The organism is Parabacteroides sp. AM08-6, from assembly GCF_003473295.1.
Lineage (GTDB): Bacteria > Bacteroidota > Bacteroidia > Bacteroidales > Tannerellaceae > Parabacteroides.
In genome coordinates, this window is record NZ_QRMP01000007.1 from 58,970 (window position 1) to 115,164 (window position 56,195).

At 39.2% G+C, this 56,195-nt stretch carries 69 protein-coding genes and 1 pseudogene (2 of these 70 running past the window's edge); 64 read left to right on the top strand and 6 right to left on the bottom strand.

Annotation, left to right across the window (positions count from 1 at the left end):
- Positions 1 to 25, top strand: the 3' end of a protein-coding gene (locus DW103_RS07020; protein WP_122274950.1) for an ATP-dependent helicase. Its footprint begins 2,306 nt before the window's first position; 25 of the gene's 2,331 nt are visible here — the last part of the coding sequence; the start codon falls outside the window, past its left edge; its stop codon occupies positions 23 to 25.
- A gap of 141 nt (positions 26 to 166) precedes the next feature.
- On the opposite strand, the gene DW103_RS07025 is transcribed toward DW103_RS07020, so the two are convergent.
- A complete protein-coding gene (locus tag DW103_RS07025; protein ID WP_122274951.1) occupies positions 167 to 1,492 on the bottom strand; it encodes a M56 family metallopeptidase in 1,326 nt (441 codons plus the stop codon).
- Between the two features lie 25 nt (positions 1,493 to 1,517).
- Entirely contained in the window at positions 1,518 to 1,877 is a 360-nt protein-coding gene (locus DW103_RS07030; RefSeq protein ID WP_122274952.1) for a BlaI/MecI/CopY family transcriptional regulator, read from the bottom strand.
- A gap of 156 nt (positions 1,878 to 2,033) precedes the next feature.
- Between DW103_RS07030 and nspC the strand changes: the two genes are divergently transcribed.
- The 19 genes and pseudogenes from nspC (at position 2,034) to DW103_RS07120 (ending at position 22,038) form a co-directional block, all read left to right on the top strand.
- A complete protein-coding gene (gene nspC, locus DW103_RS07035) occupies positions 2,034 to 3,173 on the top strand; it encodes a carboxynorspermidine decarboxylase (RefSeq protein ID WP_122274953.1) in 1,140 nt (379 codons plus the stop codon).
- A 68-nt stretch (positions 3,174 to 3,241) separates the two neighbouring features.
- Entirely contained in the window at positions 3,242 to 4,195 is a 954-nt protein-coding gene (gene ftsY, locus DW103_RS07040; RefSeq protein ID WP_122274954.1) for a signal recognition particle-docking protein FtsY, read from the top strand.
- An 8-nt stretch (positions 4,196 to 4,203) separates the two neighbouring features.
- Positions 4,204 to 5,079 (top strand): ComEC/Rec2 family competence protein, encoded by an 876-nt coding sequence (locus DW103_RS07045; protein ID WP_122274955.1) that lies wholly within the window; start codon positions 4,204 to 4,206, stop codon positions 5,077 to 5,079.
- Between the two features lie 30 nt (positions 5,080 to 5,109).
- Positions 5,110 to 6,405: a 30S ribosomal protein S12 methylthiotransferase RimO gene (rimO, locus tag DW103_RS07050; protein WP_122274956.1), complete on the top strand. Its 1,296-nt coding sequence runs from the start codon at positions 5,110 to 5,112 to the stop codon at positions 6,403 to 6,405.
- An 81-nt stretch (positions 6,406 to 6,486) separates the two neighbouring features.
- Positions 6,487 to 6,777 carry an HU family DNA-binding protein gene (locus DW103_RS07055; protein WP_122275044.1) on the top strand — a complete coding sequence of 97 codons (291 nt, stop codon included), beginning with the start codon at positions 6,487 to 6,489 and terminating at the stop codon, positions 6,775 to 6,777.
- Positions 6,770 to 7,867, top strand: coding sequence for an HU family DNA-binding protein (locus DW103_RS07060; RefSeq protein ID WP_122274957.1), 1,098 nt, complete (start codon positions 6,770 to 6,772; stop codon positions 7,865 to 7,867). The genes DW103_RS07055 and DW103_RS07060 overlap by 8 nt, the downstream gene beginning before the upstream one ends.
- 156 nt (positions 7,868 to 8,023) lie before the next feature.
- Entirely contained in the window at positions 8,024 to 9,019 is a 996-nt protein-coding gene (locus tag DW103_RS07065) for a MoxR family ATPase (protein ID WP_122274958.1), read from the top strand.
- A 268-nt stretch (positions 9,020 to 9,287) separates the two neighbouring features.
- The gene (locus tag DW103_RS07070) at positions 9,288 to 10,157 is read left to right on the top strand and encodes a DUF58 domain-containing protein (protein ID WP_122274959.1); all 870 of its coding nucleotides are present in this window, start codon (positions 9,288 to 9,290) and stop codon (positions 10,155 to 10,157) included.
- A gap of 9 nt (positions 10,158 to 10,166) precedes the next feature.
- Positions 10,167 to 11,171 carry a hypothetical protein gene (locus DW103_RS07075; protein WP_122275045.1) on the top strand — a complete coding sequence of 335 codons (1,005 nt, stop codon included), beginning with the start codon at positions 10,167 to 10,169 and terminating at the stop codon, positions 11,169 to 11,171.
- A gap of 1 nt (position 11,172) precedes the next feature.
- Positions 11,173 to 12,159 carry a VWA domain-containing protein gene (locus DW103_RS07080; RefSeq protein WP_122274960.1) on the top strand — a complete coding sequence of 329 codons (987 nt, stop codon included), beginning with the start codon at positions 11,173 to 11,175 and terminating at the stop codon, positions 12,157 to 12,159.
- Positions 12,160 to 12,172: 13 nt separating this feature from the next.
- Positions 12,173 to 13,189 (top strand): annotated as a pseudogene (locus DW103_RS18415) (VWA domain-containing protein); the annotation flags it as partial.
- 57 nt (positions 13,190 to 13,246) lie between these two features.
- Entirely contained in the window at positions 13,247 to 13,900 is a 654-nt protein-coding gene (locus DW103_RS18420) for a tetratricopeptide repeat protein (RefSeq protein ID WP_370453467.1), read from the top strand.
- A 32-nt stretch (positions 13,901 to 13,932) separates the two neighbouring features.
- Positions 13,933 to 15,753: a BatD family protein gene (locus DW103_RS07090; protein ID WP_122275046.1), complete on the top strand. Its 1,821-nt coding sequence runs from the start codon at positions 13,933 to 13,935 to the stop codon at positions 15,751 to 15,753.
- Entirely contained in the window at positions 15,753 to 16,514 is a 762-nt protein-coding gene (locus DW103_RS07095) for a tetratricopeptide repeat protein (RefSeq protein ID WP_122274962.1), read from the top strand. The genes DW103_RS07090 and DW103_RS07095 overlap by 1 nt, the downstream gene beginning before the upstream one ends.
- Before the next feature lie 24 nt (positions 16,515 to 16,538).
- Positions 16,539 to 17,225 carry a phosphatase PAP2 family protein gene (locus tag DW103_RS07100; RefSeq protein ID WP_122274963.1) on the top strand — a complete coding sequence of 229 codons (687 nt, stop codon included), beginning with the start codon at positions 16,539 to 16,541 and terminating at the stop codon, positions 17,223 to 17,225.
- Positions 17,226 to 17,352: 127 nt separating this feature from the next.
- Complete coding sequence (locus tag DW103_RS07105) at positions 17,353 to 17,628, top strand: DNA-binding protein (RefSeq protein WP_122274964.1); 276 nt, start codon at positions 17,353 to 17,355, stop codon at positions 17,626 to 17,628.
- 113 nt (positions 17,629 to 17,741) lie between these two features.
- Complete coding sequence (locus tag DW103_RS07110; RefSeq protein WP_122274965.1) at positions 17,742 to 18,857, top strand: universal stress protein; 1,116 nt, start codon at positions 17,742 to 17,744, stop codon at positions 18,855 to 18,857.
- Positions 18,858 to 19,280: 423 nt separating this feature from the next.
- Positions 19,281 to 19,634, top strand: coding sequence for an Hpt domain-containing protein (locus tag DW103_RS07115; RefSeq protein WP_122274966.1), 354 nt, complete (start codon positions 19,281 to 19,283; stop codon positions 19,632 to 19,634).
- Between the two features lie 19 nt (positions 19,635 to 19,653).
- Positions 19,654 to 22,038, top strand: coding sequence for a PAS domain-containing hybrid sensor histidine kinase/response regulator (locus tag DW103_RS07120; protein WP_122274967.1), 2,385 nt, complete (start codon positions 19,654 to 19,656; stop codon positions 22,036 to 22,038).
- A 28-nt stretch (positions 22,039 to 22,066) separates the two neighbouring features.
- Here DW103_RS07120 and DW103_RS07125 read toward each other — a convergent pair whose 3' ends face one another.
- Positions 22,067 to 22,663: a MarC family protein gene (locus DW103_RS07125; RefSeq protein ID WP_122274968.1), complete on the bottom strand. Its 597-nt coding sequence runs from the start codon at positions 22,661 to 22,663 to the stop codon at positions 22,067 to 22,069.
- A gap of 484 nt (positions 22,664 to 23,147) precedes the next feature.
- On the opposite strand from DW103_RS07125, the gene DW103_RS07135 reads away from it, so the two are divergent.
- Entirely contained in the window at positions 23,148 to 24,416 is a 1,269-nt protein-coding gene (locus DW103_RS07135; RefSeq protein ID WP_122274970.1) for a phage integrase SAM-like domain-containing protein, read from the top strand.
- A 61-nt stretch (positions 24,417 to 24,477) separates the two neighbouring features.
- Here the strand turns inward: DW103_RS07135 and DW103_RS07140 are convergent, their stop codons facing one another.
- The 3 genes from DW103_RS07140 to DW103_RS07150 are packed head-to-tail and all read right to left on the bottom strand — an operon-like array spanning position 24,478 to position 27,367.
- Entirely contained in the window at positions 24,478 to 25,203 is a 726-nt protein-coding gene (locus tag DW103_RS07140; RefSeq protein ID WP_122274971.1) for a hypothetical protein, read from the bottom strand.
- 1 nt (position 25,204) lies between these two features.
- Positions 25,205 to 26,677, bottom strand: a complete 1,473-nt coding sequence (locus DW103_RS07145) for a type I restriction endonuclease subunit R (protein ID WP_122274972.1) — start codon at positions 26,675 to 26,677, stop codon at positions 25,205 to 25,207.
- Between the two features lie 15 nt (positions 26,678 to 26,692).
- On the bottom strand, positions 26,693 to 27,367 hold the full coding sequence (locus tag DW103_RS07150) for a S24 family peptidase (RefSeq protein WP_122274973.1): 675 nt from the start codon (positions 27,365 to 27,367) through the stop codon (positions 26,693 to 26,695).
- 164 nt (positions 27,368 to 27,531) lie between these two features.
- Here DW103_RS07150 and DW103_RS07155 point away from each other — a divergent pair, with 164 nt between their 5' ends.
- The 43 genes from DW103_RS07155 to DW103_RS07360 form a co-directional block, all read left to right on the top strand.
- On the top strand, positions 27,532 to 27,741 hold the full coding sequence (locus tag DW103_RS07155) for a hypothetical protein (protein ID WP_122274974.1): 210 nt from the start codon (positions 27,532 to 27,534) through the stop codon (positions 27,739 to 27,741).
- Between the two features lie 19 nt (positions 27,742 to 27,760).
- Entirely contained in the window at positions 27,761 to 28,078 is a 318-nt protein-coding gene (locus tag DW103_RS07160) for an SH3 beta-barrel fold-containing protein (RefSeq protein ID WP_122274975.1), read from the top strand.
- Between the two features lie 318 nt (positions 28,079 to 28,396).
- Positions 28,397 to 28,576 carry a hypothetical protein gene (locus DW103_RS18040; protein WP_147381188.1) on the top strand — a complete coding sequence of 60 codons (180 nt, stop codon included), beginning with the start codon at positions 28,397 to 28,399 and terminating at the stop codon, positions 28,574 to 28,576.
- Between the two features lie 306 nt (positions 28,577 to 28,882).
- On the top strand, positions 28,883 to 29,110 hold the full coding sequence (locus DW103_RS07165) for a hypothetical protein (RefSeq protein ID WP_122274976.1): 228 nt from the start codon (positions 28,883 to 28,885) through the stop codon (positions 29,108 to 29,110).
- Positions 29,111 to 29,128: 18 nt separating this feature from the next.
- The gene (locus tag DW103_RS07170; RefSeq protein WP_122274977.1) at positions 29,129 to 29,518 is read left to right on the top strand and encodes a DNA-binding response regulator; all 390 of its coding nucleotides are present in this window, start codon (positions 29,129 to 29,131) and stop codon (positions 29,516 to 29,518) included.
- A 1-nt stretch (position 29,519) separates the two neighbouring features.
- Complete coding sequence (locus DW103_RS07175) at positions 29,520 to 29,906, top strand: hypothetical protein (protein WP_122274978.1); 387 nt, start codon at positions 29,520 to 29,522, stop codon at positions 29,904 to 29,906.
- A gap of 24 nt (positions 29,907 to 29,930) precedes the next feature.
- Entirely contained in the window at positions 29,931 to 30,866 is a 936-nt protein-coding gene (locus DW103_RS07180) for an ATP-binding protein (protein WP_122274979.1), read from the top strand.
- Positions 30,853 to 31,506: an NUMOD4 domain-containing protein gene (locus DW103_RS07185; RefSeq protein ID WP_122274980.1), complete on the top strand. Its 654-nt coding sequence runs from the start codon at positions 30,853 to 30,855 to the stop codon at positions 31,504 to 31,506. The genes DW103_RS07180 and DW103_RS07185 overlap by 14 nt, the downstream gene beginning before the upstream one ends.
- A complete protein-coding gene (locus DW103_RS07190) occupies positions 31,503 to 32,270 on the top strand; it encodes an HNH endonuclease (protein WP_122274981.1) in 768 nt (255 codons plus the stop codon). The genes DW103_RS07185 and DW103_RS07190 overlap by 4 nt, the downstream gene beginning before the upstream one ends.
- Entirely contained in the window at positions 32,267 to 32,704 is a 438-nt protein-coding gene (locus tag DW103_RS07195) for a hypothetical protein (RefSeq protein ID WP_122274982.1), read from the top strand. Before DW103_RS07190 ends, DW103_RS07195 begins: the two co-directional genes overlap by 4 nt.
- Positions 32,701 to 32,985, top strand: coding sequence for a hypothetical protein (locus tag DW103_RS07200; protein ID WP_122274983.1), 285 nt, complete (start codon positions 32,701 to 32,703; stop codon positions 32,983 to 32,985). The genes DW103_RS07195 and DW103_RS07200 overlap by 4 nt, the downstream gene beginning before the upstream one ends.
- A 1-nt stretch (position 32,986) precedes the next feature.
- Positions 32,987 to 33,832, top strand: a complete 846-nt coding sequence (locus DW103_RS07205; protein WP_122274984.1) for an RNA polymerase subunit sigma — start codon at positions 32,987 to 32,989, stop codon at positions 33,830 to 33,832.
- A 488-nt stretch (positions 33,833 to 34,320) separates the two neighbouring features.
- A complete protein-coding gene (locus DW103_RS18100; protein WP_158576676.1) occupies positions 34,321 to 34,458 on the top strand; it encodes a hypothetical protein in 138 nt (45 codons plus the stop codon).
- A 54-nt stretch (positions 34,459 to 34,512) separates the two neighbouring features.
- Positions 34,513 to 34,986 carry a recombination protein NinG gene (locus tag DW103_RS07215; protein WP_122274986.1) on the top strand — a complete coding sequence of 158 codons (474 nt, stop codon included), beginning with the start codon at positions 34,513 to 34,515 and terminating at the stop codon, positions 34,984 to 34,986.
- Positions 34,983 to 35,822, top strand: coding sequence for a hypothetical protein (locus DW103_RS07220; protein WP_122274987.1), 840 nt, complete (start codon positions 34,983 to 34,985; stop codon positions 35,820 to 35,822). The genes DW103_RS07215 and DW103_RS07220 overlap by 4 nt, the downstream gene beginning before the upstream one ends.
- Position 35,823: 1 nt before the next feature.
- Positions 35,824 to 36,996: a DEAD/DEAH box helicase gene (locus DW103_RS07225; protein ID WP_122274988.1), complete on the top strand. Its 1,173-nt coding sequence runs from the start codon at positions 35,824 to 35,826 to the stop codon at positions 36,994 to 36,996.
- 201 nt (positions 36,997 to 37,197) lie between these two features.
- The gene (locus DW103_RS07235) at positions 37,198 to 38,088 is read left to right on the top strand and encodes a Lin1244/Lin1753 domain-containing protein (protein ID WP_122274990.1); all 891 of its coding nucleotides are present in this window, start codon (positions 37,198 to 37,200) and stop codon (positions 38,086 to 38,088) included.
- A 124-nt stretch (positions 38,089 to 38,212) separates the two neighbouring features.
- Positions 38,213 to 38,509, top strand: a complete 297-nt coding sequence (locus DW103_RS07240; protein ID WP_122274991.1) for a DUF6633 family protein — start codon at positions 38,213 to 38,215, stop codon at positions 38,507 to 38,509.
- On the top strand, positions 38,506 to 38,859 hold the full coding sequence (locus DW103_RS07245; protein WP_233545634.1) for a hypothetical protein: 354 nt from the start codon (positions 38,506 to 38,508) through the stop codon (positions 38,857 to 38,859). The genes DW103_RS07240 and DW103_RS07245 overlap by 4 nt, the downstream gene beginning before the upstream one ends.
- Positions 38,860 to 39,435, top strand: a complete 576-nt coding sequence (locus DW103_RS07250) for a hypothetical protein (RefSeq protein WP_122274992.1) — start codon at positions 38,860 to 38,862, stop codon at positions 39,433 to 39,435.
- Between the two features lie 376 nt (positions 39,436 to 39,811).
- Entirely contained in the window at positions 39,812 to 40,033 is a 222-nt protein-coding gene (locus tag DW103_RS07255) for a hypothetical protein (RefSeq protein ID WP_122274993.1), read from the top strand.
- Positions 40,034 to 40,039: 6 nt separating this feature from the next.
- Entirely contained in the window at positions 40,040 to 40,867 is an 828-nt protein-coding gene (locus DW103_RS07260; protein WP_122274994.1) for a phosphoadenosine phosphosulfate reductase family protein, read from the top strand.
- A 15-nt stretch (positions 40,868 to 40,882) separates the two neighbouring features.
- Positions 40,883 to 41,686, top strand: coding sequence for a DNA adenine methylase (locus DW103_RS07265; protein WP_122274995.1), 804 nt, complete (start codon positions 40,883 to 40,885; stop codon positions 41,684 to 41,686).
- A 15-nt stretch (positions 41,687 to 41,701) separates the two neighbouring features.
- Positions 41,702 to 41,893: a hypothetical protein gene (locus DW103_RS07270; protein WP_122274996.1), complete on the top strand. Its 192-nt coding sequence runs from the start codon at positions 41,702 to 41,704 to the stop codon at positions 41,891 to 41,893.
- A gap of 18 nt (positions 41,894 to 41,911) precedes the next feature.
- Positions 41,912 to 42,247 carry a hypothetical protein gene (locus DW103_RS07275; RefSeq protein ID WP_122274997.1) on the top strand — a complete coding sequence of 112 codons (336 nt, stop codon included), beginning with the start codon at positions 41,912 to 41,914 and terminating at the stop codon, positions 42,245 to 42,247.
- Between the two features lie 43 nt (positions 42,248 to 42,290).
- Positions 42,291 to 42,482 carry a hypothetical protein gene (locus DW103_RS07280; protein ID WP_122274998.1) on the top strand — a complete coding sequence of 64 codons (192 nt, stop codon included), beginning with the start codon at positions 42,291 to 42,293 and terminating at the stop codon, positions 42,480 to 42,482.
- Between the two features lie 70 nt (positions 42,483 to 42,552).
- A complete protein-coding gene (locus DW103_RS07285; protein ID WP_122274999.1) occupies positions 42,553 to 43,368 on the top strand; it encodes a hypothetical protein in 816 nt (271 codons plus the stop codon).
- Positions 43,355 to 43,639, top strand: coding sequence for a hypothetical protein (locus DW103_RS07290; protein ID WP_122275000.1), 285 nt, complete (start codon positions 43,355 to 43,357; stop codon positions 43,637 to 43,639). Before DW103_RS07285 ends, DW103_RS07290 begins: the two co-directional genes overlap by 14 nt.
- Positions 43,640 to 43,670: 31 nt before the next feature.
- Positions 43,671 to 44,291 (top strand): hypothetical protein, encoded by a 621-nt coding sequence (locus DW103_RS07295; protein ID WP_122275001.1) that lies wholly within the window; start codon positions 43,671 to 43,673, stop codon positions 44,289 to 44,291.
- Positions 44,292 to 44,301: 10 nt separating this feature from the next.
- Positions 44,302 to 44,493, top strand: coding sequence for a hypothetical protein (locus DW103_RS07300; protein WP_122275002.1), 192 nt, complete (start codon positions 44,302 to 44,304; stop codon positions 44,491 to 44,493).
- Positions 44,494 to 44,504: 11 nt separating this feature from the next.
- Positions 44,505 to 44,747, top strand: a complete 243-nt coding sequence (locus DW103_RS07305) for a hypothetical protein (RefSeq protein WP_122275003.1) — start codon at positions 44,505 to 44,507, stop codon at positions 44,745 to 44,747.
- A gap of 156 nt (positions 44,748 to 44,903) precedes the next feature.
- Entirely contained in the window at positions 44,904 to 45,866 is a 963-nt protein-coding gene (locus DW103_RS07310; protein WP_122275004.1) for a site-specific integrase, read from the top strand.
- Between the two features lie 12 nt (positions 45,867 to 45,878).
- A complete protein-coding gene (locus DW103_RS18255) occupies positions 45,879 to 46,055 on the top strand; it encodes a hypothetical protein (RefSeq protein WP_199652989.1) in 177 nt (58 codons plus the stop codon).
- Between the two features lie 2 nt (positions 46,056 to 46,057).
- Positions 46,058 to 46,243: a hypothetical protein gene (locus DW103_RS07315; RefSeq protein WP_122275005.1), complete on the top strand. Its 186-nt coding sequence runs from the start codon at positions 46,058 to 46,060 to the stop codon at positions 46,241 to 46,243.
- A gap of 254 nt (positions 46,244 to 46,497) precedes the next feature.
- Positions 46,498 to 46,929 (top strand): hypothetical protein, encoded by a 432-nt coding sequence (locus DW103_RS07320; protein ID WP_122275006.1) that lies wholly within the window; start codon positions 46,498 to 46,500, stop codon positions 46,927 to 46,929.
- Positions 46,904 to 50,869: a DNA primase gene (gene dnaG / locus DW103_RS07325; RefSeq protein WP_122275007.1), complete on the top strand. Its 3,966-nt coding sequence runs from the start codon at positions 46,904 to 46,906 to the stop codon at positions 50,867 to 50,869. The genes DW103_RS07320 and dnaG overlap by 26 nt, the downstream gene beginning before the upstream one ends.
- A 570-nt stretch (positions 50,870 to 51,439) precedes the next feature.
- Positions 51,440 to 51,910 (top strand): hypothetical protein, encoded by a 471-nt coding sequence (locus tag DW103_RS07330; RefSeq protein ID WP_122275008.1) that lies wholly within the window; start codon positions 51,440 to 51,442, stop codon positions 51,908 to 51,910.
- A 117-nt stretch (positions 51,911 to 52,027) separates the two neighbouring features.
- On the top strand, positions 52,028 to 52,477 hold the full coding sequence (locus tag DW103_RS07335; RefSeq protein WP_122275009.1) for a hypothetical protein: 450 nt from the start codon (positions 52,028 to 52,030) through the stop codon (positions 52,475 to 52,477).
- Positions 52,478 to 52,531: 54 nt separating this feature from the next.
- The gene (locus DW103_RS07340) at positions 52,532 to 53,416 is read left to right on the top strand and encodes a S49 family peptidase (protein ID WP_122275010.1); all 885 of its coding nucleotides are present in this window, start codon (positions 52,532 to 52,534) and stop codon (positions 53,414 to 53,416) included.
- A 6-nt stretch (positions 53,417 to 53,422) separates the two neighbouring features.
- A complete protein-coding gene (locus tag DW103_RS07345; protein ID WP_122275011.1) occupies positions 53,423 to 53,830 on the top strand; it encodes a peptidase S49 in 408 nt (135 codons plus the stop codon).
- 5 nt (positions 53,831 to 53,835) lie between these two features.
- Complete coding sequence (locus DW103_RS07350; RefSeq protein ID WP_122275012.1) at positions 53,836 to 55,092, top strand: hypothetical protein; 1,257 nt, start codon at positions 53,836 to 53,838, stop codon at positions 55,090 to 55,092.
- Positions 55,093 to 55,154: 62 nt separating this feature from the next.
- A complete protein-coding gene (locus DW103_RS07355; RefSeq protein WP_122275013.1) occupies positions 55,155 to 55,820 on the top strand; it encodes a hypothetical protein in 666 nt (221 codons plus the stop codon).
- Positions 55,820 to 56,195, top strand: the beginning of a protein-coding gene (locus DW103_RS07360) for a hypothetical protein (protein WP_122275014.1). Its footprint extends 563 nt past the window's final position; 376 of the gene's 939 nt are visible here — the first part of the coding sequence; its start codon is at positions 55,820 to 55,822; the stop codon falls past the right edge of the window. Before DW103_RS07355 ends, DW103_RS07360 begins: the two co-directional genes overlap by 1 nt.

Genomic DNA, 56,195 nt, shown 5'->3' on the forward strand with positions numbered 1-56,195 from the left:
TGCCCGTTTAACTATATTGGGATAGTGGCAATTCAGATTGTAAAAACCTAGAAAATATTTTCCCTTTTTAAGAAGGGGCAGGGTATGTTATCTTTATTCGCTTCGCAGGCATGATGAAGATTTCATACCCTTTTTTCTTACCATCTTAAAAAGGGAAAAAGCCAGTTTACTTCTTTGGTAATTTAAAAGAAATAGGTATCGTATAATAGCAAGTGACCGTTTTATCTTTCAGCTTACCCGGAATCCACTTTGGCATTAATTTAGCAACTCTTATAGCCTCTGCGTCTAATAACGGAGAAGCTGAACGGCGAACAACAAAGTCACTCAAACTGCCGTCTTTGTTAACAAGAAAAGATACGGAAACTCTTCCTGATATCCTTTTTTTTAGTGCTTCTTCCGGATACTTGATATTTTTATTGATAAAATCGATAAGTTCTTCCTTACTTCCAGGATATTTAGGCATAACATCACAAATTGTATATTTTGTTTCATTATCCGGAGGAAGAGGAGCGGTTGTTTCTTCCGGTAATGTCACCGGTTTGTGAATTTCAGCAGTGGAGACAGGTTCTGTCTCTGTCATTTGTTCAGTGACGAGGTGTGCCATTGTATCAATGTTATTGATTAACAACAAGCCTCCAACTAATGGTAGCAAAGCCAGATATTTTATCCTGACTACGCTGTTTGTTCTTTTTTTGTTTAACATACTAATTCTCTTTTTTAATGGTAAGACACTAAAGTTATTATATAATTTTGCTATAGCCTTATTGGAATGTCCCAATCCGATGAGTAAATATTGATACCTTTTTTTGTTATATCCGGCATATAATACTTCCTGATCAGCTTGGTATTCCTGATTAATACTGATTTCCTTCTTTATCAACCATGCACACGGATTTATCCAACATATAATGCTGATAATTTCACTGACAACCAAGTCCAGAGTATGTTTTAACCTGACGTGTGTCTGTTCATGAAGCAATATTTCATTCAAATCTGTCCGGCTGTATTGCTTGGGATAGATAAATATCCATCCGAAGAAAGAATATGCTGCTTCCGCTTTCGGTAAAAGGCAGACTCTTATTCCGTTGATATGAGTCTTTTTACATGTGTAATAGGTGCATACAACGTTCGATAATTCAAATATACATCTTAAAAACAAGACTATTACGCCTGCTATATATCCCCATTGCAAGCATGAAAAAAGAGCATCTTGCCACCCTGATTGTGTTATCGTATCTTCAGTTGTTACAATAGTTTCCTTGGGTATGAAATTTGAATAATAAGAGACCATCTCTGTCACACCCGAATGATTGGACAACCAACTACTAAGATCCGGCAATTGATAAAAAAAAGCAGCGAAGTAAATGAATAGTAGCGTAAACCGCCTGAGACGAAAGAATGTATCATGCTGAAACAGGAGACGATAGCAGATGTACAATAATGCTATTGCCAGATTAATCTTTATGAAATATAGGAATATCGAATTTTCCATATATAACCGGCATTTTTTTAGATTACTATTCTTCGTTTTCTATTTGTTTCATCAATTCTTGCAAATCGCTTTTGGAGAGTTTCCGGTCGCGTACAAAAAATGAAACCATTTCTTTGTATGAACCCGTAAAATAATTCCGGACTACATTTGACATAAATGTTCGTTTATATACAGATTCTTTAATCCGTGGGCTAAACTGGATAACCGTACCGAACTTTTTAGGGGTTACATATTTTTTCTTTTCCAGGTTGCGTACAACTGATGCCACACTTGTATAAGGGGGACGGGGTTCTGGCATTTCGTTCAAAATGTCACGTATGAAACAGGGACCCAGTTTCCAGATATACAACATGATATCCTCTTCTTGTGCTGTTAATCTTTCCATTGTTGTGTAATTTTTTTAATGAACAATCTACTATTTTTTCACAAAGCTACTAATATTAAGTAGGTAATCAAGTGGGAATGGAATAAATATTGTTAAAACATGAAAGATGATATTATTTTCTATCTTTGCACTTTGATTTAAAATCGGGTAGGAAACATGATAGATTTCAATACAATACCATCTCCTTGTTATGTGATGGAAGAAGATTTGCTTCGCAGGAACCTGTCGCTTATCAAAAGTGTCAAGGAGCGGGCGGGCGTGAATATCATATTGGCATTTAAAGCTTTTGCCATGTGGAAAGCTTTTCCGATTGTGCGGGAATATATTCCGTATTCGACTGCCAGTTCTAAGTATGAAGCACAATTAGCATACGAAGAAATGGGAAGTCGTGCACATACCTATTCTCCTGCATATACAGAGGCGGATTTCCCTGCGATATTGAAATACAGTAGTCATGTGACCTTTAATTCGTTGACGCAGTTTGAGCGTTTTTATCCGATGGTACAGGCTGATGGTAATAAGGTTTCATGCGGTTTACGTATCAATCCTGAATATTCGGATGTAGAAACGGATTTGTATAATCCCTGTGCTCCGGGGTCTCGAATGGGGGTGGTAAGCGATTTGCTGGGGGAAAAACTGCCGGAAGGAATTGAGGGACTTCATTTTCATACCCTGTGCGAGTCATCTTCATATGACTTGGAGAAAACATTGACAGAAGTGGAGAAACGTTTCGGTCGTTTTTTGTCGTCTGTAAAATGGTTGAATATGGGAGGCGGACATTTGATGACTCGAAAAGGCTATGATACGGAACATTTGATTTCTTTGCTGCAGGCATTTAAGTCCAAATACCCTAATCTGGAAATTATCATGGAGCCAGGTAGCGCTTTTGCCTGGCAGACTGGCTTTCTGTTGACTACGGTTGTCGATATCGTGGAAAACCATGGGATAAAAACAGCTATCATGGACGCTTCATTTACTTGCCACATGCCGGATTGTCTGGAAATGCCCTATAAACCCGTTATTCGTTTCGCTACGGACCCCGTGGAAGGAAAGCCTACTTATCGTATTGGTGGCAACAGTTGTCTGAGTGGTGACTTTATGGGAGACTGGTCATTTGAGAAGCCGTTAAAAATAGGTGATAAACTTATTTTTGAAGATATGATACATTATACTATTGTGAAAACGACAATGTTTAATGGTATACCGCATCCCTCGTTAGCTTTATGGAGAAAAGAAGGCAAACTGGAGATATATCGAACTTTTGATTATGAAGATTATAAAAACAGAATGAGCTGACAGAATTTCTCAATTATTTAGTAATTTAGCGCACTCATTCAATAGAAAATCATTTAAGCAAGTAAAATATGGGTATTTTTAGTTTTTTCAGTAAAGAAAAAAAGGAAACTTTAGACAAAGGATTGTCAAAGACAAAAGAAAACGTATTCTCGAAGATTACCAGAGCTGTTGCGGGGAAGAGCAAGGTAGACGACGAGGTATTGGATAATCTTGAGGAAGTTTTGATTACGTCTGATGTCGGAGTAGATACAACGCTAAAAATAATTTCCCGTATCGAAAAGCGTGTCGCTAAGGATAAGTATGTGACTACTCAGGAATTAACAGCTTTGCTCCGTGAAGAAATAGCAGCCTTGCTTACTGAAAATAATACAGACGATGCTGAAATGTTTTCTTTACCGGAAGATAAGAAACCATACGTGATTATGGTTGTCGGTGTAAACGGTGTGGGGAAAACGACTACAATCGGCAAATTAGCTTATCAGTTTAAAAAAGCAGGGAAAAATGTTTATCTTGGAGCAGCGGATACTTTCCGTGCCGCAGCAGTCGAACAACTTGTAATTTGGAGTGAACGGGTAGGAGTACCAATTGTAAAGCAGAAAATGGGTTCGGATCCTGCCTCCGTTGCTTTTGATACACTAAGTTCGGCTAAGGTAAACGGGGCGGATGTCGTGATTATCGATACGGCAGGTCGTTTACACAATAAGATAAACTTAATGAATGAGCTTACTAAGATAAAGAATGTTATGAAGAAAGTTGTGCCTGATGCTCCTCATGAAATTCTTTTGGTTTTGGATGGCTCTACCGGACAGAATGCGTTTGAACAGGCTAAACAATTTACGGCGGCTACCGAAGTGAATGCTCTTGCCGTGACAAAGCTGGATGGTACGGCTAAAGGTGGGGTAGTGATTGGTATTTCCGACCATTTCCGTATTCCGGTAAAGTATATTGGTTTGGGAGAAGGTATAGAAGATCTTCAGGTTTTTAATAAAAAAGAATTTGTAAATTCTCTTTTCGGAGAGTAAAATCGTTAATGATGAAAAAGTTAATCTTCTTTTTGTTATTTACTTTGCTGTCTGCTCCTATGTATATTTATGGGAAGTCCGGATTTGCGATGTGGCAAATACCTTCTCAGGTAAATACGATTGGAAATTCATATGTTTTCCTGACAGATAAAGGAAGAGTGATTGTGATGGATGGAGGAATGAAAGATGAGACTCTTTTTCTGCGAGGGTTTATTGCTGCATTGGGGAATGAGGTTGAAGCATGGATTGTTACTCATCCTCATAACGATCATGTAGGTGCATTGACTGAAATATTGAAAGAACCGAAAGGAATGAAAATACACAAAGTCTATCATTCTCGTTTTTCTGATGATTTGCTTCGGTGTGAGCAGCCTTATGATAAATATGCATTTGAATTTTACGAGGTCTTGGATAAATCAGGGATTGAAGTTCTCAATCAAACAATACCAGGATTGACTGAAAGGATAGACGGATTGAATTTTAAGATACTGGGAGTAACAAATGAAGAATTTCGTATGAATCCATATAATAATTCCAGTATGATTATTAGAGTATGGGATAAAGAGAAATCAATCGTTTTTTTAGGAGATGCCGGAGTTGAATGTGGAAATAAAGTTTTAACAGGTCCTTTCCGGAAAGATTTGGACTGCGATTATTTGCAAGTAGCCCATCATGGACAGCAAGGGTGTAATGAACAGTTTTATAAGACAATAAAATTTAAAGCTTGCTTGTGGCCAACTCCTCTCTGGGTATGGAACAACGATCAGGGACAAGGAATCAATACGGGAAATTTGAAAACTTTTGAGACCCGGCATTGGATGGATGAGATAGGGATTAAAGAGCACCACGTTACTTGCGTAGATGGATTATTTAAATTAGAATAGAACTTTCAGAGCTTTTTTTATCACAAAGAAATGCGGAAAAATAAAGTAGATATTATTACACTGGGTTGTTCCAAAAATCTGGTAGACTCAGAGCAATTAATGCGCCAATTCGTTGCAAACGGTTATTCCGTCGAACATGACCCACATAAAATCAACGGGGAAATTGTTGTTGTCAATACTTGTGGTTTTATAGGGGATGCCCAGGAAGAATCCATTAATATGATTTTGGATTTGGGCGAAGCTAAGAAAAAAGGGAAGATAGGTAAGCTCTTTGTTATGGGCTGTCTTTCCGAACGTTTCCTGAAAGATTTGGAAAGAGAATTACCGGAAGTTGACCGTTTCTATGGAAAATTCAATTGGAAAGAGTTATTGGCGGATTTGGGCAAATCGTATTACCGTGAATTGGCTTCCGACCGTATTCTGACGACTCCGAAACATTATGCTTATTTGAAAATAGCAGAAGGTTGCAATCGTACCTGTTCCTATTGTGCGATTCCTATCAGTACCGGACATTATCAATCTTTGCCAATGGAAGATATTGAAAGCCAGGTTCGTTTATTGGTGGAACGAGGCGTGAAAGAATTTCAGGTGATTGCGCAGGATTTGACTTATTATGGCCTTGACCTGTATAATCGATGCGCATTGCCGGAACTGATAGAACGCTTGTCGGATATTCCGGGTGTGGAATGGATACGTCTGCATTATGGTTATCCTTCACATTTCCCTTACGATTTGCTGCGTGTGATGCGCGAACGAGAAAATGTTTGTAAATATATGGACATCGCTTTGCAGCATATCAGTAATCCGATGCTGAAGAAGATGCGGCGCAATATAACAAGCGAAGAAACGTATGCTCTGATACAACGCATGCGTGAAGAAGTACCCGGATTACATTTGCGTACAACTCTCATGGTGGGTCATCCCGGCGAAACAGAACAGGATTTTGAAGAACTGGTCGAGTTTGTCAAAAAAGTTCGTTTTGAACGCATGGGAGCTTTCGCCTACAGCCATGAAGAAGGTACTTACGCCTACAAGAATTATACGGATGATGTCACTCCGGAAGTTAAGCAAGAGCGTTTGGACTATCTGATGCGTATACAGGAAAGAATTTCGGCTGATGTAAATACGGCTAAGATAGGAAAAGACTTCAAGGTGATTATCGACCGTGAAGAAGATGATTTTTATATCGGTCGCACGGAATTCGACTCTCCGGAGGTTGACCCGGAAATGCTAGTTTACAAAAACCAATTTTTGATACCCGGCCAGTTTTATCAAGTGAAAGTCGAAGAAGCACAAGCTTTTGATTTATACGGAGAAGTGTTTTAATGATATAAAAACTGCAAACAAGTTTGTTCGTTTACGAAAAAATAACTAATATAGCTGCATAATCTATTAATGAATGTGGATATGAAAAACAGGGAATTGATAACGGAACTATCCTCACGAATGGAATGGACTTCTCAGGAAGTAACAGACACGCTTTCTGTGCTCAACTCCATAATCAGCTCCCGCCTAATGGATAACGATACAATATACTTACAAGGATTTGGACAGTTTGAACTGAAAAAGAAAGCAGAACGGATAACTGTAAATCCATCGAATGGCAAACGTTATCTGGTTCCGCCTAAACTTGTTCCCGTTTTTAAACCCGGAACAACCTTGAAAACTAAACTTAAAGAAATGAGCAAAAATGAATAACCGGCTGACAATACAGGATTTGGCTGGTTTGTTAGCCGAATATACTGGAAAAGACAAGACAAATACCGAGCGTTTTCTAAAAGAGTTCATCGCTGTTGTAACAAACGGTGTGTACGCCGATAAAATCGTAAAGGTAAAAGGACTGGGAACTTTTAAGATTATTACGGTCGAGAAACGTGAAAGCATCCATGTGAATACCGGCGAACGTTTTTTGATTCCCGAACATTATAAGTTCTCTTTTCTCCCGGACCGAGAGCTGAAAGAACTGGTCAACAAACCTTTCTCTTTTTTTGAGACAACCGAGCTGAATGAGACAACCGATTTCTCGGAACTGGATGTCTCTGAAGAAACGGAAGTGAAAGAGACGGAGGACGAATCTGTGGAAGAAGTAATGCCGGAAGAACAAATAGAAGAACAACTACCACAGCCTCAGCCGGAGAAAAATGCGGAGGAAGAAGCTCTTGCAATGCCGGAACAGGAAATTGCTCCTGAAACTATAATTCCGGAACCGGAACAACCAGTGAACGAACAGGAACCTTTACCGCCGAATCCTCCCACGACTATCCCAAAATCGTCAGTCAAGAGAAATTGGTTTATTGCGCTTTTTCTTCTTTTTTTGGTAGCCATGAATGTTTTCATTTATCTGAACCGTCATACTTTTCTGCAAAAAAAGGATATCGAACCAGTTACTGTAGAGGAAAAGCAGACCGTTCCGGTTCATATGCCGGACACAGCCACGGTATCGGTAGGAAATCAAGATTCGATAACCGGTAAATCAGAAAATGAAATACCGGTAGCTGCACAATCAGCTCCGGATACGATTACAGTTAAGCAGACCGTGATTGGCCAGGAGAAAATAGAACCCGGTACCCACCTGACTCTTATCGCCCAGAAGTATTACGGGAAAAAAATATTCTGGGTTTACATCTATGAATACAATAAAGCAATCATAAAAAATCCGAATGATATTCCAATCGGGACGACTCTCGAAATACCCGCACCGGAAATATACGGCATTAATCCCCGCGACCGCGTCTCCTTGGAAAAAGCAGCAGCTCTCCAAACAGAGATAATAAACCGTGAGTTGTGACGGGAACTCTCCCTTTTAAGTAAAATAAAACAAAATAGATTTGTCCGGGTTAGTATTATTTAACTGCGAAAGTGTAGAATACGAATTTAACATTTCTAATTTTGTGCAACTTAAAAAAATACAGAATAAACAATAACAATATAATTAAGAAAATCTATGAGTCAGACAGTAGACATTCGTGAGTTGAACGAGCGAATCGAAAGTAAAAGTTCGTTTGTGAACATGATTACGATGGGAATGGACCAAGTAATTGTTGGACAGAAACATTTGGTTGAATCATTATTGATAGGTCTGCTTTCGGATGGACACATCCTTTTGGAAGGTGTTCCCGGTTTGGCAAAGACGTTGGCCATTAAGACCCTGGCATCACTGATTGATGCGAAATACAGCCGTATTCAGTTCACACCGGACTTGTTGCCGGCCGATGTTATAGGTACGATGATTTACAGTCAGAAAAATGAAGAATTCCTGGTTAAGCAAGGTCCGGTTTTTGCCAACTTTGTATTAGCCGATGAAATCAACCGTGCACCGGCTAAAGTGCAGAGTGCACTTCTGGAAGCCATGCAGGAACGCCAGGTGACAATCAGCGAAAACACCTACAAACTGCCGGAACCTTTCTTGGTAATGGCCACCCAGAACCCGATTGAACAAGAAGGAACTTATCCGTTGCCTGAAGCCCAGGTAGACCGTTTCATGCTGAAAGTCATCATCAACTATCCGAAGAAGGAAGAAGAAAAACTGATTATCCGCCAGAACATTTCGGGAGCTCGGCCGGAAATCAAACCTATTCTGAGCAAACAGGAAATCCTGGAAGCCCGCAATGTCGTTCGCGAAGTATATCTGGACGAAAAAATAGAACGCTACATCGTCGACATCGTATTCGCCACCCGTTTCCCGCAGGAACATGGCCTGGCAAACCTGTCGAATATGATTTCGTTCGGAGCCTCCCCGCGTGCATCCATCAACTTGGCATTGGCCGCCCGCGCATACGCGTTCATCAAACGCAGAGGTTATGTGATTCCGGAAGATGTCCGCGCCGTTTGCCACGACGTGATGCGCCACCGTATCGGCTTGAGCTACGAAGCGGAAGCAAACAATTTGACTTCGGAAGAAGTTATCAGTGAAATCCTGAACAAGGTTGAAGTACCCTAAATCCGCGGAATCTCCGTCCCGGGTTGGGACGAGAGAAAAACGAGTGGAAAGTGTCCGTCCCAAGTTGGGAAGAGCAAAAGCAAGCTGAAAAGTTGTCATCCCAAGTTGGGAAAGGCAAAAATAAGCTGAAAAGTTGTCGTCCCAAGTCGGGAAAAGCAAAAACAGGCTGAAAAGCTGTCGTCCCAAGTCGGGACGGCTCTGGAAAGGAAGAAACGGAGCTTTCCCAGGATGGGAAAAGAAAAACAACATAAATTTCAACTGAAAAGGAATGGAAACAAGTGAACTATTAAAAAAAGTCCGTCGGATTGAGATAAAGACGCGCGGTTTGTCCCGGAATATATTTGCCGGGCAATACCATTCGGCTTTCAAAGGACGCGGTATGGCGTTCAGCGAAGTACGCGAATATCAATACGGCGACGATATCCGCGATATAGACTGGAATGTCACTGCCCGTTACGTCCGCCCCTACGTGAAAGTGTTTGAAGAGGAACGCGAACTGACAGTGATGTTGCTGATAGACGTATCCGGCAGTAGAGACTTTGGTTCCGTGAATGTGATGAAGAAAGAAATCATTACGGAAATAGCCGCCACGTTGGCCTTTTCGGCCATTCAAAACAATGATAAGATTGGCGTGGTGTTCTTCTCCGATAAGATAGAAAAGTTTATTCCTCCCCAGAAAGGGAAAAAACACATTCTATATATCATTCGCGAACTGATAGATTTTCATCCGGAAGAGAAAAAGACAAATATCGCCCAGGCACTGAAATATCTGACCAATGCCATAAAAAAGCGTTGCACGACATTCCTGATTTCCGATTTCATCGATAAAGAAGGATTCAAGGACGCGCTCACCATTGCCAACCGCAAACACGACGTGGTGGCTATCCAGGTATATGACCGTCGCGAAACGGAACTCCCCTCTGTCGGCCTTATAAAGATAAAAGATGCTGAAACAGGAGTCGAACGTTGGGTGGACAGCTCGTCCGAGCGGGTCCGTGCGGCTTATAAGGAATGGTGGGACCGCCGTCAGGCAGCCATGAGCGATTCTTTCAAGAAATGCCGTGTCGATGCGGTATCTGTCCGGACAGAGGACGATTATGTGAAAGCATTAATTGCTCTTTTTGATAAACGTAATTAAAGCATGCAAATGAAATTAATAAAGAAAAGCATTCTGTTTCTTGCACTGGCCGGAACGTTTTTGACCGGAGGTAATACTTATGCGCAATCGACTCTGCTGGATGTGAAGGTCGACTCGGCAGCCATCCTTATCGGAGAACAGACTGTTTTACATTTGACATTGACGACCGACAAGGACAAAGGTGTGCAGCTTATCATTCCGCGCGATACCTTGATGCGTGGGGTAGAAGTGCTGGATATACCCAAGGCCGACTCCACTCTGATAGAGAACAATCGCCTGCTGATAAAGCAAGACTTGTTGGTTACTTCGTTTGATTCATCTTTGTATCTCTTGCCCCCGTTTGTTGCGGTAGACGGTAGCGATACAATCTATTCCAATCAGATAGCACTGAAAGTATCGACCGTTCCGGTAAATGTGGACAAACCGGAAGAATTTTACGATATCAAGAACGTTTGGAAACCGCTGTTTGTCCTGGCAGATTATTATCCTTGGATATTCGGTGTCTTGTTTGCACTCTTCCTGATATGCGTGATAGGCTATGTCATTCAACGTATTCGGAACAAGAAACCGATTATCCCGTTCAAGAAGGCAGAACCCAAACTTCCGCCTTACGAACAGGCAATGAAGGAATTGGATGAAATCAAACAACAGAAACTCTGGCAACAAGGACTCAGTAAAGAATACCATACATTAATAACAGAAACGCTGCGCCGGTATATTGTGGAACGTTTCGGTATCAATGCGATGGAAATGACTTCGGGCGAAATTCTGGATATTATCCGTAAGCAGGAAGAAGCAACTTCCGTTTATGAAAATCTGAAACAGATTATGCAATTGGCAGACTTTGTGAAATTTGCCAAGATGAATCCGTTACCCGACGAAAATGATTTGAGTATGATGAATGCTTATCTGTTTATTAATCAGACAAAGCAGGTAGAAGTGCCGGCCGTGACAGAAGAAACGGCAGGAGAAAAACCTGCTGATACAAACGATTCAACTATAACAAAAGAATAAGATGATATTTGCAAATCCGACATATCTGTATTTGTTATTATTGCTCATCCCGCTGATTGGATGGTATATCTACAAACTTAGCAAAAGTCAGGCAAGTTTGCAGGTCTCCTCTTCCGACGGTTTTGACGCACCGGGGGCAAGTTCTTGGAAAGTGTGGTTGCGCCATGTCCCGTTTATATTGCGCATGGCGGCTATTGGAGTCTTGATAGTGGTGTTGGCACGGCCGCAATCTACTAATAGTTGGCAAAATTCTTCGACGGAGGGTATCGACATTGTGCTGGCAATGGATATTTCGACCAGTATGATGGCGATGGACTTGAAACCGAATCGCTTGGAAGCATCCAAAGATGTAGCTTCGGCTTTTATCAACGGCCGGCAAAACGATAATATCGGGTTGGTTGTATTTGCTGCGGAAAGCTTCACGCAATGTCCGCTGACAACCGACCATACTGTTTTGCTAAACCTTTTCAAAGATGTCCAGCCGGGTATTATCCAGGACGGGACGGCCATCGGTTTAGGACTTGCGAATGCGGTAAGTCGCATCAAGGATAGCCAGGCGAAATCGAAAGTAATCATCCTTCTAACCGATGGTGTGAACAATACCGGCGAAATCGCTCCGGTTACAGCAGCCGAAATAGCCAAGACATTTGGCATCCGAGTTTATACCATCGGCGTAGGAACGAGAGGAGAAGCACCTTTTCCGTATCAGACAGCTTTTGGTGTAAAAATCCAGAATCTACCGGTAGATATTGACGAACCGACATTGAAGCAGATTGCTGCTACGACAGGCGGACAATATTTCCGGGCTACAGACAATACAAGTCTGAAGGAAATCTATTCCGAAATCGATAAAATGGAAAAGACTAAGATTAGCGTGCAAGAGTATAGCAAGAAGCAGGAGGAATATAAAAACTGGGCTTTGTTGCTGTTCTCATTGTTGCTGGTGGAGATATTATTGAGAAATACATTGTTAAGAAATATACCGTAAATAAAAAAGGCTTATGTTTCGTTTTGCACATCCGGAATTTTTATACTTGCTTTTTGTTCTTCCGGCATTGATTGCATTTTATGTATATGCAATCATCCTGAAAAAAAAGGCAATAAAGAAATATGGTAATCCCGAATTGCTGGAAGAGTTGATGCCGGAGGTATCGCCCAAACGCCAGCACCTGAAGTTTTGGCTGTTGTTTGGAGCCATTGCGATGGTTATAATTGTGATAGCCGGACCTCAGTTCGGTTCCAAACTTGAAACGGTAAAACGTCAGGGAGTAGAAATTATGGTCTGTCTCGACGTCTCCAATTCCATGTTGGCAGAAGATGTAACCCCGAACCGGTTGGAGAAGGCCAAACAAATGTTGTCCAAGCTGACAGATGGTTTCTCGAATGATAAAGTCGGGTTGATAGTTTTTGCCGGTGATGCTTTTACGCAGTTACCGATTACATCGGATTATGTATCGGCTAAAATGTTTTTATCATCAATCAATCCTTCGATGGTTTCGACACAAGGTACGGCAATCGGGGCTGCCATCAATCTGGCCATGCGCTCGTTTACTCCCAGTGAAACGTCGGATAAGGCTATTGTCTTGATAACCGATGGTGAAAACCATGAGGACGATGCGGTAAAAGCCGCTGCGGCAGCAGCCGAAAAAGGAATCCATGTGAATATTGTCGGAATGGGAGACCCAAAGGGAACACCAATTCCCGTCGGAGGCAATAATGATTTCATGAAAGATAGGGAAGGGAATGTCGTTATTACTAAACTGAACGAAGAAATGTGTCAGGAAATAGCAGCAGCCGGGCATGGTACTTATGTGCGTGCCGATAATACAAATTCAGCCTTGCGAGCCTTGCAGAAAGAAATAGAAAAGATGAATAAATCGGAATTGGATAGTAAAGTGTATTCTGAATATGACGAACGCTTCCAGACATTTGCTTGGATTGCATTAATTCTTTTGCTGGTCGACTTCATGACATTGAGCCGGAAGAATCGTATTTTCAGAAAAGTAAAACTGTTTTCTTTGATTTTGCTATTCTGTTCCGGTGCAGCTTTTGCCCAAAAAGCGGAACGCAAGAATGTGCGTGAAGGAAATAAACTTTACGAACAGGAAAAATATACCGAATCAGAAATTGCTTATCGGAAAAGTTTGGATGTTAATCCCCGTTCAACGGAAGGAACTTACAATTTGGCTAATTCGCTATATAAACAGAAGAAGTTCCCGGAAGCGGCCGAACAGTATCAACTCGCAGCCGGACAAGCTGAAAAAATGATGGAAACACCGGAAGGAAGAACCCGGTTGGCTGAAATTTTTCATAATGTCGGAAATATTGGCATGCAGACGAAAGAATATGCCAAAAGTGTCGAAGCCTACAAACAATCTTTACGTTTAAATCCGAAAGATGATGAAACACGCTATAATTTAGCTTTGGCACAAAAATTGTTGCAAGATCAGCAGCAACAAAATGATGATCAGAACCAAGATCAAAATAAAGATCAGGACAAAGATCAAGATAAAAAGGATGACCAGCAGCAACAGCAGCAGGACCAGCAACAAGATAATAAAAAAGATGATAAAACACAAGATCAGCAACATCAGAATGAGCAAATGAGCAAGGATAATGCTCAACAGATGTTGGATGCTTTCTTGCAGGACGAAAAGGAGACTCAAGAGAAAGTGAAGAAGGCGCAGGCACAGCAACAGCAGCGTCGTAAAACTGACAAAGAGTGGTAATGGAAAGAATAAATAAAAATAAGCTTGATATAATGAGGAAATTAGTTTTCTTATTTGTATTCTTCTCAACGATTGGGATAACGGCAAAAGCGGCGGATATTACGTTTAAAGCTTCTGCTCCCGAGGTTGTTGTGATGGGGGAGACCTTCAAAGTGTCGTACACGGTAAATGGCGAAGGAAAGGACATACGTATACCGGAAATCCCAGATTTCGAAATATTGATGGGACCATCGCCTACTGTCGTACAAAGTACAGAGATTGATAATGGAAATGCATCGTTTAATGTTACCACGATATTTACCTATGTATTAATGCCTAAAAAGGAAGGGACCTTTAATATTCCACCGGCAACTATCAAGGTAAAAGGTTCTAATTATACTTCAAATGCATTAGCTATAAAAGTACTTCCTCCTGAAAAGTCTGACGAAGTTGCTAAACAGCAAAATGATGACGGGTCTGTTAAAGTAAGCAATGATGATGTTTTTTTGAAAATAGATGTCTCTAACCGGAATGTCTACGAGCAAGAAGGTATACTTGTCACTTTTAAATTATATACTCGTTATGATTTAAATATACAGACGCCTCCTAAGTTCCCGGAATTTGACGGTTTTCTGACTCAGGAAATAGAATTGTCTAATTTGCAATGGAAACCGGATTCATATAAAGACAAGCGCTATAATTCCGTTGTGATTAAACAGGTAGTTCTTTATCCGCAGCGTTCCGGAAAAATTACGATTCCTTCCGGAAAGATGGATGTCCTGTTACGTTTACCTGCTCCTAGGAAAAGCAGACCGAGAAGTATTTTCGACCTTGACGGTTTCCTGGATAGCTATCAGAACGTCAATAAAATATTGACAACACCTCCTGTAACGATTGATGTGAAGCCATTGCCATCCGGTAAGCCTGCCTCATTTGGCGGAGCTGTCGGAAACTTCAATATGACATCCAGCATTAATTCCACAAATGTAAAAACGGATGAAGCTGTAACTATTAAAGTTAATATTACAGGAAATGGAAATATTAAACTTGTAAAGAATCCGGAAGTTGTTTTCCCAAATGATTTTGAGGTATATGATCCTAAAGTAAATGTAGATGTTAAAACAACTACAGCCGGAGCATCCGGGACGAAATCGATTGAATACATGGCAATTCCGCGTTATGCCGGAGACTTCGAAATACCGGCCATTGCATTTTCTTATTTTGATCCGAAATCCGGTGCGTATAAAACAATTTCTTCTGAACCGTATAAACTGCATGTGGAACAAGGTAAAGGGGGAAATGGTAATGCGCCGGTAGTTTCAAACTATAGCAATAAAGAAAGTGTGAAGTTTTTGGGTAAAGATATTCGTTATCTGAAAATGAATGATATCCATTTTCTTTCGAACAACGATATCTTCTTTGGGTCATTCATGTATATTTTATGCTATTTAGTGCCGGCAATTCTTTTTATTGTATTCTTTGTCATCTATAGAAAACAGGTAAAAGAAAATTCCGACTTGGCTTTGGTTCGTACGAAAAAAGCGAATAAGATGGCTGTAAGACGTCTGAAAAATGCCGGGAAATTATTAAAGGAAAATAAGAAGGAAGAGTTTTATGATGAGGTACTTCGTGCTTTGTGGGGCTATTTGAGTGATAAACTCAATATTCCGCAAGCCAATCTTACCAAAGACAATATGGAAGCTGAATTGACTAAATATGGAGTAGACCAGGCGCTGATTAACGAATTCATGGATATTCTGAATACATGTGAATTTGCCCGTTATGCACCGGCTCAAGCTTTGGATGCTATGGACAAGTTATATGAGCTAACAGTAGACGCTATCGGAAAGATGGAAAATACAATTAAAAAGTAATGGCAATGAAGATGAAAAAAATATTATTCCTTCTTTTGATTCAATTCCTGGCATGGGGGGCTTATGCTCAGGAGGCAACACTTAAAGAAGCAGAAGCTGCATACACAAAAGAGGATTATAATAAGGCGATTGAACTATATGATGGTTTGCTGAAAACTCATGGAGAATCTGCCGCGATATATTATAATTTGGGTAATGCATACTACAAGGCGGGTAAGATAGCTCCGGCAATTTTGAACTACGAACGTGCCCTTATATTGAATCCGGGAGATAGTGATACCCGTTTTAATCTGCAATTGGCGCGTCAGAAATCGGTAGATAAGATAGAACCTGTCGATGATTTCTTTTTGCATCGTTGGTTTGATTCAATTCAAAATATGGGGGGGGCAGATTCGTGGGCAAAAATTGGTATCGTAAGTTTTATCCTGTTTATCGGATGTTTGATACTTTTCTTCTTTTCAAAATGGATACATCTGAAAAAGATAGGTTTCTATGCGGGACTCCTTTTGTTGTTTATAGTTATATTTGCTAATATCTTTGCCAAGAATCAAAAAGATGAAATGGTAAACAGAAAAGGTGCTATCATATTTGTACCGACAGTTACAATAAAAAGTTCTCCTGATGCCAGCGGAACCGATTTGTTTATTTTGCATGAAGGGACAAAAGTTTCTGTTAAAAGCAAGCTTGGAGATTGGAGCGAGATTGAAGTGGAAGACGGAAACATAGGGTGGATACCCAGTAAGGATATTGAAATAATTTAATTTGTCTTTGGACAATCAGACTCTATGGTAGAAAAAATATTGCTTTATGAACGTGATGCGTTCTTTGCACTTAACGGTAGTGACTGTGATTTCTTAGACCGCTTTATGTGGATTTTTACAGGAAAAACGGTATGGCTGCCGTTAGCCGTTTTTATTCTTATCGTTCTGATTTATAAAAAGAATTGGCGTGAATCCATTCTAATACTGCTGGCAATAGTATTGGTTGTTACTCTTTGTGACCAATTTGCATCGCATGTTTGCAAGCCCTATTTTACTCGTTTTCGTCCGACCCACCATCCGGATTTTATGGAACAGGTGAAGACTGTATTTGGATATCGAGGTGGAAAATATGGCTTTATTTCCAGTCATGCCGCAAATGCGTTTGGGTTTGCTACACTCATGGCATTTGTCATGCGTGACCGTTTGTTTACCTGGACTATTTTTTTATGGGCTTTACTAACGGCTTATACTCGGATTTATCTTGGTGTACATTTTATCTCAGATGTTGTACCTGGGGCTATTTCCGGTATTTTCTTCGGATATGTAGTTTACAAACTGTATAAATGGGTACGTCCGCGCTTGGTTAATGGGACAGAAGCCGGGTTGTTACCTTATTCGAAAGAGCGTATTCGTTTAATTGTCTATGCTATATATGCCACTATATTGGTGATTGTGATATTCAATGTCCCTCTCTCAAATTGCCTTCGTTGAATAGTATGTCGTAAAGCATATTTCATATTCTGTTTATTTTAATCAAATAATTTGCAGCTGTAATTTATAATGCCTAAGTTAGTGGCACAAAATAAAACAAAGTATTAACCTTCAAAATAAGGAAGCCATGACAAAGACTATTACATTTAATGAACTTCGTAGAATAAAAGACAGCTTGCCTGATGGTAGTACTCACCGTATAGCTGACGAATTAGGTTTATCTGTAGAAACTGTTCGTAACTATTTCGGTGGGCATAATTATAAAGATGGCAAAAGTTGTGGGATACACATCGAACCGGGACCAGATGGTGGTCTGGTTGTATTAGATGATACCACTATATTTGAACGTGCTTTGCAGATACTAGCTGAAAAAGACGAAGTGTCGGAAGCACAACAAGCGTAAAGAAATTCATTTATACAAAAAAATCCCATAGCTGAATATAAAAATGCCGTGGGATTTTTTTTTAACCAACTTTTAGCGAATCCGATTTGTTTAATTAATAAAAACACACGAGTATGGAAGATAAATTAGTAACGTTAGCAATTCACACGTTTGAGAAAGCCCAAATTCTCAAAACGATGCTTGAGACAGAGGGAATAGAAGTCTACATACATAATGTAAACCAAATTCAGCCAGTTGTTTCGGCAGGTGTACGTGTACGGATTAAAGAAAGCGATTTGCCTCATGCCTTGCGTATCATAGAAGACAGTAAATGGTTAAGCGAGGATGCCAGTCAGGAAGAAACTGAGACTAATCAGGTAAAGAAAATACTGATACCGATTGACTTTTCAGATTACTCAATCAAGGCTTGTGAGCTTGGTATTAATTATGCCTATAAAATCGGAGCTGAAGTAATGATTATGCATGCCTATTTCAGCCCATATTTCCCTTCTGCTATCCCGATGGGAGATACATTGGCCTACCAAGTAAATGAAGAGGAGAATGTACAAAACGTATTGAAACGTGTGCAGATAGACATGGAGAATATTAGTACATTGATAAACAGAAAAATGCAATCCGGAGAACTACCGAAAATAAAATACAATTATGTTCTGCGTGAAGGACTGCCTGAGGAGGAGATTATAGCTTATAGCAAAGAATATCATCCCACATTAATTGTTATGGGAACCCGTGGTAAGAGTCAAAAAGATATGGATTTGATTGGTAGTGTGACAGGTGAAGTGATAGAAGTCAATAAAGTTCCTGTCTTGGCAATTCCGGAAAATGTGCCTTTTGATGATTTAAGTGAAGCCAAGAATATTGCTTTTGCTACCTCATTCAACCAACGAGATTTAGTCGCTTTTGATGAATTCATGGAGATTATCAAGCCGTACAATCCACATATTTATCTGTTCAATATCTCAACCAGTCGCGATGAATGGAATGAAATCCGTTTGACTGGTGTCAATGAATATTTTAAAAAACAATATCCGGATGCCCATATTACTCATACGGTTCTTGCTGACGGAGATTTATTGTTGGCCATTGAGAAATTTGTGCGGGATGAACAAATAGATGTCATTGCTCTCAGTACCTATCGACGTAATATCTTGGCCCGCATGTTCAATCCTTCAATTGCACGTAAGATGTTGTTCCACACTGATACACCATTGTTGGTCATGCATTCCTGATGTTTTGATTTTCACGTAGAGGGAGCTACTGGTAGCCCTAGTCGTTTTTTAACACAACCAAAAAGCCGGCGGAATTTTCCGTTGGCTTTTGTTTGTTCTTGCTATCTTCTTGAATAAAATATGTAGGTCGAATCTTTAGATATAAAAAATGTAGATATAGATAAAATCATAAAATAGAAATATAGTCGTTTTTTAACAATTGGAAACGAAATCCGGCTTCAATAGTCTAAAATATATCCGTATATCAATGATTATTCGTTTATGAGAATCATTTTTTGATATTATATTAGAGATAAATTGATACCTTTGCAAAGAAGATAAGGAAGTATATTCCTATTTCTCTCTAAAAAAGAAAATTTCCACATCCCTATAGGGAACTACAGAGCAGTGGAGCATGATTATTATTTATATTGAATTCTTTATATGACAGACGAGTTTAAGGAACAGTTGAAAGCTGCAAAGGTAGATGTAGAGAAAGCATTGGAGCGTTTTATGCACAATGAAAACCTATATGGTAAATTTCTCAAGAAGTTCCTTCGGGATGAAACTTTTAGAAATTTGGAACATGCGCTAAATGATTCAGATAGGGAAAATGCATTTATGTATGCTCACACATTGAAAGGGATAGCCGGGAATTTTGAATTTATAGGTTTGTTGGAGTTGTTGATTCCTATGACAGAACAATTGAGAAATGGGGAAATAGATAATATCAAGGAGATGTTTGATATGTTACAACCTCGATATTTACAAATATGTAAGATAATAGAGAATATATAATTGGAAAGAGAAGAATATTATGGAAAAGCAACTCTTGCAATCAGAAATTAATAACGATTATAGTTTGTTAATGAGTACCTTAGGTGTAAGTGTTAGCAAACATCTTTTAGATGAGCATTATACTGTATTATGGGCTAACGATTACTATTATGATTTAATTGGCTATCCCAAAGAAGAATATGAATCCCTTTTTCATAATCAATGTGATTTATATTTTATTGGAAACGAATCTACATGGGATATAATCGTAGAGAAGGTTACAACAGCTCTGAAAAATGGAGATAAAGGCTATGAAATGTATATCCAGATGCAGCGAAAAGGGGGTGCTATGATTTGGACGAAAATAACGGCTACTTTTACTAATGAAGTTTATAATGGCTATCCTATATCCTACACTGTTATGACGAATGTGGATGATATGATGCAAAGACGTATCGAACAGACGATAGCTTATGAAAATATACCCGGATTTATCTCGAAATATCAGATTCAAAAAGACGGTTATTTCAAACTGATAGATGCGAATGATAAATTCTTGAACTTTTTCGGGATTGAAAGAGAAAATATCTCTACTTTCCGGACTTTTACCAAATTAACGGATAAAAGTAAAGAAATATTGAAAGAATATCTTCCTTTGATGCAAAGAGGAGAACCTGTTCATTTTATTATTTGTTCGAAAAATAAGGAAGAAAATGATACTTGGCTCCAATTAAATGGCGAATGTATTGGACGTGTCAATGGGGAACCTATATATGTTATTGTTTACATTGATATTACAGATGTCACGGAACAACGTGAGTTAAGAAAAAAAGTAGAAGAACAATCCAAGCAGTTGAAAGAAGCTTTGGAATTTGCAGAAAGAGCAAATCAAGCTAAATCAGATTTCCTAGCACGAATGAGTCACGATATCCGTACTCCGATGAATGCAATTGTAGGTATGACAGCTATTGCCAGTGCACATGTAAATGATCAGGAACGGGTGCTCGATTGTTTGAAAAAGATTACAGGAGCATCTAGTTTATTGCTTAGTCTGATTAATGAGGTATTGGATATGTCTAAAATAGAAAGTGGCAGATTAGTTCTTTCCAAAGATGAATTTAATATCGGTGAGCTTTTGCAGGATTTGATTGTGATGATGCAATCTGAAATTAAAAGCAAGCAGCATAAATTGGACATTCACGTTGTGGATTTACAACATGAAATTGTAACAGGTGATACACAGAGAATCAAACAAGTTTTGATGAATATTCTTTCCAATGCTATTAAATATACACCGGAAGGAGGACGAATTCTGATACAAATCAATGAACTGCCAAAACAAGACGGAATAGCCCTTTATGAATTCATTTTTGAAGATAATGGAAGAGGTATGACGCCGGAATTTTTGAAAAAGATATTTCAACCGTTTGAACGGGCAGACGATCATGCTATTAGTGGTATACAAGGTACAGGGCTTGGTATGGCTATTAGCCATAAAATTGTAGAAATGATGGGGGGAGAAATCAAAGTTGAAAGTGAATACGGTAAAGGTTCCCGCTTTACTATATATATGCCTTTACAAATTCAGAATGAGCTTCAGATTGAGAAAATAAATAAAGAAAACCTATCCGTACTTGTTGTAGATGATGATAGATTGGCTTGTCAAAGTACTTGTAATTGTTTGGAAGAAATAGGAGTAAGTAGTGATTGGGTTTGTTCCGGTATTGAAGCAATAATAGCAGCTAAAAAACGACAGGACGAGAACAATGGATATTATGCAATTATCATGGACCTTAAAATGCCGGGGATGAATGGCATTGAAACGACACGTCGTATTAGAGCATCTGTTGGTATGGATATACCAATTATTATCCTTTCCGCTTATGATATAGAAGAATATGAGGCTGAAGCTAAGGATGCGGGTGCTAGCGGATTCATTACCAAACCACTTTTTAAATCCAAATTGCTTCATATCTTAAGACGATTTGCCGAAAAGGATGTTACACAGCCGCAAATAACCCCAATCAGATTATCTGATGCTGATTATTCGGGCAAAAGGATTTTGCTGGTAGAAGATAATGATTTGAATCGTGAAATTGCGGAGGAAATCATCGGTAGTACTGGTGCTTGTATAGAATCTGCAATTAATGGGCTTGATGCCGTAGAAAAGGTTGATCATTCTATAGAAGGATATTATCAGATGATTTTAATGGACATCCAGATGCCTATTATGGATGGTTACGAAGCAACCCGCCAGATACGTGCTCTTGCCCGTGAGGATATAAAAGAAATGCCGATTATTGCTATGACTGCTAATGCTTTTTCTGAAGATGTAACAAACGCCATAAAAGCTGGCATGAATCATCATTTGGCTAAGCCGATTGATATAAGTGCTCTGATGAATATTTTAAGTAAGTATTTGTGAAACTGCTATAATGATGTTTAGACTGATTTTAATTATTCAACGCATCCAGGAGCAACGTTATATTAGCCATGAACAATCTGACAGATATAGCCAACAGGATAATACCAAAAAATTTACGGACAATATAAATGCCACCTTTACCAAATAATCTTTCCACGAATTTTGTCATTCGAACAACGAAATAGACCCATAGCATGTTTAATATAAGAGCAATTATTATATTAATATTGGCGTATTCGGCTCGCAAAGATAACAATGTCGTGAACGAACCGGCTCCGGCTAGTAAAGGAAATACAAGTGGAACAAGAGTTGCTTCTTTAATAGGTCCTTGGTTTTTGAATATTTCAACATCGAGTATCATTTCGAGGGAGAGCAGGAAAATAACAAATGCTCCGGCAACTGCAAAGGATTCGATGTCAACATGGAAAAGTCTTAACAAATAATCTCCGGCAAAAAAGAAGCCAAGCATAAGTAAAAAGGAAATCACTGTCGCTTTTAGCGCATTTACCTCTTTCCCTTTTTCCTTCAAATCGATGATAATAGGAATGGCACCGATAATGTCTATTACTGCAAATAGTACAATGAATGCACTAATCATTTGTTGGAAATTGAATGCTGAAAACATGATTTTAAGTCTTAGAACATGATTATCTTGTAAAGATACGAAAGATTTCTAACATACTTCAAAACAAAGATAAGAGGGAAAAGGTTATAAAAGTTGAAAATGCGAATATAATCACCCGATTGCTTGTCGTTTGGCAATATCAGAACAGAGAAAAATATACTTTTTTCATCACATTCTGAACCAAATCGTTCGAACTGCTGTTATAAAAATAAAGAATTAGGAAATACATCCTATAGCAATATAGAGAGATTAGTATTTCTTTGTTTATCAATGTTAGTAGTATTTGTTTTTTCATATAAGTAGAGTTTGTTATTTGTTTGGTCCGTATGTAACTGTGAAGTTGGATACGGGCTTTTTTTATATTTTGCATAAATAAAGGGTTTTAATAACATTTTATTTGCAATACGCATTAATTCTGTCTAACTTTGTTTGCTCAAAATAGATATTCAGCTTTACAAATACTTTACAAACACACTACGCGATTATGGCTACTGTACAATGGATTATTTTCAAGCATCACAAAAAGAAAGACGGGACGTATAATGCAAAGATACAGATAGTCCACAAAAGTCTGTCTGCATATATTTCGACAGGAGTGAGTACAGAATGTGTTCGTTTCCGGAAAGGCATGTCTTCCGGTACCATCACTGATAGCTCTATTGAAGATAGCCTGAATGACAAAGTAAAAAAGATACGTGCTATTCTTAACGAAAAAGAAGAAATCATCTCTGGGTTGGATACAGCTAAGGAAGTGAAGGATTATATTCTGAAGATGCTAGATGCTGGAAATGAGATTGATTTTCTCAAGTTTGCCAATGAGTATAAAGATAAAATCAAGAATGAATCAACAAAGGCTTATAATATCACACGAATAAACGCCCTCACGGATTATATAATGGAGAAAACAGGTAAAACTTCCCTTCCAATAAGTAAGCTTACTCATAGATTATTGAAGGACTATGAAGATTGGTTGCGGACTACCAACCGGAAGAGTAAGAAAGCAAACAAGGCGAAAGCTGGATTGAGCGAGAATAGCATCAATTCTTATATGGGTGCCCTCTCTATTATTTTTAATGCGGCAAAGAAAAAATACAACGATTATGATATTGGGGACATCCTTATAAAAAATGACCCTTTCAAGATATATACTCCTCCCAGAATAGAAACAACTTCTAAAAGGGCTGTTGAGAGAGATACTATCCGAAAAATATTTGACTATCATTCGAACAAAGAAGTTCCTGAAATGACAAGGGATTTGTTTTTAATGTCGTTTTTCATGGCCGGGATGAACCTTGCAGATGTTTATGATTGTGGGCCATTTGGGGATAGGGTAGAATATACGAGGAAAAAGACACGTACCCATAAAAAAGATAAGCCTTTTTTGTCATTGATGATACATCCGATAATCGCAGATATAATAGAGAAATATAGGGATAAGGATGGCATAAGGGGATTTTGCTTCTATAAGATGTATTCGAATATGCCGGCCTTTCATCAAGCTGTGAGAAGAGGCATCTCCGCATTAAGGCGAGAATTATCCTTGCCGGATTTGACTTATTACGCAGCGAGGCATTCATTCGCTACGATTGCCCGTAATGAATGTGATATAAGCATGGATGACATAGCACTTTGCCTTACCCATGAATCGGGCCATAATATTACAGACACTTATGTTAAGTTAGATTTCAGCAGGGTGGACAATGTTATTAATAAAGTAGTAGACAATGTCTTTAAAGAAAAAGCCGGGGAGTGATTACCCCGGCCACCGCTATAGGTAAGTTTATCCTTAAAAATCAAAGTCTCAAATATTGATATTATTTTACTACTTGTTCCAAAATGTCATTAAAATTAGTTGCCGACTCATATTTGACATAATTGTGATTCGCATCAAGATATACATTGTCCGTTTGTGTTATTTTCTTTTTTATAAGAGGATTCACAATAGAATAAGTGTGAGAAACCACATAGAAATATACATCATCTTTTGGCTTATCTAACAAGGACGATAGTAAATCAAACTTCTCCTTTGATTCTTTTACGATGTTGAATGCTGTATTAATTTGTCCTGCAAGGTCATAATCGTACATATTAAAATCAGCTGATCTTTTTTGATACCACCAATATAGATAGTTGTAGTCGTATGAGTATCTATCTACTTTGTTCCAGTTATTGATAAGAGAATCAGCCTTTTCCGTAATAACTCTAATCTCCGTACACCAATCAGAGGCATCTTTTAAATCGCCCCTCATTATTTGTTCCTCATAATTAGGATCGGTTCTAAACTCGACAAACTCTTGATTTCTTTTCTTTTTAAAGTCTGCTAAATCAGGATTGGACTTCATTATAGGGAGTTCTGCCGAAATTGAATCAATCATATTCTTGACTGTAAGGGTGTCAATATAATCGTAGCTTATGAGTTTATATTTCATATCTATGCCATTGGCCCGGTCTACTACATATTTTTCAAGGGATTGTTCTAACGGGCTCTTGGAGCACCCCACAAAGAGTAATATGGTCAATAAAAATATCAGTTTCTTCATCTTATTTATGATTTAGTTTGTTCTTTAATTCGTTGAATTTATCAGGGTTCTCTAATTCTCCCCAATGGTATTTTACATATTTATCCCGATCAAAACTTTCTTTCCTCTCATAGACAATCAAACATTGCTTATCACAGAGAACGATAACCGATGATTCCAGTATATTAGCGTATGAACGGGCTTGTTTAAAGGCTTCCTCTATTTCTTGGTTATTCTTCATGTGGAATTTAGCTTCAATCAGAACCTTTGCTCGTTCGTAGTCCGGTTTATTATCATAATGTAAAGCATAATCAGGAAATACCCTGTGTCCTCTGCCGGCGTGGATTGGTAATTGCCGGATGAAGTCTTTATTCTCATACCATCCCATTTTGTTCAGGTAATACTCTAATAACTGAACTTCAACATCTCTTTCGCAGGATATAGAGAGGTTATTGGGTAAAGCTGGAGCATAGAGCTTTGGCAGGGTATCTATGTCAAATCCTTTCGCCTTTATCATACGAAGTAACTCTGAATAGTCCTCACTACTTAAAGGCCAACCGTTCACTCCTTGGAATTTCTTTCTAATGAGTGGATGTTTGGAAAAGTATTCATCGGCTTGTAGGTCTTTCAAAGTTATGTGAGGAACGTCTATTCTATTACTTATGTAGGTATTACTATAATAATGTGTAAATGGGTCAATTACTCCATCTACTTGGGATATCCATAAGCAGGTGATTGCGCTTATGGGTGATGTTTCGTAATGAATCAGGATGTCTCCCTTCTTCGTCTCTTGGTTCGACTGCCAAAAGCCTGTAGTCCATTGTTCGCCATATCCCCTTATCAAGCCACCGATAAACCATGCTTGAGATGGTTGCGGAATGTCGCCCTTTTTCTCCGTTTGCAACAGATGGGGAATATAGTCATACATGAATGCGCTTAATTCATCAGGTGTCAAGTTGTTTTCCGTCCTGAACTGATAGAATACTTTACATAGTTCCCAGTAATACATACACCTACTTTTGTAGTCGGGTTTCTTGGGAATAGGTGGCAACTCTATTTCAAAATGGTCGGCTAACTTTTTGAGTTCATAGAATCTATCAATGTACAAGTATGGAAAGAAGTAGTCACCAAGCAGGTAGTTTAATTCCATTGATAGAAACGGGATGTATTCAAGCATCAGGTCGAAATCTCCTATCTTCAACACTTCTTTATCCTCTATTCGTAACCCGGTAGAGATTATACCTTCGTATATGCACCCGGCTTCATCAAGTGACGGGTATTCTATATCTTCAAAATCGGAAACTTTGTAGCACCAAAAATCTTCCAGTATTTCGCATATTATCTCTTTGTTGAAATTGTCTTTGATGCTTGGGTTGTACTGTTCCAAAAGTTGTTCTTCTTCAATCCATTCTTTCCTATCAGAAAAGCTGGATATAGTGGCTTTCCCTTCGGAAGAGTTCTTATATAGATTCCAGGTGTATTGATTGAATTTCATGAAATTATAACTAAATTACATCTGTGTTCTTGCCAACTTTCCAACAATCTTATATAAATGAATAACATCGTTGTCAATATCAATTTCCATATCCGGATATTTTCTTTTCCCATCTGGATTTGTTGTATTGTTATAAGAAGACAAGATTGTTCTTCTGTGTTCATAGTCTATATGAATCATTTTAAGCAACCTGTCTTCCTTAGTGATTATGACATAAGGCTGTCCATTGTCAATGTTCCGTTTGTCCTTTATCTCGCGAACGAAAATAGTGTCACCCGACATATACATATCATACATAGAATCTCCATATACGGTTATACCATAGCACCCGGTGAACTCTGGAATATTCACATATCCAATAACTTTGTTTTCTTCACCATCAAAGCCTATACCTTGGCCGGCACATACGCGTATATCAAGTATTTTAATGTCTTTGTCGGTTGTAGGGGCATTAGTGACTGGTACACCTTCCTTGTTTATAAACATAGCCCCATTCTCCCTTAATAACCAATCAGGGTTTATCCCTTCTATACTATTTAGTATTGATAATACAGGGTCTATTCCAAAACTTTCACCGGCTCTCATTAGTTTGCGAATGTATCCTTCTGACATTCCGGTTATTTTTACTGCATCTTTTACGCTGATATTCTTTGCTTTAAGTATTTTAGCAAATCTTTCGTTAATAGTCATAGTGTTAAAAATACTAAATGGTATAATATTTAGTACTGATTAGTTTGTAATTGTACTAATTAGTAGTATATTTGCATCATCAAACAATTGATAACGCTATCACAGGCAAAGTTAGCAAACTCAATTGATGATACAATAGTACAAACACATTAAAATTCACGGTTATGGCACGAAATTACGAAACAGCACTTGCAGAACTCAACAGTTCAAAAGCAGAACTTGCAGAGATTAAGGCAATGACAGACGAAAAAGCCTGCTACATATATAATGTAGATAGTAAGTCAGAGATCGTGAAAATCATCTCTGAAGAAATAGAAGCTCTCGAAAGAGAAGTTGAATATCTCACCCCAGAGATTTACGAATACGATTACTAACACATAAACACACACGATTATGAAGACTTCAAATTTCAGACACAAAGTATTTTGCATGGCTTACGAGCTTATGAAAGCAACAGGTAAAGCATTCGCAGTATGTCTTTCTCGCGCTTGGGCTTTATACCGGCTAACAAGACAGATGCACAAAGGCATTGTAACATTCGCTTACGAAAAGGCTGACGGTTCACTTCGCAAAGCAAAAGGCACGCTTAAAGACGTTCAGTCCCTAATCAAAGGCACTGGATCAGAAAACTACAAAACTGTACGCTACTTCGATGTCGATGCGAACGGGTTTAGATCATTCAAAGTAGAAAACTTCATAACGGCTTACTAAAGCCCGGTCGGGTGGGCGTAGAGAATATCTCACCCGGTCACTTCTGTTAGTTCTTTCTCGTACTTACACCTTAGTACCCGCAGAAATGGGGTTGAAACGAAAGGATAACATATAATAATGTATAAGCGCAGTTAGCTTTTAAGCCGTGATCTGCTGGGATACATTATAAAAAAGAAATTATCAAAGGGGCGTGTTTCCTTGCGGTGTTATGGTCAGACATTGGTTAACCGCCGTCCCTTTTCAAAATATATCCACCGGTTCTGAACCGTGTAGGTGCTAATCGTATTGGCTGCCGGTGGCAAATAAATTCTAACGCTTATGAAAAAGATAATTGGTTCTATACAGTTTGTTTCACCTATCCAGGCTGCAATCTGTATTATAACGGCTTTGCTTGCCGTGGTATGTTTTATAGGAACGTTCTTCAATCCGTTTCACGCATTTTATTGTGTGATGGCGGTGATCCTTACGATAGTGACCTATAAAGAAAAGAAGTGGTAAAATATTATGACCTTACTAAAGCGGTAGTCCTCGGCGCTATCAATGGCTATGCACTGTGTGTACAGCAGTGAATCATATAACCGGTAGCAGTAAGGTTGTGAAATAAGCCGGGTGAAAGTCCCGGCAAATGGAGAAGTGGCGGAATTGGTAGACGCTTTATTTGCAGAAATGGTTACGGTGTAATGGTTGCACAAAGTCGCGAAAAGGTGAAGGTTCGAATCCTTCTAATCAAAAATGCAAATAAGTTCAGACGTGAATCTCCGTTCGAGTCGGGGCTTCTCCACAATCAATTTAAAATTACAATTTATGGCAACAATCAGAGAAACAATTTTGAAAGTAAAACCGGGTAAACCTAAAGCGATCCCGTTGTCTGAAGTGTCGGATGTGATGGGCTTTCGCTCTGAGGCTTTACGTATTAATAATGATCTTCGTAAAGATGGAGTGAAAACCAAAGAAGGGAAACCTCCGTATTCTGTTTCGAAAAACAGCAGGGTGGGTTTTCTTTATATCATTAATAATATAGAGAAGACTTAACCTTTCACACACACGATTATGGAAGTTTTCACCGAACTAACACCTGAATGTGACATCACAGCACAGATGTACGCTGCTGGGTATGAGAAAAAGGAGATTGCCGTATTGAAGCATCGTGCAGTAAGCACGATAAATAACCAGCTTCAGACGGCATTTTTGATTTTGGGCGTTCGGAATGGGAGGGAGCTGGCATTAAAACTGGCTGAAAGGTTATCCGGCATTCGGTTGACGTTGGACTTTACATCGGCCACGAAATCAGCGGTTGCCTGTGTTCTTTTGGTTATTCTTTGTTTAAATACTCATTTTGACATGAGGCGGCAAAGAATCCGCCCCCGTTCAAGCGCAAATGTAGAACTTGTTGCCCGTACCCGTATAAGAGCGAGAGGGCGCAATATTTTAATATTTTAATATGGAAGCAAACACAAATCCAGTAGCTACGCTTTTACAGCAGGCATTAGGGCTTATGTCTAACAATGTTACTATTCCAGTATCTATCGACTATGAGGCCATAACAAAAGCTGCCATAAAGACGGTAGAGGAAGAAAGGAAAAAGATATACTCAAAGGTTCTTATTACGCAGAATGAGGCTGATTCTATATATACGAAGCAAGTAATCAGAGCACTTGTTAAGCGCGGACATCTTCAGCAGTATAAATTTGACTTTAGGGACGCTGTTGATAGGGAAGGTAATCCCATAAGAAAAACTAAAGGTGCTATCTATTATCGGGTAGAAGAGATAGAAAAAAGCATAGAGAAAGGGAATGTCCTTAGTGGGACAAGAAGAGGAACAATATAGTATTAACATTAAAATAACACGATTATGTCACTAATTAAGAAGAGTACAGAATTAAGTATCCCGACAAACGTAAAGATAATGCTTTATGGACAGGCCGGTTTTGGAAAAACAACAGTCGCTTTGAGCGCTCCAATGCCATTATTGCTTGACTTCGACAATGGGGTTAAGCGGGTAAATGATTCAAACTTGCAGGGTGTCGATATTGTACAAGTAACCTCGTGGAACGACATGAAGGAACTTATGAACGAGAATTTATCGGCTTATCAATCTATTGTGGTAGATACTATCGGTAAGATGATGGATTTCATTATTTCTTACAAATGTGGAACCCGCCAACCTCAAATCAGGGATTGGGGTGGTATCAATCAAGAATTTTCATGGTTCGTTCGCTGTCTGTCGGATTTGAATAAAAACGTCATTTTTGTCGCTCACAGGGATACGCGAAAAGAGGGGGATGATACGGTTTTTGTTCCCGCATTAAGGGAAAAATCCTACAATTCGATCGTTACAGAGTTGGACTTGTTAGGGTATATGGAAATGCGGAATGAGAATGGCCGGGTAAAAAGAACGATCACATTCGATCCAACAAATAGAAATGACGGAAAGAACACCTGTAACTTGCCGTCTGTCATGGAAGTTCCGACTATTATAGATGCACAAGGGAAACCCACGGCAAAGAACGATTTTATCGCTACTCGGATTATTGCCCCTTATCTTGGTATGCTGCAAGCTAAAAAGGCAGAACAAGAAGCATATAACAAGGTTTTATCAGACATAACAGGGTGTTTGGATTTGGTTGGGGATGCAGCATCAGCGAATGACTTCATCGCGCATATTGACGATTTTAATCATGTTGGAAGTTCAAAAATGAAAGCGTCTATGATGTTGGCGGCTAAGGCTAAAGAACTTGGATTGGTCTTCAATAAGGAGACAAAAACGTATAACGATGCAGCAGCTTAAATATAAGACATGTATTCGATGTGGTAAGGAAAAACCATTTGGCGAATTTCATAAGGATAAGAACTCGCCAGATGGTTTGCGAGAATATTGCAGAGAGTGCCTTTCCATTATGAGAAATCCCCAAAATAGTATTGAAGACTATGAGGGCGAAGAATGGAAAGATATAGAGGACTTTAAGGGGGTATATTTCATAAGTAATTCTGGACGTTTAAAGCATGTATTAAATCCATTGCGCCATACGTTAAGAGTTCCTTATCCTGCACCTAACGGATATTTGAGATTAGTGCTATCTCATAATAATAAAAGAAAGACTGTATCTATTCATAGAGAAGTTGCCAAAGCGTTTATTCCTAATCCAAATAACTATGAAACTGTAAACCATAAAGATTTTGATAAAAACAATAATAAAGTATCAAATCTTGAATGGCTTCCTATAAAGGATAATATAATTCATGCAAAAAAGAATGGTAAAAATAACAGAAAACCAATACTACAATGCGATATGAATGGTAATGTTATCCGAGAATGGGAATCTGCTTGGGCGGTTCAATTAGAATTAGGGTATTTCTCAACTCTTATTTCGAGTAGATGTAGGGGTATTGGTAAATCATATAAAGGATATAAATGGAGGTTTAAATGACGAATAAAATATCTTATAGGCTTTACGCCACTATTCTCGACGCCTTTTGGAATTACCTCAATAGCGATGTAATTTACAATCGCTATTGGGGCTTTTCTGATAATCCACCTCATACGGAGGATGAATTTCAGCAAAAGCAGTTTCAAGAACTGATTGACCGTATCAACCGTAAACCTTTTGATAGTGAGAAAGCAGATCGTGGCACTTGTTTCAATGAGCTTGTCGACGCTTTAATCGAACATCGGAAGCCGAAGGATGTGGAAGTTGAACGTGTGGCAGATGATAAAAATGCAGTTTGGTATCGAGCGATTTATAACAATCGTACTTTCTCTTTTCCTGTCTCTCTCTGTTGCGAGTTTGCGGATTATTTCAAAGGTGCGTTGACACAGATTAGAGTAGAAGCAGTCCTGCCAACTGCATACGGTAATGTTTTGGTCTATGGTCTGATTGATGAACTGATGCCTACCACCGTTCACGACATCAAAACGACCGGAAGTTATACGGTTGGAAAGTTTAAGGACCACCACCAGCATCTTGTTTATCCATATGCTCTTATGCAGAACGGTTCGGATGTACGGACGTTCGAGTATAATATCGTGGAGTTCAACAAAGGCGGGTACGTGGTAGATACCTATACAGAAACTTATGTGTTCAATCCAGAACGTGATATACCCATTCTCACTAATCATTGTGAGGAGTTTATTCGGTTTCTGGAAGAAAACAGAGAGTTGATAACAGATACTAAAATCTTTGGGTTAGAATGATTTTCAACTTGAATAATCCTTACGAAGTTGACAAGTATAAAGAGTATGTGAATAAGCTATTCAAAGAAAGAGCGGTTGTCGAGGTCAAGAAAAGGCTTCCCAATCGCTCTTTAAGCCAAAACGCATATTTGCATTTGATCCTTAGTTGGTTCGCCTGTGAAACAGGGTACAGCCTCGAAGAAGTTAAACTGGATTACTTCAAAAAGACTTGTAACCGTGATCTGTTCGAGCGAAAGAAAGTAAACAAGAAAGGGTATGAGATCACCTATATGAGAAGTAGTTCCGATCTTACTACAGGCGAAATGACAACCGCGATAGAGAGGTTTAGGAATTATTCATCAGCCCAAGCCGGTATTTATTTACCTGCGCCGAATGAGAATCAATTCTTAATCCATATACAACAAGAAATTCAACGCAATCAAGAATTTATATGACACGAAAAGAGAAAATCGAACAAATGAAAGCTATGATCTCCCAAAAACAACAGGAGATTCGGGATCTGCGACAGCAGGTAGGAGAAGAAATGATCGCTGACTTTTACGAGACGCACAATCTCAAAGAAGGTCAGCATTTTTATTTTAATGATAAAGAGTGTGTAGGCGTAGAAATGTCTGCTGATTGGGGATGTTTGAAAACGTTCCCTATAACCGCTAAGGGAGAAGTCTCTAAGAAGGGGATGATTATTTATAGTGAGGAATCTGTTAAATCGGTATAGCATGATAGAAACAAAGAATAACGAAATAAGGTATTTTACATCTGATCCCAAAAAGATGCTCAATAAATACCTTGCTCAACGGGTCCTAAAAACATGGACAGAGGACTTTATTGATGAAGATACCAGCGAGGTTGTATCAATTGAGCGTAATGAATTACTATTCCAGAGAGGAACATTGATAGACCAAGATGTTCTTGCTCAAATTCGATTCTGTTATGAGTCTGGTGATATAACAAAGGATATAGAGGTAAGTAATCAAAAACGTTTGGCTGTTGAGTTGGTAAATGACTACTTACAGCCTTATATTGCTCAGGCTACTATTGACAGCAAAAAGTGTAAATTCCTGTTTTATGCAACCAGTGTAGATTCTGCACTTCTTCTCTTAAAGGATTATATTGAACTGAACTTTACGGCAGGCTTCATTATTAACATGGTTAAAGAGTTTGATTCCTGTGTAATCCTTACTGACACATTAAAAGAAAAGAAGATCGATACTTTGCCTTTGGATTTTCCCGATAATGATCCTGATGACAAGCCGGATGTTGATGAAGAGGAAGAACCAAAGAATAGTGATCGGAAGTTTTACCAGATAGAAACAAAAATTCTATTTGACGAGGATGAACGTTCGGCGACATTTGTTGTCCACACTTATAATGTTGACCGAGCAATGATGTTGATAACTTCTTATCTGAAAAAGAAGCAGGATGAACATGAGCAAGAAGCCAAAGAAAAGGGTAATCCTTTCGAGAGGAAAGAAATTCACACGATGATTGAAGTCGCTAAACCAATTTCTATCGGTCGGTTTATTCCCCGTGAATTTTCTATGGCTTATTCTGGTAAAAACTAAATTAAGCCCGGTGTCCGTTAGCTCGGTATCCGGGAACAATTACAGTCGTGAGACAGGATGTTTATGTGTAATAATCGCGAATAGCCGGGTGAAAGTCCCGGCAAACGGTGGTATGGCGGAATTGGTAGACGCTAAAGTTGAATATCTCATAGATAGGTTGTCGGTAGTGGAGGTCTTGAAAAATAGACAGCAGTCCGGCGTAAAATATATAAATACAGGTATAGGTGGCGAGAATCCACTGATTGTAAAAACTAAAAAGCTCCTATCGTGCAGGTTCAAGTCCTGCTACCATCACAACCCTTTATGAGCGAAAATCTGTTTTAATCCGAAAGTAGGGCGAAGATAGCGCAGGTGTTTATCCGCGCGGCATCGGTTAGCCGTTGACTCTATCTGAAAGGTGATACGAAATCGGATAGGATTCGGAATGTTTGTTGTTTGTGCCCCGGGGAATACGCCTCGGGGCTTCTATTGAACAAAATTTTATCACCATGAATATAGAATCTTTAAATAGTTGGTCAGAGGCTTTATTAATAGTCGCTGCCATTCTCGGTATTATGGCTCTAACGTGGATTGGGCTATGCTTGATAAATCAAAAAAGAGGAGGGGATGATAATGGATTTTGGTAATGATATACCGGATTATGAGCCGGATGATTTTGATAACTATAATTATGACTGACTATGTATTACATAAAACGAAAGGCTAAGAAAAAAGACAAGCCTTTACCCTTGTTTGATAAAGCAGGGGTGACAGTTAAGAAGAAGCCGGATTTGAAAGCGAAACTTGACAAAGAGTTTTCCTTGTTCATCCGGCTTCGTGATTGTATGCCGAACGGGTATTTTAAATGTATCTCCTGTGGGCAGATTAAACCGTTTGAGCAGGCAGACTGCGGGCACTATTTTAGCCGGACTCATTTGTCTACACGGTTCGATGAAAATAATTGTCATGCTGAATGCAGACATTGTAACCGTTTTAAGGCAGATCACCTTGAAGGGTACCGGGAAAATCTGATAGAAAAGATCGGTCAACAGAAGTTCATTCTACTTAAGAGCAAAGCTTCTGAAGCCTCGAAGATGACTGATTTCGAGTACGAGCAGTTAATCAAGTATTACAAGGCTCTTAATAAGAAATTACTAAAGGAGAAAGGAATATGAAAAAAGAAATTTGTGCATGGATATTTAATCCTGCAAACGCGTTATTCAAGCAAAAGAAATCAGAAAAAGCTGTAGGATATATTATCTATTGCGAGTGCCCTGAAAAATGCGAATTATACGCCAAGGGAAATTGTGTGGCTTTTGAAAACAAATGTCCCTATGGCAGCAGAGGAATGGCTACCGGATATTCAAGGATGGCAAGTAAGTTTAATTCATGGATAAGTGATTTTAAACAGGCTCATAAAGAGGCTTATGAAGCCACGTTAACCCAGCCGAAAAAGCTGGAGTACTTTATGGATTTGGTTTATGCCCCTATTTCGCACCTTGGCCTTAATGAGGGAATAGATTTTGTCGACGGAGGAGGTTTTGGATTTTTTAAAGGGAAACCGATTATAAAACGCGAACACTTCAATGAAGAATTTATAACCAAGCAAATTGTGAATTTTATTCCTCACGCATTCTTTGGAGGCGTGATAACTGATTATCAAGAAAAAGAAGTACCTAAATTCCTTTTGTGGTTAAAACAGCTTGATTATCCGCTTTATGAGAAAGTAAGGAGAATGAATCCAGATCATAACGGATTTAATGCGATGACTAATGTAGGTCGTAAGGCAATACTACAAACATTGAACCCGAATATAGGGACATTAAAGGATATACACGGAGGAATATGGACTTGGGACGGTGAATATCTATACTCAAATAATAGTCATGGTTCTTTCATGCTTATCGAAACAAGAGAAATTCAAGAATGTAGGTTAAAGCCAAAAGGTAACGTCGTTGTCAAGATATGTGATGATGCACAGGTTAATGAAAACACGGAGTTTATAGATTGATATGCAATTCCGTTTGAGAGATTACCAACAGAAAGCCTCTGATGCAGCCGTTACCTTCTTCAATAACACAAAGAAGAAAACCAACGCTATCATGGTACTGCCAACAGGTAGCGGTAAATCGCTTATCATAGCTGATATAGCTGCAAGGTTGGACGGACACACCTTAGTGTTCCAGCCAAGTAAAGAAATTTTGGAGCAGAACTTCAAAAAACTATGTTCTTACGGCATCTTAGATTGTTCGATTTATTCAGCTTCTTTTGGTAGAAAAGAAATATCAAGAATAACTTTTGCCACGATCGGTAGTGTAATAAATCATCCGGATTTGTTTTCTCATTTCCAGTTTATCATTATAGATGAGTGTCACTTGGTAAATCCTAAAGAAGGAATGTATAAGACATTCTTAGAACTTCTCAAATGCAAGGTTCTTGGTTTAACGGCAACACCATATCGATTAAGTAGTTCGCAAGAGTTTGGTTCTATGCTGAAATTCATTACCCGAACACGTCCGGCTATATTCAAGGATGTAATCTATCATGTACAGGTTTCTACTCTTTTGGATATGGGATATCTGGCAAAGCTAAACTACTATCCGATGAATCCGGTAGGCTGGAACGAGCTTAATTTGAAAGTAAATACCACTGGCGCTGACTATACCGATAAATCAGTTCAAAGAGAGTATGAGCGAATAGACTTCTACGGTTATGTCGTTCATATCGTCCAACGACTACTTAATCCTAAACAAGGCGGTAAGCGGAAAGGCATTCTTGTTTTTACCCGATTCCTGAAAGAGGCTGAGCAATTAACCTGGTCGATACCTGGTTGTGCTATTGTTTCGGGCGAAACTCCAAAGAAAGAGCGTGAGCAGATACTTGAGGCTTTTAAGTCTGGTCGGATACCAGTTGTCGCTAATGTCGGGGTACTCACTACAGGTTTCGATTATCCAGAGCTTGATACGGTCGTCATGGCGCGTCCTACAATGTCATTGGCTATGTGGTATCAAATAGTCGGCCGGGCAATCCGTCCGCATCCATCTAAAGAATCAGCTTGGATTGTTGATCTATGTGGTAATATCAAGCGATTTGGTGAAGTAAAAGACTTAAGGCTGGTTGATGGAGGTAATGGTAAATGGGCGGTATATTCAAAAAGCAGACAATTAACTAACGTATATTTTTGATATGGACATACTAAGTATAATCAATCGTCTTCAAGAAAAGAGACGATCGGAAAAGATAACGCCGGATCATGTGCCGGAGGTGGAGTTGATGAATGCGATCCATTCAGAGGCAAGAAAAGAACTTAATGAGCTTTTTGTTTCTGGTAAGATTGGAATTACTAAGACGCTTAATTCAAAGGCTATTTATATAAAATAGGAAAAATGAAAAACTACTTTCCACATGACAGTGATGCAAGAAGCGATGATAAAATTATTGCTTTACGTATAAAGCATAAATGGGAAGGATATGGGCTATATTGGGCATTGATAGAAAAATTAAGAGAGAGCAAAAATTATACTCTTAAAGCCGATTATAATGTTTTGGCTTTTGATTTACGTGCTGATGCTGCAATTCTAAAAAGTGTAATAAATGACTTCGGGTTATTTGCCTTCACCAATAACAGTGAGTGTTTCTACTCCGAATCTCTAAATACACGTATGCAGCCATTGGACGAAAAAAGAGCAAAACTTTCTGATGCAGGTAAAAGAGGAAATGAAAAGAGGTGGAAAAATAGTTCCAGTAAGTCTACACACCAATCGCCACCCGATAATAATTCTTTCGCCACCCAATCGCCACCCGATAGCCACCCAATCGCCCAACTATCGCAAGAAGAGATTAGAGAAGAAGTAGATAATAGTAAATCTAAAGAAACCTCTACTAACGTAGAGGCAAAGAAAGCCGAGCAAGCAAAGAAACTTGCCGCGGCTAAAGCCGCTACACTCAAACGTAAAGATGAATTTTATAATTCCCTGGTTCCTTATGTGGAACGATACGGGAAGGAAATGATCCGGGCTTTCTTTGATTACTGGTCTGAACTGAATAAGTCAGAAACTAAGATGAGATTTGAAACGAATAAAACATGGGAAGTCGCCAAAAGACTTGCAACATGGGCTAATAATGAGAAATTCAATGGAAAATCAAGTAGTACGATACCAAAGGCCGGACTTGGATCTTCTGCCAAGTCTGCCGGAAACAAAGCCGCAAGCCGTGAAACTGTGGGCCAATTCGCCAGAGCCGTACTGGAACAGTATAAATCCAAAGACGGCGATTGACGTATTCAATGCGGTTTCTCCTTCAATATCCGAACTGTGGAAGAATTATGACGACATTTTTATAAATTCTTTGATGTACACATGGTTTGAGCAGTTTGTGAACTTTTATTCAACGAATGGGACAATGGACCCTTTTCAAATAAAAGATACTATAGACCTTGTTCGGGAAGAATATCCCCATTATAAGCCAGAAGATTTCAAGCTCTTTTTCAAAATGGCCAAGAAAGGTTATTTCGGACAAGTCTTTGGTCGTATAGATGGGGAGGTTATTATGAATTGGCTGGCAAAATATGATATTCACAGGGATACGCAGGCACAAAATGAAGCTATAAAAGCTGCTGATGCGTTTAAGCCAAGTGTTGAAGCAAAGAATACTACAGGCATAACTTATACCGAATTTTTAGAGTACAAGAAACGATGAAAATCCTTGACCTACCCCTCAAAGCTCAGTGGTACGACATGATAGAGAGCGGAAAGAAGAAAGAGGAGTACCGAGATAATAACCGATACTGGAATAGACGATTATACAAGTGCTTAACCCCGCATCCTGGACATTATGGAGACTGCCAAGATTTTCATGGTAATATTATTTATCCTTGTTGGAAATGCGAGCACAGTAAATTAAAACAATATACCCACATCCGTTTCCGCTACGGCTACACTAAGCGAACCATGCTATTCAAACTGGATAACATTTCTATTGGTAAAGGTAATCCAAATTGGGGAGCACCTGAACATGAAGTATTCATTTTAAAATTAGGAGAAAAATAGATGAGTAAGATATACACACCCCTTGGAGCGTCCAATCATTGTAAGGACGAAAGGGAAAAAGATGATTTCTACGCTACAGACCCAGTAGCAATAGATAAACTCTTCGAGAAAGAACAGTTCCATTACCACATCTGGGAACCGGCATGTGGAATGGGTCATCTGTCTAAGAGGATGATAGAGTTGGGCCATGATGTCCTTTCAACCGAATTGGTAGATAGGGGGTATGGAATTACCGGGGTAAATTTCTTCGATTGTAAGGAGTGCTTCGATGGTGACATTATAACCAATCCCCCATACTCCAAGGGGCTGGATTTTGTAAAAAAGGCCTTGGATTGTATAAAGCCTGGAAGAAAGGTTGCAATGTTCTTGAAACTTCTCTTCTTAGAAGGAAAGTCAAGAAGAGAATTTTACGAAGATAATCCTCCAGCGAGGATTTATGTATTCTCTTCACGTATAACATGCGCTAAGAATGGTGATTTTGAAGCCATTAAGGAAAATGGAGGAAGCGCGGTATGCTATGCTTGGTTTGTATGGGAAAAGGGATTTAAAGGAAAGCCAGTTATTGATTGGATTTAAAACATATCTACCGGCGCTACATACTGCGTTAATTGGCTAACGATTGCGCCCTTGTAGCACGGTAGATTAAAAAAGCATAAAGCGTTTGCTGGCGACATTTGTGTCGGGAGCAAAACGTAATAAACTGAAAATCAAGTAAACACACAACTAAGAATATGAACGGAATAATAATCAATGATGAGCTGCACGAGTTGGTTTCGTTGAGAACCGGTGACCCGTGTAATAATTGCAGTCTGCAAGTAAATTGTGATAAGACTGATTTTTTCTTATGTACTGTAATTGCCGGAAGGCACAACTCTGATGAACGATTTGTAAATCGTGGTAAAGTGAATGAATTTATTGAGAAACTTAATTCGCAACTAACAAATAACGAATCATGGAAACAAAATTCAAAATAAAACAATACGTCTGGTGTACTAACGAAACACATAAGTCGGAAGTAGGCGTAATCGCTGAAGTAGTAGAAGAAAATGCCTTGGTTAAAACCAAAGATGGGACACATGAAGAAAATCTCTATTGTGTTATGCTTCATTACCCTAACGGGAAAATGTATTTCGAGGAGTTTTTTGAATCAGAGTTAGAATTAGTTCAACAATAATAAAACATGAGTGAAAGTATTAGCTGGGAATTATACTTAAAGATTCGGCAAGCAATAAACTTTCTACGCAGTATGGAAAGTGGCAAGCCTTTAAATCTCGGATTCTCCGGTGGAAAAGATAGCGTTGTAATCCTCCATCTTGCAGAACATTCCGGTATAAAATTCAATGCCATATACGCTAATACTACAGTAGACCCGCCGGGTACAATCAGTTTTATAAAGAAGAACTATCCACAAGTGCGTATTATGCACCCGGAGAAGTCTTTCTTTAAATTGATTGAAGAAAAGGGATTTCCGTCACGACTTCGGCGGTTCTGCTGTGAGGTGTTAAAAGAACGTTATGGTATCGGTAAACGTAGTATCGAAGGAATGAGGGCATCGGAGAGCCGGAACCGGAAAGATTACGAACCGGAGCAATGTGATGCTCGCAAGTGGATGCGTGGAGCTATACACATTCTTCCTATTCTTGGTTGGACGGAAGATGACGTGTGGGAGTATATACGATACTATGAGCTGCCTTATTCAAAGTACTATGATGCTCCTTATAAATTGAATCGACATGGCTGTGTTGGTTGTCCTCTCTGCAATTATAAGCAGATGCAATTAGAGTTCAAGATGTTTCCCGGCTATGCCAAAAGAATAATAGTAGCCGTTGAAAGATACATGAATACTCATCCGAATGGTTTCCTTGCCTGCAATTTTGCGGACGGGTACGAGGCTTTTTATTACTACATTAATGAAATGCCAATCGCAGAGTTTCACGAGAAGAAGAGAAGCTTATTTGGCTTCAATGCGCAGGAGATTATTCAAAGAGAAATTTTAAATCAATTATAAAAAAACTTGAGGCAAATGAGAACCCCAATAACATATTACGGAGGCAAGCAGCAGCTGGCGGCTAAAATCATTTCGATGATGCCGCCTCACAAAATATACTGCGAACCTTTTTTCGGTGGTGGTGCTGTTTTTTTTCAAAAGCCCAAAAGTTACCTTGAGGTCATTAATGATAAGAACGATAAACTTATTACGTTTTACCGGCAGGTAGCGACAAATTTTGAGCAACTGGCCGAAAAGATTGATAATAGTCTTTGTTCCGAATCTGAATACTACCTGGCTAAAGATTTCTATAACGGTCGAGTTCCGGCCGGAGACACTGATATAGCTTGGGCTGTATTCATAATAACAAACGGTTCCTTTTCCGGAAGCATGCACGGTGGTTGGAAATGGTGCAATGGTTCGGCAGGAAGCCATACCGGAGTATTTATGCGAAACAAACGGAATGAGTTTAATGAAACACTCCGGGAGCGTATGCAAGACGTTCAAATATCTTGCCGGGATGCGTTGGAAGTAATCAAGCAAAGAGATACACCCGAAACATTTTTCTACCTCGACCCACCATATCCTGGATGTACTCAAGGTCATTACCGTGGTTATACTCACGAAGAATTGTTCCAGCTGCTCACCGTCCTGAAGGGAATAAAGGGAAAGTTCATCTTATCAAACTTTTGGTGTCAAACGCTCCGATACTTTGTTGCAGTAAACGGCTGGCATGTAGAAAAGTTAGATATGCCTCTTAAAGTCGCCAACCTCACGAAAGCCAAGCGAAAAACTGAAATATTAATTAGTAACTACGAGTCTGAAAGGACTCTATTTTAAAAGGAAAGGAACATTATGGCAAAGTACTATTTAGCCTATACAGTAACACAGAGTATCAGTGAAAGCGGCGAAGAGCTGATAGAAGCAAAATCTATTAGTGAAGCTAAAAAGAAATTGAAAGAATCTTTGAAGGAAGATTTTTATGGCGAGAATGTGAAAGTGAAGTTTAATGATGTGTATCGCACTTCGGATGATGCACGATTATAAAAAGAAAGGAGCTAAAATATGATTACAAAAGAAACAGCCCGCGAGATATACAATTGCTATCAACAGATTGAAGAAATTGACAAGATCAAAAGCGATATGGTAAAAGAGATCGAACGTGCAAGAGAACAAAATGAAGAAGATAATAAGCCAATCCCGGAAAATGGCAGTTTTGGGAAATATGGTAAAGGTATGCAGTTAGGTGTGCCTGATGGTAGTTTTTCTTCGATGCGTATATTTTCTATATCTCCCACAATAGGAGTCATGGTTATGGATGAACAAAAGAGCAATCTTGAAAAAAGGCTGAGAGAGTTAGAAACTATCGCAAAATTGGAAATGGGTAAACCTATAATCTAAATAATAACGAGCCTTGAGCGGCTTTATAAAACTCGATATGAATATGAGCGATTTTAAATCACGTCTGATAGAAGAACAGGCACAACTTGAAGAAAGGCTGAATAAGCTGAATGATTTCAATCAAAGTGAAAAGGTTAACGGTATTGATCCGGTACAGAAATCTCTTTTGTTTGTACAAGCTGGAGCGATGTACACCTACAACGAGTGCTTAAAAGCAAGATTAGAAAGATTGTAATCAACACCGTAGCTACCCTGGTATTATTCAGGGTAGCTCAACTCTAATATAATATAAAAATAGTTGAATTATGAAAGTAACTAGCTCAGATATACAATTCCTGATTGGTTGCACCAGGCGGGAAGCGGAAAGAATCATCATTGACGCTATAGGTCGTAACAATATCGATAAAAAATTCAAGGTGAAATCTTCTACCGAAATAGAAGTTTCCGATATAAAAAAGAGGTTGTTGTCGGTGAACGAGTCGATGGATGGTAAAAATCCTGTACAAAATGCAATCGACCTCCTTCAGTGTCATGGGCTTTCCTATTCTTTGAAGCGCCAGATATTTGAAGATATGGAATGCCTATTTTATTGCGACTTGAAAGGTAAATATCGGACTTTGAAAAAGGTACTACCAAAAGAACAGATAGATTCTCTTAGGAGTACATTAAAGGTTAGAAAATCTGATTTTTTGTCATCTGGTGGAAAGTTTCCTAAAGGATTTAAGGTTTGCCAACCAACAATAAAAAACATGAAAGAGAATAAATATATATTACCGACCATAGAAAATATCAAGAGCAGATATTTTTATACCGAGGAATTTGACGAAGCAAAATGGGATGTGGAGCATAACGAGTTTTCGTTAAAAGAAGTACGAAGAGTTATGAAAAAAAATGAAAAATGCTACCTTGGAAACCTGCTGGAAACGGCTAAGCATTGGTATGCGGGCAGTCTTCGCAGTTTTAAAAAACATGGAATCGACACAGACAAGATGAAAAAGGATTGGGAGGAAGTGATTGATGATATTAGAAGAGAAATTGCTAATCCAAATTTAAATAAGGTAGAGCTTCATTTGCAGAGAAAAGGTGAAAATAATACAAAGAAAGAATATGGCAGAATTTAATGAAAATCCCTTTCTGAAAGATACGCCCGTAACCCCGTTTTCAAACGGTACGGAAGCGGAATGCTGGCACGAACGCAACTGCGATAAGTGCATCAAGTATGAGAACAAGTCTGATTGCGAACTGGCCTATCATTTAGATATGGGCTTTATTCTGGGTACAATTCCCCTCTGGGTGGCAAAGGAGATAGGCTTTTCCTATAATCCTCTTTATCAGACCGGGAGATTGAATGAGAGATGCGGAGGATTTAGAACCGGCGATGAGCCTTTTTAACGAGCAAACAATGAGTAAAAAATAATAAGCTATGCCAAAAGTAGGAACAAAATGTATTAAAATAAATGAGAAATGGGTAGACCTTATTTTGTGGTATACCCAGAAAGACGGTTTTTCATATAAGGGAGTACCCGACGAAGTATATAAATTGACCGAATTTGGTAGAAGGGTTTACCGAAGCGAAGATGAGATTAATACCCATTTAAACAAGTCCATTGTAGAGTATCACGAAAAAGTAAAAGTTACAAAGAAGATAATCTCTTATACACTGAAAGCGACTGTTAATCTCATTATGAATCGAACGGATAAAGGTTCTTATTCCGGAATAAAGTCAGGGGTAAGTAAGAAATTTGAAACAGAGCACGGCTATGAAGATAATTTCTCATTTGGTTTTTCTTATAGGGTGCTGATGGAAACATCCGGTACTGATAAGAAACATTATTACCTTATCAATGAAGATGGTTCTACCGGGTATGAATGCCAGAACGATGGTTTGTGTATTGATTGGACACCTGCCAGAGAACAGTTTTTCAAAGATATGGCAGGAAATCTTCAAAAACTTGTATATGGCGTATCTAATTTCTTTGACCAGCCTGATTTACTTCAGTTGATGGAAACGGTAGGTATAAAGGCTTTATCTAATGGCAAATAAATAAAAAAAGATGAAATCTATATCAAAAGCTCGAAAACTTATCAAGACTATCCAACATGGCGAAGGTTCAGAGATACAATGTGATTTAGCCTTTATAGGATATGCAGCAGAACAGATACTAAGAGAACGTACAACGTTTGATATATCAATAGTAAAACGGCATCTGTTTCGTCGCTTAGTATTAGTAGCAGAAAAATTTTAATATAAAAAATCATGAAAAAAGCAATAATAGTAGGTGTACCTAATGGGCAGATGTGTAACATACCGAACAGCGTTATAGACAACGCTAAAACGGAAGGGATAGAATTTGTCGAATTAGAACAACCTGTCACATTAACGATTGTTGAACCCCCTGAAGCCTTGGTGCGAGAGTTACCTGTACTGAACACTTTTATTCCTGAACCGAAATGCAAGAATCAAGTTTGGAAACGTAAAGGTAAGAATAGTCGATTTTAGCTCAAATCACGGAAGATGTGAAACAATTGAATAGGAACAGCAAAGCCGCCCGGCGGCAACCGAACGGCCTTGTAAACTCTCACCAGCCTGTAGGCTAATATGCTTATCACACTACAAATGTAGTGCTTATTTACTGAAAATAAAAATAATAATATCATGGGTGCATTTCAATTAGAATTTTCAAGTTATAACGCATCACAATTACAAAGCGAATATTTTCGAAATCTGCCATCCTGTAATTTCATTCAGTTTGGTGTACTCTTTATAAACATGAAAAAGAAAGGTAAGCATTTTTCTCTTTACCGAAACCTACTCGAACATTTTCTGAACTATCAGGAATCGATAGGTCGTACATTTAAAACAAATCAGATTGGTAAAGAAGAAATAGACGGCTTTGTACACTATTTGCATGTAGAAAAAGAATTAAAAATCTCAACTATCAAGAGTATGGTCACGAAACTAAAATATATTATAGGGAAAGCTTACCTAAATGGATGGGCTGTAGATGATTCATATTCGGACGCTAAGGTCCGAGAGAGCGATTCCACATTTATATATTTGTCAGAAAAAGAAATTGCCCGCATTTACTATTACAAAGACCTAACACCTAAGCAAGAGGAAATACGCGATTTGTTTATCGTTGGATGTATGACTGGACAACGATATTCTGATTATTCTCGATTATCCGTAGACAATATCAAGGGTGACAATATCCATGTTTTGCAACAGAAAACAAAAAACAAAGCTGTTGTACCCATGACCGATTACGTACGTGAAATAATTGCTAAATACGGAGGTAAAATGCCTAAAGCGCGTTGTATTCAATATTTTAACAAGGCTATTAAGCAAATATGTAAAAAAGTTGGATTAACTGAACTTATTGTCTACGAAGAGGAACAGGCTGACCGGATTATTATGGTCAAGAGACCTAAATACGACATGATTAGTTCGCATACCGCAAGGAGAACATTTGCCACGAACATGATTAAGAATAATATACCAAGTAATAAAATAATGAAGTGCACAGGTCATAAGACATCTGCTTGTTTTGACAGGTATGATCGTATGACATTGGAAGATAATGCACGGGCATTAGCTGGAAATGGATATTTATCATAAAAATCAAATAATATGTATGTAGAAAAGGATTCAATTGGTAAAATAATCATTCAAGACATATCTCCTGCGGAAGCTGAGATATTGGATGATTGCATCTGCTCTTATTTATCTGGTAAACCAGCCAATACACGAACAGTTGCAGATAAAGTAATAATTAATTTAAAAAGACAACTTGAAAAATTGTATTAATAATGAAAGCAAGAATTATTTATGAAATAGAGAGTCCGGATGACTGCGAGGAAGAAGATTTCATAAAGTGGTTGGAATTTCAACTGGGTGTTCCTGGGGCTTGTATAACATCGGATAATCCGTTATATAGAAATGAACTGGATTTTGATAGTTCTGAGTACGAACAGATAAATGTAATAGATGGATAGCTATGCGAAATATCGGTTAACGGATTGGGATTGGATACCCCGTTATAAACAAAAGATGGGGACGGACCTTTTCCGGGAATATGTAAATAATGTATACAGCGAGTTGATGAAGATGCATGTAGGGGATAGGTTCTCGCTGGATGATAATGTACGAGAAGAGAATAGGGAGCTCTTTGTAAAGATTGTATGTATGTTCATTCAGGAAGGAAATTCCGATTATGATTTTTCTCCTGATTATAAAATAGTAAGACGACATGAAAAAACAACGATGGTCAAAAAGCCAAGAAGAATTTCTTCGGAAGAATCTGGGGAAAATGACACTAAAAGAGATAGCTGCCGGGTTGGAAAAAACGGAACTAGCTGTTAAACTCTATATACACAGGAATCATATCGTTTACCGTCCTTCGGTAAAACGTAACCTTGTATTAGAATTGTTTCGTATTAAGCTTGTTCATCCGGAATACTTTAATGTGACAACAGATTTTCTTCGCGCAGTAAAGATTAATCAAGTGCGTTTCTGGAAGTTGTATCGAGGAGAGGTGTCTCCTACCGACCAAGAATACCTAAGACTGGCAACTACGCTAGAAGTGTCTTTTGAAGAGGCTTTTAATGCTAGACAACTTAGTTTATTTAGTGACAATAATAAAGATGATATAGAAAATGATAGCTCAAAATGTTGTAGATGATATTATTAGCGCGGCTAATATTGTTGATGTTATAAGTGATTATGTCAATTTGCGTAAAGCCGGAGTTAATTACAAAGGTGTCTGTCCCTTTCATGGTGATAGGGATGCAAGCTTAGTCGTAAGTCCGGCTAAAAACATATGGAAATGTTTCGGTTGCGGGAAAGGTGGTAATGTTATTACCTTCTTAATGGATCATGAAGGACTGTCTTTTTTTGAAGCGGCCAAACAAGTAGCATCCAAATATAATATTACGGTTCCGGAAAGAGAATTGACCGATGATGAAAAAAACAAAGCGAGAGAACGTGAGGCCCTGCATATTTGCCTTCAGTTTTCACAAGAGGCTTTCACCGGCCAATTAGAAAAGAAAATACCTGAAGAGTATTTGGCCACACGGTATATCCGTCCGGAAATATTATCACAGTACGGTGTCGGATATGCTCCTGCAGGCTTTACATGGTTGGCGGAACTGGCCGGACAAAAAGGGTATGATTCGGCAACAATGGAACAAGCTGGTTTAATCAGTCGCAAAGAAAGTGGAAAAGTTTTTGACCGTTTCATTAATCGTATCACTTTCCCATTTTATTCTTTATCTGGAAAGGTGATAGGTTTTACTGGTCGTGCCTTGGAAAAAGATAGCCAGTGTAAATACCTTAATTCTCCGGAAACTCAGGTTTTCCATAAGGGGAAAACATTATATGGAATATATCAAGCACGCCCGGAAATAACGAAAAATGATAAAGTCTATCTGGTAGAAGGGCAGTTTGATGTACTCTCTTTTGTTCAATACGGTTTTCCAAATACGGTTTGTGGTAGTGGTACGGCGTTGACTCAGGAGCAGGTTCGTATGCTTAAAAAATTTACCAGGAATGTAACAGCTGTCTATGATGGGGATGCGGCTGGTATGAAAGCTTCTATCCGGAACATGGACGTTATGCTTTCGGAAGGGATGAATGTGCGTGCGGTGCTACTCCCGGAACAAGAAGACCCGGATAGTTTTGCCAGAAAGATGGGACCTGAAAAGCTGGCGAAATTTATCAAGCGAAATGAAATAGACTTCATTTCATTTATATATAAGGCTTTTGAAAAAGAGATGGAGGACCCGATACGAAAAACGGAAGTGCTCCGAGTTGTTGCTCAAAGTATATCGGTGGTTCCGGATAAACTTCAACGGCAAGCATATATTGCCACACTAGCCACGAAGTTTAAAGCCGATGGCGAACTGATAACAGCACTTGTTGCAGAGTTGCAAGGGATGGGTAAAAAAGAAGCTATAAAACAACCGGAGCAATCCGGGTTCACAGGCTTAGAAGATGCGGCTAGACTGATAGAATCTGAAGGCAAACAAATTACACTCACTTGGTCTGTCGAACGGTTTACGGAAAATTGGGGAGATAGGCCAACTGTACTTGTTACAGGTATTCCAGGCATTTCGGAAATACAGGAACTCCGGCGGGTATCCTCAATTGTTCGTTGCAGAGATAGGTTCAAGCTTAATGAAGAAACCATGGAAGAACCTAAAGAACTAGTCTTTTTACGTTCCCTTTCCTATACCGGTTTTACCGTAAGCATGAGTAGGTATACGAACCGTCAGGAAAATTATGTTGACGAAGAAGGTAAAGAGCGCAGAAAAAATGTGGAATTGGAAAAAGAAATAGGGTTTAATGAATATTATATTTCGCTATATAGCGTGTTTAAGGAGGCGACGGAGGGTTTAAAGAAAATAGCCCTGGAACGCTGTGCGGAATTAATATCCCATGCCGATGCAACTACACGGGCCTTTCAAGCAACAGAATATGCCAGAGCATTAGGAGTTACTAAAACAGCTCTGGACCATGTGCTGAAACCTTATTTGGATGTTCGTAAATCAGAAGCCAGGTTTAACAGCGACGCCCTGCAGGTAGATGGAACGGCTTTGATGTTCGACCCATCCCGTTTACCTGACTATGTGGAAAAGGACCCTGAAATAAATCGACTTTGGAGAGCTTATCAATTTTTCCCTTACTTGGATGGTAATGGCCGGAAAGTGGCCTATATTTTTTCAAATGGGAAGAAATCGTATACGCGTATAGGTAACTTTTATATCGAACCCTTATTGCATGTGTATGACAAAGAGAGCCAAGCTAACAAACGTATCGTACAGCTGACACAAGCCAACTATCCTTATCCGGTATTCATGGAGTGGATAAGTGCGGAAATGATAACACTCCAGACCTTCAGAAAACGTCTGTGGGAAGAAGGAGATATTAACTTTTCGAATGGTACGCAGAACCATCTTGACCTGATAATGGACAGTTGGGCCGGTAAGTTCAAAAAGTGTTTTGAGCTCCGGATGTTCGGTTGGTATGATGAAGGTTTCTTTGCCTTCAGTAATGCTATTGTGCACGAGATTGACGGGAAGCAGCAACTTCAGTATGTAACAGACTTGGGATTGGTAGAACACAACAATCAGTATTATTATATCCCGGCATTTTCAAAAATATATGCCAGTGAACGTAGAGACAGCGACCGTTATTTTTTGGACCGTTTTATCAAATACCGGGAACCAAAAGGTTTAAAAGTAGATTTCAGAGGCTGGGCTTCATTGATGAATGAGGTTTATAAACTGAACAATAATGGAAAATGGGCGATTATATATTCAATCATGAGTGCTTTTCGAAGCGATATCTATAATGTGCGTCGTACATTTACAGCCCTATTTTTCATAGGGCCTACAGGTTCAGGTAAATCGCAAGTCGGTTACTCCATCCGTTCGCTCTCGATGCCTCCGGACGCTCCAACATTCAACCTGAATTCCGGGACACCGGCAGCCCTGTTCTCATGGCTGGAACGTTACCGGAATATCCCTATAATGCTGGAGGAATACAACGACCGCGATATTAATCCGGTTATATTCCAAGCTTTGAAATCGGCCGTATATGATGGAGAAGGTAAACAAAAGCGTAAAGATGCTGTCAGTAAAGAAATTGATAGTAGCCAAGTAAATGCAGCACTTATCATCATGGGGCAGGAAAGCCCGCAACAGGATGATAATTCTTTGGCCAATCGATGTATTATTTGCGATGTTCCAAAGTGCGATGACCGGACGGAAGAAGAGGAAAATGTATTTAACCAATTAAAAAGCTACGAAGAGAATGGGCTTCATAACGTTTTATTGGAAATACTGTCCTGCCGGAAAACGTTACTGGATAATTACGTTAAGGTATATGGTGAAGTATTTAAAGAATTAAAGGATAATGCCAGGGTTCTAGTAACAAATACGGATGGTCTTTCCCGTATTCTTGAAACGGTATCGATGTTCTTAACAGTCTGTCGGATTGTGGAAGAAAGTACGCCATTGCAACTTCCTTTTACTTACCGCGATTTTTTTGAGATAGCAGTGGAAAAGGTTGCCAAACAAGTTGAATCTATAAGTACTTCCAACAAAATGTTTAATTTCTTCAGTAATATAAATTACTTGATTGATACCGGAAGTATTCGTCCTGGCCGTGACTATAAAATAGAAGTGCCAGGAAAAATTACTCTTAAAACGAAAGGCAAGGATACGGAAATAAAAGTTATGGAACCGGCAGATACGCGTGTATTATATTTAAACATGACAAACATATATCCGATGTACAGCAATTTGGCGAAGAACGAAGCTCTATCGATGCAATCATTAAATACCTATTTCGAAAGTAATGAGGCTTATATCGGCCGGGTTCGATCTACTCGTTTCCGTTGGCAAGAAGTGAAAGAAATACCGCGTGGTGAGATTTCTATTAATGAAGATGGAACGGAAATAGTGGATAATACGATGAAACGTATCATGACTAATAAAGAAAGTAACACTTCTGCTGTCGTTTTTGACTATGATAGACTGAAAGATTTATTAGATGTAGACTTTGAACGGGATGAAAGAATGGATATAGAGACAGAAACGGAAGGTAAATTTCGATTTTAGTATCTGATAGTATTTTTTGAAAGAGCCGACCTCTTTGGATAGAACTATCCTTGTTGAATAAAGGAAATGGAACTATCCGGGGAAGTCGGTTCTTTCTTTATCTATTTTTCCCCCGCACCCCCCTTGTTCTTAAAAAAAAGAATTAAAGCAATGTTTTGCGATTTTGAAACGAAATCTTTACAACAACAGCGACCAACAGACCAACAGACCAACAAGCCGAAAAGTATTTCAAAAGAGATATAAGATAAATATATAATAATCAATGATATATATAATAAATATAAGATTGTTCTCTGTTGATTGTTGTTGGTTTCCTGTTGGTCGCTGTTGGTCGTTTTGTTTAAAATAAATAGAAAAAGGCTTTTTATCCCCTGTTGACAATGCGACCAACAGATATAATTTTTTGTTGGTCGCATTATTATTGAATTTATTTTGTTATTTGGTTGAAAATTAGTAATTTAGCTAAATTGTTTACGAGTCTTGTTGGTCTGTTGGTCTGTTGGTCGAAAAAATATACATATTTATAGACAAAAAAATAGCAAATCAGAGGTCTAAAAAAACGTTTTTGATATGGTAATAGTAAAAATAAGCCTAAAACAACATTTGGCTGAGTATCTGAAGGGTAAATTTTGTGATTGGAAGGATGTACCGGTAAAGTTTCCGGATTCATCCGACCTGTATCATACTATTTTCGATTTGATGGAAAAAAAACCATCTAATGTGGAAGAAACTGCGGGTAATCTGGAAATTGTATTGCCGGATAGAACCATAGGAAAAGACCCCGCCTGGTATAATTTCTTGGGAGAACGTTCACAACGAATTATCGAACGGAAAGTAGAGCTGATGTTTTGGGCTGACCTACATGATCTAATAGACCACAATAAGCATATGCACGGTATGGAATATGCCGAAACGGTTTACTTCTTCATGCGAAAATACGATATACAGTCTATCACGGAGGATGCCATTTTAAAAAATTATTATCGCTGGAGGGAAAAGGTACGGCGCCGAGATAAGAAACGAGCATATAATAAATGTTAAATGTTGGAATATTTACTCCGAGCAAGTGTATCTCTTTGTCCGTTCTGGTGGGAGAAAAGTGCGGAAAGATGTGGGAAAAATGAGAAGTGTTTGAAAACTAATTAATTACATAATAATATGGCTGATAATATGGGAGGTATCTCCGAAACCTGGTTTGTTATACCGAAAGATGTTAAAAATATAATTACAGGTTCCGGACTTGCCAAAGTGATATTGAAAGATGGTGCCGTCTGGTTCCCGGTACACATCGGGAGATATGGAACGGTTATAAAAGTAGAACCGCAAACAGCTGACGCGGGTACATTATATAATGTATCTGCGACTATTCAGATTCCTAGGCAGTATTTGGATGAAGCGGGTATGTTTTTTTGTAAACGGCTGAACAGGACAGGGGCAGTAATAAAGTATAAGAATTTCAACGGAGACTGGTTCGTAGTCGGTTCGGAACGTTTTCCGCTGAAATGCACATTTGAAATTTTGCATCCGAATAATCCGGGGGGATTTAGCGGATACAAACTTACTATTTCCGGAAAACAACTAAGTCCGCAGCTCCAGATAACGGAATAGACGTCCTTTCCCTTATTTATATATAGGTATATCATTGCATAAAAAATCAATGATATGCTTTATCTGCACAATATATTAGGGGGAGTGTGGTTCATCGAAGAAACCTTCGCATCGAACTACCTTCCCCTTATTGCATCTTACCTGACTGCTCCGGCATCCTCCATAGGCCGGCCACGCAATGCCGCTTCCGAAAAAGAAATGTCGGAAGACAATGCCTTGTTGTTTGCATCTGTAAAGAATGGAGCTTACCAGATTAGCGAATATGGCGGATGGGCACCACCTGAAGATGCACCTAAAAATTCAGTGGCCGTAATGAACATTAATGGAGCAATTACGAAATATGACCAAGATTGCGGTCCATCAGGGATGCTCACAAAATCAAATCTGCTTACCCGCTGCTATGCCGAAGATAATATCAAAGCCATTGTCCTAAATATCGATTCCGGTGGTGGTGAAGGCATGGGATGCCGTATTTTTCAGGAAACATTGTCATACCGGAATAAACCGGTTCTTGCATTTTGTAACGACATGGTTGCATCGGCAGCTTATGGTATTGCAGCTTGTTGCGACAGGGTTGTCGCCAATTCATCCGTCTGCCGGGTTGGTAGCGTGGGAACTTACATGACAATTGTAGATGCAAGCAAAAGACTGGAAAGCATGGGGATAAAGCTGGTCGAAGTGTATGCTACTAAATCGACCGATAAAAACCAGGAATTTTATAAAGCCATACAAGGGGATACCGCACCGCTGAAAAAAGTGTGCGACACTTACAACGAAGGTTTTATATCCAGTATAGCCAATGCCCGCGTAGGGGTAATTTCCGAAGACCAGAATACATGGGCGACCGGTAAGATGTTTTTCGCTCCGGAGGCTATTAGCCTGGGAATGGTCGATGAAATAGATACTTTCGAAAATGTGCTTAATTATTTTAATACATAACGAGTTATGAAGTGGTTGAAAGATGAATCGTACAATGCGATGAAGCAAGCGGCTGACAACTGGAACAAACTGCTTAACCAAGTGCTGGGTGACAATCCGGACATGAAAGCGGAAGATGTTACGGTTGAAAGTTTGCTTGAAGCGATTGAAGAAGGAAGTGGGGATGCCGGTTTGCAAGAAAAACTGACAGCCGCACAAGGTGAATTGAAACAAAAAGACCAGCAGATTGAGAAACTTCAGTCTGATGTGGCCGAACTAAAAGGGACACCGGTTGAAAAACAACAGGAAGCTAAAGTAGATAATGAACCGGGAGCCGGGGAAGAGGATATTAAGGACTTTGCCGCTAAGAACAGCGATGATACGTTGGCTATTATGGCAAAAGCCCGTGAAACAGGATTTTTTGATAATAAATAAAAGCCATGGCAGGAATTTTAGATCTTGATAAGCTGAAACGTTATGCGAAGGAATACGACTCTGTATTGCGTACCCTTCCCTATTTTACGTTTCAAGAATTTGCGGCAGCTATGAAGCTGAACGTGATTGAAATCGATAATGAAGACGTAATTGTAAATGCACGTCGTAAAGCCGGACATACCGGACCGTACAAGGCCGGTGCGGAAATTAATTATCCGGACGAAGTAGGTAAGCTGGTGGAAATGTCCATCAAACCGGAACTGACCGTTTCGAGATTGAAGGATAATATACTGAATTACAAGGAAAAGAAAATTCTTTCCAATGCCGGTGAGCGTGTAGACCATACAACAAAGAAACACCCGCTGGAAAAGTTTGTAGTGGACAACCACATTGTTAGCCATTCGGAAGATGTTACGTTCTCCGCTTTCTTCGCAGAACGAAATGACAGCGTATTCAGCCCGATGACTTCGTTTACCGGCTTTTTCCCATGGATTGACCATTTTAAAACGACAAACGATATCACCATGGCCAACCATAATTTGGTCCGTACCGGTGTATTTGGCGGTGAAGATGGAAAAAATGATTATGACCGCTTGATTGACTTCTTACGTGCGGCACATCCGTTCCTGCGTCGCAAGGCAATCCTGTATTATGCCACTGAAATCGAATTGATTTGTAAAGAGGCATATCGGCAAAAGGTAAAAGCTTTTGCACGTCCTACAAGCGAGGAATTTTGGAAAGCTGTTAAGGATGATGCCAAGTTTCCGGGTCTGGAACCTATTACACACGAAGCATACGGTACCGGACAGGCATTAATTTTAATCCGTCCGGGAATGATGGACTTCGGAGTAAACACAAAGAAGGCTACCAGCTTTGTTCAAATCAGAGATATTTTCGAAGACCCGAACGAATTGCAATTCTGGTTACAAGCCGGTTATGGTACCCGTTTCCAGGATATTCACCCGAAAGTATTCCAGACAAACGAGTTTACAAACGAGGGTGTAGATTTGGCAGGTGATTATGTCACCGGTGCCGCCGTGACAGTAACCGTTGGACCTGACGCCGCAGTTGAAGCCGGCGCATGTTGGAAACTGGGAGAAAGTGGTGAATGGATGAAAAACGGACAAACCTTGCTGGGTGTTCCGGCCGGTACTCATTCAATCATCTACAAAGATGTGGAAGGTTATACAAAACCGGCCAACGGCAGTGTGACGGTGGAAGACGGTAAGGACTTTACAGTTTCGGGCACCTACACCAAATAGTAAGAATAAGAAGGAAGGGCGTTTTGCCCTTCCAATTGTTTAACATATAATTATATGATACAATGAAAGATATTAAAAAGATTTTGTCCGTTATGTGCCTGTTTGCAATATTATGTCTTATTTGTATTGCGGCAGGTATTCCGGCAGACAGTGTAGTTTGTGCTGGATTTGCACCTGTACTATGGCCTGCGGGAAATGATAATATGGGCGGTTATAAAGGGCGTGTAGCCTTTATTCCGGAAAATAGTGTCTCTAAAACTCCCTTATTACCGGCCAAGCCTGCAGAAACAACCGAATTTGTCACGGCTTCCGGTGCTTTTGAATTTATAAAGACAGGCGAAAAGCCTACTCCGATTTATGCAACACGTGCGACAGTAGGTTATAAGTCTGAAATACAGGGTGAAACCGATTGCAAGAGTTATAAGATTACAGGAGAATTTTTTCATCCAGGCAAAAAAGTGGAAGCGGCTGCTTTTGCGCGGCAGGTATGTAATACCCCCGGTTATTTGATTATCGAAGATAGTGAAAATCAACAATTGGTAGGGCAACCGGGATACCCCTGTATGCTTGCGGCTTCGTTCGATGGAGGGAAAGCTCCGGCCGATAAACGCGGTTGGTCGTTTACGTTCGAGGCTGACAGCCCGGCACCGATGATCATTATGGGAACTCCCATCGATTTGGATGAGTTATTCACCGGAGTAGCTTCTACTCCTGATCCTGTAGAATAATGGAAAAGGTAACGTTACAAAGTTGGTTAGCCAACCGTCAGCGCAAATATGCCGACGGTCTGGCTCTCTTCCGTGCTCTGGCACCGGAGGATATGAAAAATAAATATCTGCCCTATTTTAATGAGGTATCGGATGCACCTCAGTTTGACAGTCATTTTACTGTTCTTGTCAACAAACTGACATTTGTCGCCCGTATAGCCGGAGCAAAACCCCAGATAATGGCGGTTGAAGTAGTTGCTAAAACGATGTCCACGGCCGTTGCCATGGCAAAAGCCGCAGACAAAAAGATGAATGAGGTTAAGGGGGATAAGGTTCTGAAAGACATTTTGGTAAAGGAATCGGAGTTATTTGCCCTTCAGGACAAAATTACGGCCT

Excerpts from the sequence above, each read along its gene's own strand:
- DW103_RS07330 (WP_122275008.1), top strand. The coding sequence starts at position 51,440 with ATGGTAATAGTAAAAATAAGCCTAAAACAACATTTGGCTGAGTATCTG.
- DW103_RS07300 (WP_122275002.1), top strand. The coding sequence starts at position 44,302 with ATGAAATCTATATCAAAAGCTCGAAAACTTATCAAGACTATCCAACAT.
- DW103_RS07025 (WP_122274951.1), bottom strand. The coding sequence starts at position 1,492 with ATGGAAAATTCGATATTCCTATATTTCATAAAGATTAATCTGGCAATA.
- DW103_RS07340 (WP_122275010.1), top strand. The coding sequence starts at position 52,532 with ATGCTTTATCTGCACAATATATTAGGGGGAGTGTGGTTCATCGAAGAA.
- DW103_RS07110 (WP_122274965.1), top strand. The coding sequence starts at position 17,742 with ATGGAAGATAAATTAGTAACGTTAGCAATTCACACGTTTGAGAAAGCC.
- DW103_RS07185 (WP_122274980.1), top strand. The coding sequence starts at position 30,853 with ATGCAGCAGCTTAAATATAAGACATGTATTCGATGTGGTAAGGAAAAA.
- DW103_RS07200 (WP_122274983.1), top strand. The coding sequence starts at position 32,701 with ATGACACGAAAAGAGAAAATCGAACAAATGAAAGCTATGATCTCCCAA.
- DW103_RS07150 (WP_122274973.1), bottom strand. The coding sequence starts at position 27,367 with ATGACTATTAACGAAAGATTTGCTAAAATACTTAAAGCAAAGAATATC.
- DW103_RS07310 (WP_122275004.1), top strand. The coding sequence starts at position 44,904 with ATGGGTGCATTTCAATTAGAATTTTCAAGTTATAACGCATCACAATTA.
- DW103_RS07355 (WP_122275013.1), top strand. The coding sequence starts at position 55,155 with ATGAAAGATATTAAAAAGATTTTGTCCGTTATGTGCCTGTTTGCAATA.
- DW103_RS07070 (WP_122274959.1), top strand. The coding sequence starts at position 9,288 with ATGGAAACAAGTGAACTATTAAAAAAAGTCCGTCGGATTGAGATAAAG.
- DW103_RS07080 (WP_122274960.1), top strand. The coding sequence starts at position 11,173 with ATGATATTTGCAAATCCGACATATCTGTATTTGTTATTATTGCTCATC.
- DW103_RS07265 (WP_122274995.1), top strand. The coding sequence starts at position 40,883 with ATGAGAACCCCAATAACATATTACGGAGGCAAGCAGCAGCTGGCGGCT.
- nspC (WP_122274953.1), top strand. The coding sequence starts at position 2,034 with ATGATAGATTTCAATACAATACCATCTCCTTGTTATGTGATGGAAGAA.
- DW103_RS07030 (WP_122274952.1), bottom strand. The coding sequence starts at position 1,877 with ATGGAAAGATTAACAGCACAAGAAGAGGATATCATGTTGTATATCTGG.
- DW103_RS07190 (WP_122274981.1), top strand. The coding sequence starts at position 31,503 with ATGACGAATAAAATATCTTATAGGCTTTACGCCACTATTCTCGACGCC.
- DW103_RS07075 (WP_122275045.1), top strand. The coding sequence starts at position 10,167 with ATGAAATTAATAAAGAAAAGCATTCTGTTTCTTGCACTGGCCGGAACG.
- DW103_RS07295 (WP_122275001.1), top strand. The coding sequence starts at position 43,671 with ATGCCAAAAGTAGGAACAAAATGTATTAAAATAAATGAGAAATGGGTA.
- DW103_RS07205 (WP_122274984.1), top strand. The coding sequence starts at position 32,987 with ATGATAGAAACAAAGAATAACGAAATAAGGTATTTTACATCTGATCCC.
- DW103_RS07270 (WP_122274996.1), top strand. The coding sequence starts at position 41,702 with ATGGCAAAGTACTATTTAGCCTATACAGTAACACAGAGTATCAGTGAA.
- DW103_RS07285 (WP_122274999.1), top strand. The coding sequence starts at position 42,553 with ATGAAAGTAACTAGCTCAGATATACAATTCCTGATTGGTTGCACCAGG.
- DW103_RS07215 (WP_122274986.1), top strand. The coding sequence starts at position 34,513 with ATGTATTACATAAAACGAAAGGCTAAGAAAAAAGACAAGCCTTTACCC.
- DW103_RS07245 (WP_233545634.1), top strand. The coding sequence starts at position 38,506 with ATGAAAATCCTTGACCTACCCCTCAAAGCTCAGTGGTACGACATGATA.
- dnaG (WP_122275007.1), top strand. The coding sequence starts at position 46,904 with ATGATAGCTCAAAATGTTGTAGATGATATTATTAGCGCGGCTAATATT.
- DW103_RS07290 (WP_122275000.1), top strand. The coding sequence starts at position 43,355 with ATGGCAGAATTTAATGAAAATCCCTTTCTGAAAGATACGCCCGTAACC.
- DW103_RS07060 (WP_122274957.1), top strand. The coding sequence starts at position 6,770 with ATGAATAACCGGCTGACAATACAGGATTTGGCTGGTTTGTTAGCCGAA.
- DW103_RS07120 (WP_122274967.1), top strand. The coding sequence starts at position 19,654 with ATGGAAAAGCAACTCTTGCAATCAGAAATTAATAACGATTATAGTTTG.
- DW103_RS07180 (WP_122274979.1), top strand. The coding sequence starts at position 29,931 with ATGTCACTAATTAAGAAGAGTACAGAATTAAGTATCCCGACAAACGTA.
- DW103_RS07160 (WP_122274975.1), top strand. The coding sequence starts at position 27,761 with ATGAAGACTTCAAATTTCAGACACAAAGTATTTTGCATGGCTTACGAG.
- rimO (WP_122274956.1), top strand. The coding sequence starts at position 5,110 with ATGCGGAAAAATAAAGTAGATATTATTACACTGGGTTGTTCCAAAAAT.
- DW103_RS07240 (WP_122274991.1), top strand. The coding sequence starts at position 38,213 with ATGGACCCTTTTCAAATAAAAGATACTATAGACCTTGTTCGGGAAGAA.
- DW103_RS07135 (WP_122274970.1), top strand. The coding sequence starts at position 23,148 with ATGGCTACTGTACAATGGATTATTTTCAAGCATCACAAAAAGAAAGAC.
- DW103_RS07170 (WP_122274977.1), top strand. The coding sequence starts at position 29,129 with ATGGAAGTTTTCACCGAACTAACACCTGAATGTGACATCACAGCACAG.
- DW103_RS07140 (WP_122274971.1), bottom strand. The coding sequence starts at position 25,203 with ATGAAGAAACTGATATTTTTATTGACCATATTACTCTTTGTGGGGTGC.
- DW103_RS07045 (WP_122274955.1), top strand. The coding sequence starts at position 4,204 with ATGATGAAAAAGTTAATCTTCTTTTTGTTATTTACTTTGCTGTCTGCT.
- DW103_RS07275 (WP_122274997.1), top strand. The coding sequence starts at position 41,912 with ATGATTACAAAAGAAACAGCCCGCGAGATATACAATTGCTATCAACAG.
- DW103_RS07305 (WP_122275003.1), top strand. The coding sequence starts at position 44,505 with ATGAAAAAAGCAATAATAGTAGGTGTACCTAATGGGCAGATGTGTAAC.
- DW103_RS07145 (WP_122274972.1), bottom strand. The coding sequence starts at position 26,677 with ATGAAATTCAATCAATACACCTGGAATCTATATAAGAACTCTTCCGAA.
- DW103_RS07095 (WP_122274962.1), top strand. The coding sequence starts at position 15,753 with ATGGCAATGAAGATGAAAAAAATATTATTCCTTCTTTTGATTCAATTC.
- DW103_RS07315 (WP_122275005.1), top strand. The coding sequence starts at position 46,058 with ATGAAAGCAAGAATTATTTATGAAATAGAGAGTCCGGATGACTGCGAG.
- DW103_RS07350 (WP_122275012.1), top strand. The coding sequence starts at position 53,836 with ATGGCAGGAATTTTAGATCTTGATAAGCTGAAACGTTATGCGAAGGAA.
- DW103_RS18100 (WP_158576676.1), top strand. The coding sequence starts at position 34,321 with ATGAATATAGAATCTTTAAATAGTTGGTCAGAGGCTTTATTAATAGTC.
- DW103_RS07165 (WP_122274976.1), top strand. The coding sequence starts at position 28,883 with ATGGCAACAATCAGAGAAACAATTTTGAAAGTAAAACCGGGTAAACCT.
- DW103_RS07100 (WP_122274963.1), top strand. The coding sequence starts at position 16,539 with ATGGTAGAAAAAATATTGCTTTATGAACGTGATGCGTTCTTTGCACTT.
- DW103_RS07125 (WP_122274968.1), bottom strand. The coding sequence starts at position 22,663 with ATGTTTTCAGCATTCAATTTCCAACAAATGATTAGTGCATTCATTGTA.
- DW103_RS18040 (WP_147381188.1), top strand. The coding sequence starts at position 28,397 with ATGAAAAAGATAATTGGTTCTATACAGTTTGTTTCACCTATCCAGGCT.
- DW103_RS07280 (WP_122274998.1), top strand. The coding sequence starts at position 42,291 with ATGAGCGATTTTAAATCACGTCTGATAGAAGAACAGGCACAACTTGAA.
- DW103_RS07115 (WP_122274966.1), top strand. The coding sequence starts at position 19,281 with ATGACAGACGAGTTTAAGGAACAGTTGAAAGCTGCAAAGGTAGATGTA.
- DW103_RS07250 (WP_122274992.1), top strand. The coding sequence starts at position 38,860 with ATGAGTAAGATATACACACCCCTTGGAGCGTCCAATCATTGTAAGGAC.
- DW103_RS18255 (WP_199652989.1), top strand. The coding sequence starts at position 45,879 with ATGTATGTAGAAAAGGATTCAATTGGTAAAATAATCATTCAAGACATA.
- DW103_RS07225 (WP_122274988.1), top strand. The coding sequence starts at position 35,824 with ATGCAATTCCGTTTGAGAGATTACCAACAGAAAGCCTCTGATGCAGCC.
- DW103_RS07105 (WP_122274964.1), top strand. The coding sequence starts at position 17,353 with ATGACAAAGACTATTACATTTAATGAACTTCGTAGAATAAAAGACAGC.
- ftsY (WP_122274954.1), top strand. The coding sequence starts at position 3,242 with ATGGGTATTTTTAGTTTTTTCAGTAAAGAAAAAAAGGAAACTTTAGAC.
- DW103_RS07175 (WP_122274978.1), top strand. The coding sequence starts at position 29,520 with ATGGAAGCAAACACAAATCCAGTAGCTACGCTTTTACAGCAGGCATTA.
- DW103_RS07260 (WP_122274994.1), top strand. The coding sequence starts at position 40,040 with ATGAGTGAAAGTATTAGCTGGGAATTATACTTAAAGATTCGGCAAGCA.
- DW103_RS07055 (WP_122275044.1), top strand. The coding sequence starts at position 6,487 with ATGAAAAACAGGGAATTGATAACGGAACTATCCTCACGAATGGAATGG.
- DW103_RS07220 (WP_122274987.1), top strand. The coding sequence starts at position 34,983 with ATGAAAAAAGAAATTTGTGCATGGATATTTAATCCTGCAAACGCGTTA.
- DW103_RS07345 (WP_122275011.1), top strand. The coding sequence starts at position 53,423 with ATGAAGTGGTTGAAAGATGAATCGTACAATGCGATGAAGCAAGCGGCT.
- DW103_RS07235 (WP_122274990.1), top strand. The coding sequence starts at position 37,198 with ATGAAAAACTACTTTCCACATGACAGTGATGCAAGAAGCGATGATAAA.
- DW103_RS07155 (WP_122274974.1), top strand. The coding sequence starts at position 27,532 with ATGGCACGAAATTACGAAACAGCACTTGCAGAACTCAACAGTTCAAAA.
- DW103_RS07320 (WP_122275006.1), top strand. The coding sequence starts at position 46,498 with ATGAAAAAACAACGATGGTCAAAAAGCCAAGAAGAATTTCTTCGGAAG.
- DW103_RS07065 (WP_122274958.1), top strand. The coding sequence starts at position 8,024 with ATGAGTCAGACAGTAGACATTCGTGAGTTGAACGAGCGAATCGAAAGT.
- DW103_RS07255 (WP_122274993.1), top strand. The coding sequence starts at position 39,812 with ATGGAAACAAAATTCAAAATAAAACAATACGTCTGGTGTACTAACGAA.
- DW103_RS07195 (WP_122274982.1), top strand. The coding sequence starts at position 32,267 with ATGATTTTCAACTTGAATAATCCTTACGAAGTTGACAAGTATAAAGAG.
- DW103_RS07090 (WP_122275046.1), top strand. The coding sequence starts at position 13,933 with ATGAGGAAATTAGTTTTCTTATTTGTATTCTTCTCAACGATTGGGATA.
- DW103_RS07335 (WP_122275009.1), top strand. The coding sequence starts at position 52,028 with ATGGCTGATAATATGGGAGGTATCTCCGAAACCTGGTTTGTTATACCG.